Source organism: Pseudoalteromonas sp. SWN29 (assembly GCF_015864465.1).
Lineage (GTDB): Bacteria > Pseudomonadota > Gammaproteobacteria > Enterobacterales > Alteromonadaceae > Pseudoalteromonas.
The window spans coordinates 1-57,671 of sequence record NZ_JADYXE010000003.1 but is presented as its reverse complement, the minus strand read 5'-3'; the positions used below and the strand labels follow the sequence as shown (position 1 = coordinate 57,671).

Annotated in this window: 61 protein-coding genes and 1 pseudogene (1 of these 62 running past the window's edge); 11 read left to right on the top strand and 51 right to left on the bottom strand. The window is 39.3% G+C overall.

What is annotated here, in order from left to right; translation table 11 throughout:
* Positions 1-748, bottom strand: the 5' portion of a protein-coding gene (locus tag I6F53_RS01720; protein WP_231616506.1) for a GGDEF domain-containing protein. 299 nt of this gene lie to the left of the window's left edge; the window shows 748 of its 1,047 coding nt (coding positions 1-748); the start codon lies at positions 746-748; its stop codon lies beyond the left edge, outside the window.
* 116 nt (positions 749-864) lie between these two features.
* The gene (gene ilvY, locus I6F53_RS01715; protein ID WP_197238274.1) at positions 865-1,770 is read right to left on the bottom strand and encodes an HTH-type transcriptional activator IlvY; all 906 of its coding nucleotides are present in this window, start codon (positions 1,768-1,770) and stop codon (positions 865-867) included.
* A gap of 138 nt (positions 1,771-1,908) precedes the next feature.
* Between ilvY and ilvC the strand changes: the two genes are divergently transcribed.
* Together ilvC and I6F53_RS01705 are read left to right on the top strand one after the other, a co-directional pair.
* The gene (gene ilvC, locus I6F53_RS01710) at positions 1,909-3,381 is read left to right on the top strand and encodes a ketol-acid reductoisomerase (protein ID WP_197238273.1); all 1,473 of its coding nucleotides are present in this window, start codon (positions 1,909-1,911) and stop codon (positions 3,379-3,381) included.
* A 192-nt stretch (positions 3,382-3,573) separates the two neighbouring features.
* The gene (locus tag I6F53_RS01705; RefSeq protein WP_197238272.1) at positions 3,574-5,493 is read left to right on the top strand and encodes a methyl-accepting chemotaxis protein; all 1,920 of its coding nucleotides are present in this window, start codon (positions 3,574-3,576) and stop codon (positions 5,491-5,493) included.
* An 88-nt stretch (positions 5,494-5,581) separates the two neighbouring features.
* On the opposite strand, the gene I6F53_RS01700 is transcribed toward I6F53_RS01705, so the two are convergent.
* Complete coding sequence (locus I6F53_RS01700) at positions 5,582-5,911, bottom strand: GIY-YIG nuclease family protein (RefSeq protein WP_010553879.1); 330 nt, start codon at positions 5,909-5,911, stop codon at positions 5,582-5,584.
* Between the two features lie 107 nt (positions 5,912-6,018).
* On the opposite strand from I6F53_RS01700, the gene I6F53_RS01695 reads away from it, so the two are divergent.
* Positions 6,019-6,378, top strand: a complete 360-nt coding sequence (locus I6F53_RS01695) for an outer membrane protein assembly factor BamE (protein ID WP_010553880.1) — start codon at positions 6,019-6,021, stop codon at positions 6,376-6,378.
* A gap of 227 nt (positions 6,379-6,605) precedes the next feature.
* Here the strand turns inward: I6F53_RS01695 and I6F53_RS01690 are convergent, their stop codons facing one another.
* Positions 6,606-6,929, bottom strand: a complete 324-nt coding sequence (locus I6F53_RS01690; RefSeq protein WP_010553881.1) for an RnfH family protein — start codon at positions 6,927-6,929, stop codon at positions 6,606-6,608.
* Entirely contained in the window at positions 6,926-7,366 is a 441-nt protein-coding gene (locus I6F53_RS01685; protein ID WP_010553882.1) for a type II toxin-antitoxin system RatA family toxin, read from the bottom strand. The genes I6F53_RS01690 and I6F53_RS01685 overlap by 4 nt, the downstream gene beginning before the upstream one ends.
* A 147-nt stretch (positions 7,367-7,513) precedes the next feature.
* Between I6F53_RS01685 and smpB the strand changes: the two genes are divergently transcribed.
* Positions 7,514-7,993 (top strand): SsrA-binding protein SmpB, encoded by a 480-nt coding sequence (smpB, locus tag I6F53_RS01680; RefSeq protein ID WP_007584119.1) that lies wholly within the window; start codon positions 7,514-7,516, stop codon positions 7,991-7,993.
* 454 nt (positions 7,994-8,447) lie between these two features.
* Here the strand turns inward: smpB and I6F53_RS01675 are convergent, their stop codons facing one another.
* Together I6F53_RS01675 and fadR are read right to left on the bottom strand one after the other, a co-directional pair.
* Positions 8,448-9,053 carry a peroxiredoxin gene (locus tag I6F53_RS01675; protein ID WP_166421016.1) on the bottom strand — a complete coding sequence of 202 codons (606 nt, stop codon included), beginning with the start codon at positions 9,051-9,053 and terminating at the stop codon, positions 8,448-8,450.
* A gap of 236 nt (positions 9,054-9,289) precedes the next feature.
* Complete coding sequence (gene fadR, locus I6F53_RS01670; RefSeq protein WP_004335692.1) at positions 9,290-10,003, bottom strand: fatty acid metabolism transcriptional regulator FadR; 714 nt, start codon at positions 10,001-10,003, stop codon at positions 9,290-9,292.
* Positions 10,004-10,547: 544 nt separating this feature from the next.
* Between fadR and dsbB the strand changes: the two genes are divergently transcribed.
* On the top strand, positions 10,548-11,066 hold the full coding sequence (gene dsbB / locus I6F53_RS01665) for a disulfide bond formation protein DsbB (protein ID WP_165728713.1): 519 nt from the start codon (positions 10,548-10,550) through the stop codon (positions 11,064-11,066).
* A 1-nt stretch (position 11,067) separates the two neighbouring features.
* Positions 11,068-11,370 (top strand): DUF6170 family protein, encoded by a 303-nt coding sequence (locus tag I6F53_RS01660; RefSeq protein WP_165728712.1) that lies wholly within the window; start codon positions 11,068-11,070, stop codon positions 11,368-11,370.
* A gap of 24 nt (positions 11,371-11,394) precedes the next feature.
* On the opposite strand, the gene I6F53_RS01655 is transcribed toward I6F53_RS01660, so the two are convergent.
* Positions 11,395-11,691, bottom strand: coding sequence for a ComEA family DNA-binding protein (locus I6F53_RS01655; protein WP_165728711.1), 297 nt, complete (start codon positions 11,689-11,691; stop codon positions 11,395-11,397).
* A 313-nt stretch (positions 11,692-12,004) separates the two neighbouring features.
* On the opposite strand from I6F53_RS01655, the gene I6F53_RS01650 reads away from it, so the two are divergent.
* Positions 12,005-12,322: a YebG family protein gene (locus tag I6F53_RS01650; RefSeq protein WP_165742291.1), complete on the top strand. Its 318-nt coding sequence runs from the start codon at positions 12,005-12,007 to the stop codon at positions 12,320-12,322.
* Between the two features lie 273 nt (positions 12,323-12,595).
* Here I6F53_RS01650 and putP read toward each other — a convergent pair whose 3' ends face one another.
* Entirely contained in the window at positions 12,596-14,074 is a 1,479-nt protein-coding gene (putP, locus tag I6F53_RS01645; protein ID WP_197238271.1) for a sodium/proline symporter PutP, read from the bottom strand.
* A gap of 329 nt (positions 14,075-14,403) precedes the next feature.
* Here putP and I6F53_RS01640 point away from each other — a divergent pair, with 329 nt between their 5' ends.
* On the top strand, positions 14,404-15,630 hold the full coding sequence (locus tag I6F53_RS01640; protein ID WP_197238270.1) for an EAL and HDOD domain-containing protein: 1,227 nt from the start codon (positions 14,404-14,406) through the stop codon (positions 15,628-15,630).
* Positions 15,631-15,690: 60 nt separating this feature from the next.
* Here the strand turns inward: I6F53_RS01640 and I6F53_RS01635 are convergent, their stop codons facing one another.
* From I6F53_RS01635 to ccmA, 10 genes are read right to left on the bottom strand one after another with little or no spacing between them, the layout of a single operon-like run.
* Complete coding sequence (locus I6F53_RS01635) at positions 15,691-16,422, bottom strand: MlaA family lipoprotein (protein ID WP_002959276.1); 732 nt, start codon at positions 16,420-16,422, stop codon at positions 15,691-15,693.
* A gap of 9 nt (positions 16,423-16,431) precedes the next feature.
* Positions 16,432-17,688 (bottom strand): c-type cytochrome biogenesis protein CcmI, encoded by a 1,257-nt coding sequence (gene ccmI, locus I6F53_RS01630; protein WP_197238269.1) that lies wholly within the window; start codon positions 17,686-17,688, stop codon positions 16,432-16,434.
* Positions 17,689-18,150 (bottom strand): cytochrome c-type biogenesis protein, encoded by a 462-nt coding sequence (locus I6F53_RS01625; protein ID WP_166421012.1) that lies wholly within the window; start codon positions 18,148-18,150, stop codon positions 17,689-17,691.
* Positions 18,150-18,719: a redoxin family protein gene (locus tag I6F53_RS01620; RefSeq protein WP_166421011.1), complete on the bottom strand. Its 570-nt coding sequence runs from the start codon at positions 18,717-18,719 to the stop codon at positions 18,150-18,152. The genes I6F53_RS01625 and I6F53_RS01620 overlap by 1 nt, the downstream gene beginning before the upstream one ends.
* Positions 18,716-20,686 (bottom strand): heme lyase CcmF/NrfE family subunit, encoded by a 1,971-nt coding sequence (locus I6F53_RS01615; protein WP_197238268.1) that lies wholly within the window; start codon positions 20,684-20,686, stop codon positions 18,716-18,718. The genes I6F53_RS01620 and I6F53_RS01615 overlap by 4 nt, the downstream gene beginning before the upstream one ends.
* A 2-nt stretch (positions 20,687-20,688) precedes the next feature.
* Positions 20,689-21,168 (bottom strand): cytochrome c maturation protein CcmE, encoded by a 480-nt coding sequence (gene ccmE / locus I6F53_RS01610; RefSeq protein WP_166421009.1) that lies wholly within the window; start codon positions 21,166-21,168, stop codon positions 20,689-20,691.
* Positions 21,165-21,368 carry a heme exporter protein CcmD gene (gene ccmD, locus I6F53_RS01605; protein ID WP_197238267.1) on the bottom strand — a complete coding sequence of 68 codons (204 nt, stop codon included), beginning with the start codon at positions 21,366-21,368 and terminating at the stop codon, positions 21,165-21,167. Before ccmD ends, ccmE begins: the two co-directional genes overlap by 4 nt.
* A gap of 2 nt (positions 21,369-21,370) precedes the next feature.
* On the bottom strand, positions 21,371-22,108 hold the full coding sequence (locus I6F53_RS01600; RefSeq protein WP_024610533.1) for a heme ABC transporter permease: 738 nt from the start codon (positions 22,106-22,108) through the stop codon (positions 21,371-21,373).
* Positions 22,108-22,794, bottom strand: coding sequence for a heme exporter protein CcmB (ccmB, locus tag I6F53_RS01595; RefSeq protein WP_002959286.1), 687 nt, complete (start codon positions 22,792-22,794; stop codon positions 22,108-22,110). The genes I6F53_RS01600 and ccmB overlap by 1 nt, the downstream gene beginning before the upstream one ends.
* Entirely contained in the window at positions 22,794-23,414 is a 621-nt protein-coding gene (ccmA, locus tag I6F53_RS01590; RefSeq protein ID WP_197179263.1) for a cytochrome c biogenesis heme-transporting ATPase CcmA, read from the bottom strand. The genes ccmB and ccmA overlap by 1 nt, the downstream gene beginning before the upstream one ends.
* A gap of 112 nt (positions 23,415-23,526) precedes the next feature.
* Between ccmA and fliK the strand changes: the two genes are divergently transcribed.
* Positions 23,527-25,824, top strand: coding sequence for a flagellar hook-length control protein FliK (fliK, locus tag I6F53_RS01585; RefSeq protein WP_197238266.1), 2,298 nt, complete (start codon positions 23,527-23,529; stop codon positions 25,822-25,824).
* Between the two features lie 2 nt (positions 25,825-25,826).
* Positions 25,827-26,135 carry an EscU/YscU/HrcU family type III secretion system export apparatus switch protein gene (locus I6F53_RS01580; RefSeq protein WP_024589934.1) on the top strand — a complete coding sequence of 103 codons (309 nt, stop codon included), beginning with the start codon at positions 25,827-25,829 and terminating at the stop codon, positions 26,133-26,135.
* 31 nt (positions 26,136-26,166) lie between these two features.
* Here I6F53_RS01580 and I6F53_RS01575 read toward each other — a convergent pair whose 3' ends face one another.
* From I6F53_RS01575 to I6F53_RS01425, 31 genes are all read right to left on the bottom strand, one after another.
* Entirely contained in the window at positions 26,167-26,568 is a 402-nt protein-coding gene (locus tag I6F53_RS01575; RefSeq protein WP_197238265.1) for a DUF2802 domain-containing protein, read from the bottom strand.
* A 17-nt stretch (positions 26,569-26,585) separates the two neighbouring features.
* A complete protein-coding gene (locus I6F53_RS01570; protein WP_166421004.1) occupies positions 26,586-27,083 on the bottom strand; it encodes a chemotaxis protein CheW in 498 nt (165 codons plus the stop codon).
* A 24-nt stretch (positions 27,084-27,107) separates the two neighbouring features.
* Positions 27,108-27,902 (bottom strand): chemotaxis protein CheW, encoded by a 795-nt coding sequence (locus tag I6F53_RS01565; RefSeq protein WP_197238264.1) that lies wholly within the window; start codon positions 27,900-27,902, stop codon positions 27,108-27,110.
* A gap of 3 nt (positions 27,903-27,905) precedes the next feature.
* A complete protein-coding gene (locus I6F53_RS01560; protein WP_166421002.1) occupies positions 27,906-28,676 on the bottom strand; it encodes a ParA family protein in 771 nt (256 codons plus the stop codon).
* A 12-nt stretch (positions 28,677-28,688) separates the two neighbouring features.
* Complete coding sequence (locus I6F53_RS01555; protein ID WP_197238263.1) at positions 28,689-29,648, bottom strand: flagellar motor protein MotB; 960 nt, start codon at positions 29,646-29,648, stop codon at positions 28,689-28,691.
* A gap of 1 nt (position 29,649) precedes the next feature.
* Entirely contained in the window at positions 29,650-30,414 is a 765-nt protein-coding gene (locus I6F53_RS01550; protein WP_197238262.1) for a flagellar motor protein, read from the bottom strand.
* On the bottom strand, positions 30,407-31,573 hold the full coding sequence (locus tag I6F53_RS01545) for a protein-glutamate methylesterase/protein-glutamine glutaminase (protein WP_197238261.1): 1,167 nt from the start codon (positions 31,571-31,573) through the stop codon (positions 30,407-30,409). The genes I6F53_RS01550 and I6F53_RS01545 overlap by 8 nt, the downstream gene beginning before the upstream one ends.
* Before the next feature lie 58 nt (positions 31,574-31,631).
* The gene (locus tag I6F53_RS01540) at positions 31,632-33,836 is read right to left on the bottom strand and encodes a chemotaxis protein CheA (protein ID WP_197238260.1); all 2,205 of its coding nucleotides are present in this window, start codon (positions 33,834-33,836) and stop codon (positions 31,632-31,634) included.
* A gap of 15 nt (positions 33,837-33,851) precedes the next feature.
* Complete coding sequence (locus I6F53_RS01535) at positions 33,852-34,625, bottom strand: protein phosphatase CheZ (protein ID WP_166420997.1); 774 nt, start codon at positions 34,623-34,625, stop codon at positions 33,852-33,854.
* Between the two features lie 17 nt (positions 34,626-34,642).
* Entirely contained in the window at positions 34,643-35,026 is a 384-nt protein-coding gene (cheY, locus tag I6F53_RS01530; protein WP_008132609.1) for a chemotaxis response regulator CheY, read from the bottom strand.
* 40 nt (positions 35,027-35,066) lie between these two features.
* Positions 35,067-35,777: an RNA polymerase sigma factor FliA gene (locus tag I6F53_RS01525; RefSeq protein ID WP_033012732.1), complete on the bottom strand. Its 711-nt coding sequence runs from the start codon at positions 35,775-35,777 to the stop codon at positions 35,067-35,069.
* Between the two features lie 26 nt (positions 35,778-35,803).
* Positions 35,804-36,664: a MinD/ParA family ATP-binding protein gene (locus I6F53_RS01520; protein WP_002959312.1), complete on the bottom strand. Its 861-nt coding sequence runs from the start codon at positions 36,662-36,664 to the stop codon at positions 35,804-35,806.
* Entirely contained in the window at positions 36,657-38,138 is a 1,482-nt protein-coding gene (flhF, locus tag I6F53_RS01515; RefSeq protein ID WP_197238259.1) for a flagellar biosynthesis protein FlhF, read from the bottom strand. The genes I6F53_RS01520 and flhF overlap by 8 nt, the downstream gene beginning before the upstream one ends.
* 21 nt (positions 38,139-38,159) lie before the next feature.
* Positions 38,160-40,271, bottom strand: coding sequence for a flagellar biosynthesis protein FlhA (flhA, locus tag I6F53_RS01510; protein WP_197238258.1), 2,112 nt, complete (start codon positions 40,269-40,271; stop codon positions 38,160-38,162).
* Positions 40,272-40,344: 73 nt separating this feature from the next.
* On the bottom strand, positions 40,345-41,475 hold the full coding sequence (gene flhB, locus I6F53_RS01505) for a flagellar biosynthesis protein FlhB (RefSeq protein ID WP_197238257.1): 1,131 nt from the start codon (positions 41,473-41,475) through the stop codon (positions 40,345-40,347).
* A gap of 9 nt (positions 41,476-41,484) precedes the next feature.
* Positions 41,485-42,264, bottom strand: coding sequence for a flagellar biosynthetic protein FliR (gene fliR, locus I6F53_RS01500; RefSeq protein ID WP_197238256.1), 780 nt, complete (start codon positions 42,262-42,264; stop codon positions 41,485-41,487).
* Positions 42,265-42,266: 2 nt separating this feature from the next.
* Positions 42,267-42,536: a flagellar biosynthetic protein FliQ gene (locus tag I6F53_RS01495; protein WP_197238255.1), complete on the bottom strand. Its 270-nt coding sequence runs from the start codon at positions 42,534-42,536 to the stop codon at positions 42,267-42,269.
* 40 nt (positions 42,537-42,576) lie between these two features.
* The gene (gene fliP, locus I6F53_RS01490) at positions 42,577-43,317 is read right to left on the bottom strand and encodes a flagellar type III secretion system pore protein FliP (protein WP_197238254.1); all 741 of its coding nucleotides are present in this window, start codon (positions 43,315-43,317) and stop codon (positions 42,577-42,579) included.
* 4 nt (positions 43,318-43,321) lie between these two features.
* Positions 43,322-43,705, bottom strand: a complete 384-nt coding sequence (fliO, locus tag I6F53_RS01485; protein ID WP_010553903.1) for a flagellar biosynthetic protein FliO — start codon at positions 43,703-43,705, stop codon at positions 43,322-43,324.
* Positions 43,702-44,100, bottom strand: a complete 399-nt coding sequence (gene fliN / locus I6F53_RS01480) for a flagellar motor switch protein FliN (protein ID WP_166420991.1) — start codon at positions 44,098-44,100, stop codon at positions 43,702-43,704. Before fliN ends, fliO begins: the two co-directional genes overlap by 4 nt.
* Positions 44,101-44,120: 20 nt before the next feature.
* Positions 44,121-45,212: a flagellar motor switch protein FliM gene (fliM, locus tag I6F53_RS01475; RefSeq protein ID WP_197238253.1), complete on the bottom strand. Its 1,092-nt coding sequence runs from the start codon at positions 45,210-45,212 to the stop codon at positions 44,121-44,123.
* A 9-nt stretch (positions 45,213-45,221) separates the two neighbouring features.
* Positions 45,222-45,752 carry a flagellar basal body-associated protein FliL gene (gene fliL / locus I6F53_RS01470; protein ID WP_197238252.1) on the bottom strand — a complete coding sequence of 177 codons (531 nt, stop codon included), beginning with the start codon at positions 45,750-45,752 and terminating at the stop codon, positions 45,222-45,224.
* A 57-nt stretch (positions 45,753-45,809) separates the two neighbouring features.
* Complete coding sequence (locus I6F53_RS01465; RefSeq protein ID WP_197238251.1) at positions 45,810-47,768, bottom strand: flagellar hook-length control protein FliK; 1,959 nt, start codon at positions 47,766-47,768, stop codon at positions 45,810-45,812.
* Between the two features lie 89 nt (positions 47,769-47,857).
* A complete protein-coding gene (gene fliJ / locus I6F53_RS01460) occupies positions 47,858-48,304 on the bottom strand; it encodes a flagellar export protein FliJ (protein ID WP_002959337.1) in 447 nt (148 codons plus the stop codon).
* The gene (gene fliI, locus I6F53_RS01455; protein ID WP_197238250.1) at positions 48,304-49,638 is read right to left on the bottom strand and encodes a flagellar protein export ATPase FliI; all 1,335 of its coding nucleotides are present in this window, start codon (positions 49,636-49,638) and stop codon (positions 48,304-48,306) included. Before fliI ends, fliJ begins: the two co-directional genes overlap by 1 nt.
* 18 nt (positions 49,639-49,656) lie before the next feature.
* Positions 49,657-50,463 carry a flagellar assembly protein FliH gene (gene fliH / locus I6F53_RS01450; RefSeq protein ID WP_197238249.1) on the bottom strand — a complete coding sequence of 269 codons (807 nt, stop codon included), beginning with the start codon at positions 50,461-50,463 and terminating at the stop codon, positions 49,657-49,659.
* A 3-nt stretch (positions 50,464-50,466) separates the two neighbouring features.
* The gene (gene fliG, locus I6F53_RS01445; RefSeq protein ID WP_007581881.1) at positions 50,467-51,507 is read right to left on the bottom strand and encodes a flagellar motor switch protein FliG; all 1,041 of its coding nucleotides are present in this window, start codon (positions 51,505-51,507) and stop codon (positions 50,467-50,469) included.
* Positions 51,500-53,215: a flagellar basal-body MS-ring/collar protein FliF gene (fliF, locus tag I6F53_RS01440; protein WP_197238248.1), complete on the bottom strand. Its 1,716-nt coding sequence runs from the start codon at positions 53,213-53,215 to the stop codon at positions 51,500-51,502. The genes fliG and fliF overlap by 8 nt, the downstream gene beginning before the upstream one ends.
* Positions 53,216-53,235: 20 nt before the next feature.
* Positions 53,236-53,568, bottom strand: coding sequence for a flagellar hook-basal body complex protein FliE (gene fliE / locus I6F53_RS01435; RefSeq protein WP_008168784.1), 333 nt, complete (start codon positions 53,566-53,568; stop codon positions 53,236-53,238).
* Between the two features lie 156 nt (positions 53,569-53,724).
* Positions 53,725-55,191 (bottom strand): sigma-54-dependent transcriptional regulator, encoded by a 1,467-nt coding sequence (locus I6F53_RS01430; RefSeq protein ID WP_197238247.1) that lies wholly within the window; start codon positions 55,189-55,191, stop codon positions 53,725-53,727.
* On the bottom strand, positions 55,188-56,300 hold the full coding sequence (locus I6F53_RS01425; protein WP_197238246.1) for a sensor histidine kinase: 1,113 nt from the start codon (positions 56,298-56,300) through the stop codon (positions 55,188-55,190). The genes I6F53_RS01430 and I6F53_RS01425 overlap by 4 nt, the downstream gene beginning before the upstream one ends.
* A gap of 132 nt (positions 56,301-56,432) precedes the next feature.
* On the opposite strand from I6F53_RS01425, the gene I6F53_RS01420 reads away from it, so the two are divergent.
* The gene (locus tag I6F53_RS01420) at positions 56,433-57,029 is read left to right on the top strand and encodes a DNA-3-methyladenine glycosylase I (protein WP_197238245.1); all 597 of its coding nucleotides are present in this window, start codon (positions 56,433-56,435) and stop codon (positions 57,027-57,029) included.
* Between the two features lie 130 nt (positions 57,030-57,159).
* Here I6F53_RS01420 and I6F53_RS01415 read toward each other — a convergent pair.
* A pseudogene (locus I6F53_RS01415) lies at positions 57,160-57,531 on the bottom strand (transposase); the annotation flags it as partial.
* Between the last annotated feature and the right edge of the window lie 140 nt (positions 57,532-57,671).

The following is a 57,671-nucleotide window of genomic DNA, read 5'->3' as shown; positions in this document are numbered from 1 at the left end:
TTTCTCTCACTTTTTTAGCAACTAGCCTAAGCACTTCATCACCCTTTTGATAGCCAAAATCATCGTTAAAGCGCTTAAAATGATCAATATCAAACATAATGAGTACGGCAAGAGAGTCTTCTTGCGCTTGCTCTGAGTATTCGAGGCAAAAGTTTACAATATCAGAATCAAACTTACCTCGATTATAAAAACCCGTAAGCGTGTCGGTATCGACTGCTTCCTTTGAAATATTGAGTGCTTCTTTTAAATCTTTTATTTCATTGTAGGCAACGGCTAATTTAGTCTGAAACTCCCGAGCATAATCTTGCATTGCAATAGAATCATCAGTCAAACGTTCAACGCACCCCAGTATTTCATTGTAAGAGCTTACATCAACAAGCATATTTAATTCATTTTGTGAGTCGACTAAACTTGTTGTAAAGCTTTTGGAGTGATCAAGCGTTGTACTTATATCCTGCTGAACTTGTTCCATAGTTGTATGAAATTTTTCAGTTATTTCTTGAAAAAAAACGAGATCGTCTTGCGTTAAGTGTTTGTCAAAAATCTCTTTTGCTTTGTCTTGTGAGCATGTTTGTTGCTCAGCAATAACATGGTCTAATTCAGCATTTAGTAAAGGGTTGCTTCCTTGAATGTAACAGTACCAAATTGCATAGTTGATAGGGGTTACCGGCATTCGGTACTTTACCATCAAAGGAATCGCCTTTTTTAGGCATTGGGCAGAATGAGCAAGTGATACGGCGTGGTTCATAAATAAACTCTCAAGCGTCATTGTTTTTATTATTAGCGCTCAATGCTAAGTAATAGCAAACTTATACGCAACCTATATTCATACTATTTAACTAACTTATTTATTCTCTGCGCGTATTAAATTGCTTTTGCATCTAAAGTTTGCGAAATATTCCACAACGCACTGATTGCAGGGTCATTTAACTCTTTCCTTAATACCGCCAAGCCAATATCAAACCCATCAGGCGCTTGCATTTTTGGTGTTAGTATTTGTACTTTATCTTGCAGCGGGCTGTTATCTAGCACTATTTTAGGGACCATTGCGACACCTAATCCTAAGCTCACCATAGATACCATTGCTTCGTGCCCAGCAACTTGTGCGTAAATTTTCCCGTGAATATTATTTTTGCGCCACCAGTGTTCTAATCTTTGGCGAGAAAAGCCTTGTTCTGGCACTATAAATTCCAAATCAGACCAATTAATATCATCATCATTTTGTGTTAGCTTTTGTGTGATCGGACATTGAATTTTTGGTCCAATTAATAAAAGCGGAGAGTGCCCTATATCTACAAAAGCAATTTGCGCCGGTAACTTATTTGGCTTAGCTGCAATAGCCATTAATTCATGCCCATCTAACACACGGTTTATAGCAAGTGCAGGGTCGCCTGTATTTAATGTTATTTCTATATACTGATGCTGCGCACGAAGCTGTTCTAATATTTGATGTAAAAAACTATAAGATGCAGTAACCGAGCAATAGATACTTACTTTGCCGTAAATATGTTGTTGTGGGTCTTTCACATTCGTTTTAAAACGCTGCCAATTAGCAAGCGTTGCTGTGGCGTAATCAATAAACGACTCACCTTCTCGCGTTAATTTAACACTGCGGTTATCACGTATAAATAATGCGACACCTACTTCCTCCTCTAAATGCTTTATATTGCGGCTCAAAGTGGGTGCGCTTATATGACAAAGCTCGCTTGCGCGTCCAAAATGAAGTGTTTTAGCCAGTGCTAAAAAGTAGTTTAAATGTTTATGATCCATGCCAAACCCAGTATTTCATATTATGAAACACTTTAATTCAAATATATCATTTTACGCAAGCAACGATTTTACATATGGTGTTTGTAAGCGCAATAAACATTGCGCATCTAACAAACATGACTTGATAGGACACTAACAATGGCGAATTATTTCAATACCTTACCTTTACGCGAGCAATTAGCGCAATTAGCGCAATGTGAATTTATGGACGCAGGCGAATTTGCCGATGGCGTTGACGCACTTAAAGGTAAAAAACTAGTTATTGTAGGCTGTGGCGCACAAGGTTTAAACCAAGGCTTAAACTTACGTGACTCTGGTTTAGATGTTTCTTACACATTACGCGCATCAGCTATTTCTGAGCGTCGCCAATCATTTTTAAATGCGTCTGAAAATGGTTTTACAGTAGGCACATACGAAGAATTAATTCCTACAGCTGACGTAGTACTTAACTTAACGCCAGATAAGCAACATACAGCAGTAGTAAGTGCAATCATGCCACTTATGAAAAAAGACTCTACACTTGCCTACTCTCACGGTTTTAATATTGTTGAAGAAGGCATGCAAGTACGTGAAGATATTACCGTAATCATGGTTGCGCCTAAATGTCCTGGTTCTGAAGTACGTGAAGAATACAAACGTGGCTTTGGTGTACCAACATTAATTGCAGTACATCCAGAAAATGATCCTCAAGGTCTTGGTTTAGCGCAAGCAAAAGCCTATGCAGCGGGTACTGGCGGACATCGCGCAGGTGTACTTAAATCATCATTTATTGCTGAAGTTAAGTCTGATTTAATGGGCGAGCAAACCATTTTATGTGGCATGTTACAAACCGGCTCTATTTTATGTTTTGATAAAATGGTAGAAAAAGGCATTGATGCTGGTTATGCATCAAAACTAATTCAATACGGCTGGGAAGTAATTACCGAAGCACTTAAGTACGGTGGTGTTACTAACATGCTTGACCGCCTTTCAAACCCTGCAAAAGTAAAAGCGTTTGAACTAAGTGAAGAGCTAAAATTAATTATGCGCCCACTTTATAACAAGCATCAAGATAACATCATCGACGGCACTTTCTCACGCACTATGATGGAAGACTGGAATAACGATGACGTAAACTTACTTAAATGGCGCGCAGAAACAGCAGAAACTAACTTTGAAAAGACCCCTGCTGGCGATGTAGAAATCTCAGAACAAGAATTTTTTGATAACGGTATTTTAATGGTAGCTATGGTTAAAGCAGGTGTTGAACTTGCATTTGAAACCATGACAGCAGCAGGGATTATCGCTGAATCGGCTTACTACGAGTCACTGCACGAAACGCCATTAATCGCCAATACTATTGCACGTAAAAAGCTTTTTGAAATGAACCGTACTATTTCTGATACTGCTGAATATGGTTGTTACCTATATAACCATGCTTGTTTACCACTGCTTGCTGACTTTATGAAAAATGTTGATACCGACATTATCGGTAAAGGTCTTGGCGAGCACAGTAATCAAGTTGATAACCAAACACTAATTCAAATCAATGCAGCGTTGCGCGAACACCCAGTTGAAAAAGTAGGTGCTAAATTACGTGGCTACATGTCAGCAATGAAAAAGATTGTTTAACCCTAAACAATAAATGTTTCGCTTGTTAGAAACCAAGCCCATATGTTTTGCATGTGGGCTTTTTTATGCTCATTCATAAAACTTTAATCATCCAACGCTACCTTCTATCCATCCCTTTATAGGCAATATTTAGATCAAAATAAATAATGTGCTAATATAGTCCTCTACTCAGTTGTAAAATTAATTAATATCATGACGATACAAAACCTTTCAATTACTCAAAAAATCACAGCTTTAGGCAGTGTTATTGCTATATGCGTAGCCGCGCTTATTGGTTTGACCTCTTTATACAGCTCAGAGGATATTATTGAGCGACGTATGATTGAGTCAGAGCTCCCTAGTAAACTGCAAACAATCAGCAATCACATAGGCGGTGAAATCAACGAGTTACTCGGTGCTGCTCAGCAACTATCATCAAACGAATTTATTTTACAATGGGCTCAATCAAACGACCAAGACGATACATTACTATTAAAAGAATTAAATCGCGTTGCCCAGCAATACGATTTAGCCACAGCATCTTGGGCAAATAGAGACACTGCACAGTACTGGAACCAGAATGGGTTTTTGCGTGTGTTAAAAAACGATGCAGCCGATGGCTGGTTCTTTGCTTTTAAGCAATCAAAACAACCTTACTCTATCAGTATTTATCAAGAGTCAGCCAATGATGTGAAAATGTTTGTAAATCATCAGCAGGCCAATGGTACTGGTTTAGCAGGTCTTGCAAAAAGCATCACTGATATGCAAAAGCTATTACAGCAATTTAAAATTGAGCAAACAGGCTTTGTATTCATTGCAGATAAAAATGGTTTGATTCAGCTTCATAAAGATGCAAGTAAAGTAGCTAAAGCAAATATTGATGATTTGTATACTGCAAATATCCACAGCCAACTATTTAATAGTAATGGCTTTGCACTAGAAGAAATTAATTTAAATGGCGAACCGACACTTGTAGCTGCTATGCCTATTAAAAACACCGATTTATATGTTGTAGCTCAAGTACCAAAAAGTGAAGTTTTCGCAAGTGTAAATACCTTACAATGGCAAATATTTACTTTTACGGTAATTACAGCATTAGTTGCGAGTTTAATCAGTTATTTGCTTGCTCGCTCACTTTCATCTCCACTTTCTAAAATGGCAGAGTTATTTTCACGCCTAGGCTCCGGCGATGCAAATTTAGCGTACCGCTTACCAGAATCGAGCCAACCAGAGCTTAACAATCTAAGTAACGGCTTTAACCAGTTTATAAATAAAATAGAAACAGCGATTACTCAAGTTGCCAGCGAAAGTCACGATATTAGGAAAAGCTCTGATCATGTATTTGAACAAGCCAAACGAAATTCTCAAGCAATAGATCACCAAAAAGAACAAACAATCTCTGTCGCAGCAGCAATCAACGAAATGGGCGCTACAGTGCAAGAAATAGCGCAAAGTGCTGCAAATACAGCTAAGTTAACCGATAGCAGCCGCGAAAATACAATTCAGAGCCACAAGCAGGTATTACAAAGCCAAGCAACTATCTCAGCCCTTGCCAGCGATATTGATGGCATTACAGAGCAAGTAACTTTGCTTTCTAAAAAGACAGTTGATATTGCAAGTATTGTTGACTCAATTAGAGGTATATCGGATCAAACTAATCTACTTGCTTTAAATGCAGCTATTGAATCTGCTCGCGCAGGGGAACATGGACGAGGCTTTGCTGTTGTTGCTGATGAAGTACGTGCACTGGCAAACCGCACATCGCAGTCAACCACCGAAATCCAATCTATGATTGAAGAGCTTACAAGAATATCTGACGATGTAGTGAACGATATTGGTCAATCGAAAGATAAAGCACAGCAAAGCGTTGGTGCTATGCAAAACTCAGTAGAATTACTCGATACGATAACCGAAACAGCCAATGAGATAAATGATATGGCTACGCTCATAGCGACTGCAACTGAGCAGCAAAGTAATGTGGTTGCCGATGTAAGTCGTAATATTGAGCAGATTAGCGAAATTAGCGATAAAGCAATGAGCGAACAAATCAATACAGAGCAAGCTATTCGAGACTTAGCAAACAGCGCACAAACACTTGATGCACTTGTAGCTACCTTTGAAAAACACCGCTAAGTAGCTATAGTACTGCACGTCTGTTGTGAGCAATGACTATATTCAAAGATAGTTTTTGCTCACAACCAATATACTTAATTTGAACAAGCTAAGCGTTTTCACTATCGCCGCTATTAAACGCTAAAACGTACGCTTCCTTTTTGGCTCTAGTGAGCTTTTTTAATTGATATTCAAGCTTACTTGCTTCACTTTTATTGCCCACTTGTTGTTGATGGATAAGTAAAAGCGGCCCTTTGCCTCTAAGGTTTTTAGCCCCTTTCCCGGCTTGATGAGTTGCAAAACGTTTTTCAACATTAGTCGTGATCCCGGTGTACCAATGGCCTAATCGCGTTTCAACTATATATAAAAACCAAATGGACTCAGTTTTTAAAATATTCGTTTCGATGTGTTGTAAACTTTTTTCATTATTAGTGGTCAAATCATTACCTTAACGCCCTTAACACAAAACAATTGCTTAAAAGGGTTTTACCTTCAGTGACTAATCGGTATCATGCAGATTATAAAAAATAAGGATCACAACTAACAATGCAGTCGTTAAAAACTTTTTCTCTTTGGCTTATCGTTGCTTTAACACTTAGCTCAGCAGCTGGTTGCTCTAGCTGGGTATACCGAATTAACATCCCACAAGGCAACTTTTTAGAGCAATCTGATGTTGAAAAACTTCGTGTAAATATGACTCGAGAGCAAGTTATTTATGTATTAGGTAGACCTATTGCCGAGGACGCCTTTGATAATAATACTTGGCGTTATATTTACAGCTTTAATAAAGGCCGTAAAAACGAACAAAATAAAGAGTTAGTAATTAACTTTGAAAATGAAAAGTTAGTTTCAATCTCAGGTGATTATGACCAACCTGAAAACTTTAATACGCCTTTAGAGCAATAATACGCTACTTAATGCTAATAAAAAGGTGAGCAATGCTCACCTTTTTAGTATTTATAAGTAATACCAACCTGCATAAATCTTTGATCAATTTAACGAATTAAATTGCACTATAACGTCGTTAAAAATTTTTTATTTAGAACAACTAGATACAAAAATTTTTGCCTAGTTCTAGCGTAATTTTATTAACGTTAAATAGACCCCATATATAAACAGATTGGTATAAATAATTACCGCTCTATTGGGCGTCCACCTGTTATTTTATTTGCCCGACCTTCATCTTTTGCTTTTTCAGCACGCTTTCTGCGCGCATCTTTAGGGTCTGCAATTAATGGGCGGTATATTTCTATACGGTCACCATCTTTTAGCTCATAGTTAGCTTTTACAGTTCGATTCCAGACACCTAACGTTAGCGATGTAGCATCTATTTCAGGGCATTTTTCAATAATGCCAGACTGAATAACAGCTTGCTCTACTGTAGTCCCTTGTGGCACTTCAATTGATAAACACGTGGCCGTGGTCGGTAATGCAAATACTACCTCAACATTAATCATACCCGCGCTCCATAAACCTGCTTTGCACGCTGAGTAAATGCACTCACCATATTTTTGGCTACATCATTAAAAATCTTACCAAAAGCGAGCTCTACTAATTTACTCGAAAATTCAAACTCTAACTCTAACTGTACTTTACACGCTTTAGTATCAAGCGCTTGAAAGTGCCAGCGCCCTTTTAACATCTTAAATGGACCATCAACAAGGCGCAGTAACACGGTTTGTTCATCAACAAAGGTGTTTTCGGTGGTAAACCACTTTTTTATACCCGCCTTAGATATTTCTAAACTCGCGGTCATGTTATTATCGTGCTGTGAAACAATTTTTGAGTCTGAGCAATTTGGTAAAAACTGTGAATAAGCTTCTACATCATTAACTAGATCAAACATCTCTTTAGTGCTGTACATAACCAGCGCACTTTTTTCTATTTGTGGCATACTCACTCCCAACTGTGTGGGCGAATTTTAGCAAGCTTTGCGCGTTTCCCCAAATTTTCATACTGCTTAAATTAAAGCTTAACTTTTAAAAGCATTATTAAAAAAATCGATGTAAAACATCTCACATTACGTATATTATAGGGCACTATGGCTAAGAAAAATTCATCAAAATCGACAAGTAATACCATCGCGCTAAACAAAAAAGCGCGACATGAGTATTTTTTACACGATAAGTTTGAAGCGGGTGTTGAACTACAAGGCTGGGAAGTTAAAAGTATCCGAGCTGGTAAAGTAAATATCACAGAAACTTATATTCATCTTAAAAATGGCGAAGCATTTTTACTTGGCAGTCAAATTCAGCCACTTATTAGTGCATCGACCCATGTAATTTGCGATCCGCTACGTTATCGTAAATTGCTATTAAGCAGACGCGAACTTGACCGTTTATTCGGTGCTACAGAGCGCGATGGCTATTCTTTAATAGCCACAGCGATGTACTGGAAAAACTGCTGGGTAAAACTTGAGTTTCATTTGGCAAAAGGTAAGAAATTACACGACAAACGCGAAGACGGTAAAGATAAAGACTGGTCGCGTGAAAAAGAACGCTTAATGAAGCATAAAGCATAATTAAAAGCGCCTAATTTATTAGGCGTTTTTAATTTCAAGAAAAGGATAATTTAAATTATTTTTTAAATTATAACTGCAAATCAGCTACTCACCATCAGTGCACTTAGTTTATTAAAACAGTTAAATTTATTACATACAAATAAGGGCTATGAGGGCATACGCAAACCGGTTGTAAACAAAAACTACATTCCCCGTAAATAAAACAAAAACCAGTTAGCTAATGTAATACTAGCCTGCTGATATAGGGTCTATTTAACGGTAAGAAAACGGCGCTATAATTATGCTAATTTTTTCATCTAGTTGTTCTAAATTAATTTTTAACGACTTTATAGTATAATTCAACTTGTTGAGCTACTCAAAATTAATGCACATTGGTATGAGCGTCCCTTCTAAATAAAAGACACAAAAAAACCGCCAAAATTTGGCGGTTTTTTATTTAAAACTGAGGGCTAAATTATAGATCGCCTTCGTTTTCAGATAAGAACTTAGCAACGCCTTCAGGGCTTGCGTCCATACCTTTTTTACCTTCAGTCCAACCAGCAGGACATACTTCACCGTGCTCAGTGTGGAACGCTAGTGCGTCAACCATGCGAAGCATTTCGTCGATGTTACGACCTAATGGTAAGTCATTCACTACTTGGTGACGTACGTTACCTTCTTCGTCGATTAAGAATGAACCACGAAATGCAACACCCGCTTCTGGATGCTCAACGTCATACGCTTTACAAATTTCGTGTTTAACGTCTGCAACTAGTGCGTATTGAACTTTACCAATACCGCCGTCTGCAACAGCCGTGTTACGCCATGCGTTATGTGAGAATTGTGAATCGATAGAAACACCAATTACTTCTACGCCACGCTTTTGAAACTCTTCAAAACGCTTATCAAATGCAATAAGTTCAGAAGGACATACAAACGTGAAATCTAGCGGGTAAAAGAAGATAACTGCTTTTTTACCTTTAATTGTTTCATGAAGGTTATAGCTATCTACAATTTCACCATTACCAAGAACTGCTGCAGCGGTAAAGTCTGGTGCCTGGCGGCCTACTAATACACCCATTTTATTCTCCAAATATTTTGAGTTTTTTTTCAATTGCTTTCGCAATGCTGGTACTTATATGGGCGCTAAAAATTAAAAACCAATAGCGCATACATATAATTAATTGTCATTCTAAAGTTATTCATAACAAAAGAACAATCGCATTTAACGATGTGAGCAATCGAAAATATCGAATACAAGTAAATACTGCATTAAAGATACAAAAAAACCTGCAAATGCAGGCTTCTCGTTTAGATTTAATCCATTATATCTGAGGGCATATCGCCTCGGATTTTTTGCCAAATCTCACCTGTTTGATGACCGTATTTACGCATCATCGAAATAGCACCATCGTGCTCTTTATTTTCTGCCAATATTGTTAAATCTTTATAAAACTGACGTGCAAGTTCACGAGTTCCGGCATCAGAGAAGTAATGACAACCAATCTTTGAATAAAAGCCTCTAAAACCGTTGAGTATTAATACATAAATACGGTTATTACCCGCAACGGCTAATTCGTGATGCACTTTATAATCATAGTCAGCAAATGCTTGAGCGGTGTCTTCTAGCTCATGGCTTTGTGATAAAATTTCAATTACACGTTCAGGATTTAACTTAATTGCAGCACGTGTATAAATAGCACTAATATTAGTACGTGCAGATAAAAGCTGATCTGTCAGCTCTGGCATCTTGTCTTCATCTAAGCGCGCTAATGTTTCAAGAATATTTAAGCCAGACGTTTCCCAAAAGTTATTTACTTTTGTTGGTTTACCATGCTGAATTGTTAACCAGCCATCACGTGCTAAACGCTGTAGTACTTCTCTCAAGGTCGTTCTTGTAACACCAATTAACTCTGAAAGTTCTCGCTCGGCAGGTAGAATTGAACCTGGAGGGAAATCGCCGTTCCAAATAGATTCAACTATATATTCTTCAGCAAATCCTGCTGGGCTTTTCGCTTTAAAAATTCTCATCCAGTTCCCACTCGAATTAATCAACACTCATCGTTTTACACGAATAACTGACTGATTGTACCAGACGAAGCATAACTAACAAGTAAAGTCAGGTATATTAATAAGCAAATGGGTAGAAATTAAAGATTAATAAATAATAAAATTTAGGTTTCTCTAATATAGCTACAATGTATAAATTTACAGAGCAATATTCATTGTAGGTACATTGTAATTATTGGTATTTTTTATTTACACCATACCTAGCTGAATCAACTTAAAACACATAAGTACATTAAAAAGGAACACCTATGCAACATAGCGTTCTAACTGCAACTTTAAAGAATTATTTAGCCAATGCTCCAATATGGTATAAGTAAGCGATATAACTGAGCTTATGTATCGATGGGAAAATAATAGAGCATCATGTAGCCTCTACTGAGGCTGGATTGAGTGATCAATAATTTCATCTTATAAAAAGCGACTTCGGTAGCTTTTTTTTCCTTTTTGTTGCCGCATACATTATCCTAGGTCATAATCTAACATCTTATTTAAACGCGGAATTTTTATGAACTGGCTTGCGCAATTACCCACCCAACGTACCCCGTGGCTTTTATTTACAGCTATCGTTTTTTTACTTGAAGTGACCGCCCTTTTCTTTCAATACCAAATGGGATTGGCGCCTTGCATAATGTGCATATATCAACGTACCGCTGTACTGGGTTTATTAGGTGCAGGCATTGTAGGTTCGACTAAACCACAGAGCAAAGCAGTTCGTATATTAGCGTATGTAATTTGGGGTGTATCGAGTGTTTGGGGATACCTTATAGCTCGCGAGCATATTGATATGCAAACCACCACAGACCCTTTTGCATTTAGCTGTGAGTTTGAACCAAACTTCCCATCGTTTATGCCGTTACACGAATGGATACCTAGCTTTTTTCAGGCGACCGGGGATTGTGGAAATATAGATTGGCAGTTTATTGGTTTGAGCATGCCTGCTTGGATGGAAATTATATTTGCGCTATTCTCAATCACTTTGTTTGCTTTAGTGATTAGCCGCTTAATAACAAAAAAATCGATTTAATATGTTTACCTTTTTTTCAAGCCAATTAGATGATCTTAAACACTTAAAAGTGCGCAAGCGCCAGGACGTAATAGCACTTTCGTTAAGTATGTTATCGCCAACTGATAAAGTGTTACTACGTATTATTAAATTAATATTACTAAGTCCACTATTTTTAATATTCACGGTATTTAAAGGTTGGATATTAATCCCGTTTTTGATACTTGGTGGGCTTTGCTATCCGCTATTAACAACACCTATTGAAATTAACTTTGCTAAAAAGCACTTAAGCGATGCATTAAAACAATTTAATCAGGGCGCATAGCGCCCTGATTATTACTTAATAGCTTTAAAGTGAAATTTTCCCCTCTAATTTAGCTAATAGTTTTTTACCAATTCCTTTAACTTGCGATAAATCACTGACGCTTTTAAATTCACCGTTTTCTTCACGATAATCCACAATTGCCTGCGCTTTTTTCTTACCTATACCCGGTAGCTTAGCAAGCATATCTGCATCAGCATTATTTATACTAATTGTCTCAACTTGAGGCATTTGCTTGGTTACTTCCGATAGTTGTGCATATACGGTAGTTGCAGGTAGTAAGCATAATAAGCTTATGATGAGTAAATTTTTTAACGTTTTCATTAAACTTGCCCTTATTCTTCTTTTCTTAATTTTGAGTATTGCTCAGGAAATCAATAAATAAGGAACTGTAAAGTTCATCACTTAAAGTGTACCTAAGCGCATTATCACTATGATCCGAAATCCTGAAAATGCAGCTGGTACAACAAAGTGATTGCTTAACTAAAGTAAAGTTACCGTTTTTTGTCAAATTTAAGACACCTAAAAATTAATACTTCACGCTTGCAAATTTACTTACAAACCATTACTGTACATAAAAACAGTAATCTAATGGTTTTTACAAACCACAGTGCCAAGCAATTTTGCAGGAGAAATCATGGCTGTTGTTGTTAAATATGTTGTAGAACGAAACGGAGTCGAGCGTATGACGTTTACTACCAAAAAAGAAGCTGATGCTTATGACAAGATGCTCGATATAGCAGAATCACTTGAGCTAATGCTAGAAAAGGTAGACGTACCGCTTAGTGAGCAACAAATTGAATCACTTGCTTTAGAAATAGCGAAAAGCAAAGATGACTTTATGACTATATTAAAGGGCGGCAAAGATCCCGTTGTTGCCAAAGCGCCAACAAAAAGTAAAAAGTCAGATAATGTTGCATCAATTGAAGATAGCAACGATAAAAAAGCAAGTTAATTCGTAGATTGCCCTTTCCTCGGACGGGACAAACTAAATAAAAAAGGGAGCAACTAAGTTGCTCCCTTTTTTATTATACCAATTCACTTAATTAAGTGATCTATTTTGAGGGTAAAAAAACGTGTTGATAGCTAGGCAAAAAATTCGATATTTAGTTGTTCTAAATGATAATTTTTTAACGCCAGTAGCGACACATTAGCCCGCAAAATAATTAAGTATTATTGCGGATTGGTATTAATTACTACTCATTCAAAAATGAGTAGTAATTGCTATTTAAAGCTCTTTCTCTACTTCATCAAATAAAGCGGTAATGTTTTGCTCTGGCTCTTTTGTAGCTAAGCTAACAACAACAATTGCGATACTAGATAAAATAAAGCCAGGTACTATTTCGTACATAAAGCTACTTAAGCTTTCACCATTAATAGTAAACGGACCATAAACCCAAACAAGCACTGTAAACGCACCTACTAACATACCCGATAACGCACCGGCAAAATTCATACGTTTCCAGTAAAGGCTGAACAGTACCAATGGACCGAAAGCAGCACCAAAGCCTGCCCATGCATTACTTACTAGGTCTAAAATAGAGCTATCTCTGTCGTAAGCTAAGTAAATAGCAAACATAGCCACTACGGCAACGCTAATTCTACCAACAGTAACTAATTCAAAGTCGCTAGCATCTTTACGTAAAAATGTTTTATATAAATCTTCAGTCAATGAACTTGAGCTTACTAGCAATTGCGATGAGATAGTACTCATGATAGCAGCCAAAATTGCAGCTAGTAAAAAGCCAGCAATAAGTGGGTGGAACAATAACTCAGAAAGAATTAGGAAAATCGTTTCAGGATCTTCAACTACAATATTATTTTCATAAGTATAAGCAGCACCAAATATACCAGTACCAACAGCACCAAGGGCAGCAACAATCATCCATGTCATACCAATACGGCGAGCTTTAGGCATATCTTTAACACTACGTACCGACATAAAGCGAACAATGATATGTGGTTGACCAAAATAACCTAAGCCCCACGCCATTGCAGAAATAATACCTAATGCAGAGCCTGCACCAATCCAGTTAAGCATATCTGGGTTTACGCTATGCAGAGTTGACTCTAGAGGTTGTTCTAGTAAAGAGTATGCTACGGTAGGCACTAGAATCAGTGCGATGAACATAATACAACCTTGCACAAAGTCAGTTAAGCTAACCGCTAAAAAACCACCAAACAAAGTATATAAAACTACAACACCCGTTGTAATGTATAAACCTACTTCATAACTTAGACCAAATGAGCTTTCAAACAATTTTCCGCCGGCTACAACACCAGATGACGTGTAAAGAGTAAAGAAGACGATAATCACAACAGCTGATACAACTCGTAATAAGTTTGACTTATCATTGAAGCGATTTGAGAAGTAATCTGGGATTGTTATAGAGTCATTTGCTTTTTCAGTGTACACACGCAATCTTGGTGCAACTAACAGATAGTTTAACCAAGCACCAATCACCAAACCGATTGCTATCCATGTACTACTAAAACCAGTAACAAACATCGCACCAGGTAGGCCCATTAAAATCCAACCACTCATATCAGATGCACCTGCAGACAGTGCAGCAACACTTGGAGATAGATTTCGTCCACCTAGCATGTAACCTGATACATCGCCAGTAGATTGCTTATATGCATATAGTCCGATACCTAACATTACAATAAAATATAATGCTAGTGAAATAATCATTCCTGTTTCCAAATTAGCCTCCGCATAATTATTAATAATAGGCTTTATCCAAATAATGACTCTTAAAGTTTTATAGTTAAGACACTATTGGGGTAAAAACCATTCTCGCTGACTATATCATGCTTAATAATAAAATCTCCAACTTGTTACTTCTAGCTGATGTAAAAATATTCATGTTGAGCATTTTAAAAGCGAATTGATGAAATATAATAAATTAAATGCAGAAACGCCTTCATTTTTAATGATAATTTATTAATCTAGCAAATATACGTAATGCTATTTTGAGTCTTTTGCCATATATTATTACAATAACTAATTACATTAATCTTACGGAACTATTTATGTATTTTTACGCTGCACGCCAACCAATTTTAGACAGAGATAAAAAACTCATCGGATATGAGCTTTTATTTCGCGATGGCGTTGATAACGTATTTCCCGATATAGATGGTGACGAAGCAACTACACGACTTATTGAGGGTAGCCAGTTTAACTTTGGCTTAGAAGATTTAACCGACAATAAACCCGCTTACATAAACTTTACCCTAGAAACGCTATTAAAGGGTTACCCTACACTACTGGGTAAAGATACTATAGTTGTAGAAATACTTGAAACAGTGCAGCCTGGTAAACGCTTATTAGCCATTGTTAAAGATTTAAAAGATAAAGGTTACACTATCGCTCTTGATGACTATATTCATCAACCTGTATGGCGTCATTTTTACCCATTTATTGATATTATTAAAATAGACTTTTTAGCATCCGATATAGATACAATAAAAACAGTTCTTAAAGACTTAAAACCACACTCGCATATTAAGTTGCTTGCCGAAAAAGTAGAAACCTACGAAATTTACCAACAAGCTTTAGAGCTAGGTTTTGATTATTTCCAAGGATTTTTCTTCTCAAAACCTGAAATGGTGCAAAGTAAGGCTCTACCGCCTTCAGAAATGGCGTTAGCCGAATTACTTTACGAAACATCAAGCGTTGATATGGATCTTAAAAAGATCACCAATGTGTTCGAGCGTGATGTAAACCTATCTTATAAATTACTTAGGTATTCAAATTCAGCAGCGTTTGCTAGGCGTGCTGAAATAAGCACTATTAAGCAAGCACTTATAGTACTTGGTGCTAACGAAATTAAAAAGTTACTATCACTACTATTTGCAGCCCAAGTCTCAGCAGATAAACCTGTAGAGCTTATTAGGCTATCACTTACGCGCGCTCGATTTGGTGAATTACTCGCTATATCTCATGGTCAATTTAAAGACACCGGTATGGCGTTTTTAACAGGTATGATGTCACTAATGGATGCAATTTTAGATGAGAGCATGGAAAGCGTAATGAAAAAGCTGCCACTTTCTAATGATATAAAAGCAGCGCTATTAAACGACGAAGGCTTATTGGCAAAATATTTAAACTTAGTTAAGTATTATGAACAAGCAAACTGGTCAGCTGCAAACGAAATCACTAAAGAGTTAAATCTAGGTGAAAAAGTACCTGATGCCTATCATGAAGCGCTAGCTTGGGTTAATGAACAAATGCAATTAATAGTTAACGAAAAGTGAAACATAAATGGTAAACAAAAACGCCAGCATTAAGCTGGCGTTTTTGTGAGTGTAATTAGATTATAAACTTTCTAAAAAGTCTTCATCAAAATCAGCTGGCTCTTCTTTAATTGGAGGATTGCCATCGTACAGCTCATAAATTTGACGCTGAAAGTAAATATCTTTTACAAATAAGTACGGGTCAAGTGAATCGTTTAATAATCCTTCTTGCGGGATTAATGACGCACGCGCCTCCACTGCTTTTAAAACAAACACTAAAATAGTTTGTGGAGTCGTTAGTGCAACTTCAGGTAATACAAAATTGTCGACTACGTCACCTGTTAGATTACGTGCTGTTGTTGGACCCATGCCTGGAAGCATTAAATAAGCACCATCACCCACTCCCCATACACCTAACGTTTGTCCAAAGTCTTCATCGACTATTTCAAGACCAAGTGAGCTTGCAACATCAAAAATGCCAAACAGGCCAACTGTCGAGTTAACCAAAAAACGCGCGAGGCTCACACTTGCGTTACCCGGTTTACCTTGTAGACCCGCATTAATCATATCGACAGGTGCTGTAATATTACCCGTAAAATTCACAATACCGTTTCTTACTGGTACAGGCGTTACTTCAACATAACCTACAGCAACTGGACGCAATAAATAAGCATCCAGTACATCCATATTAAAGTCGTATAACGGACGATTAATACTTTGCAGCGGATCCCTGTCATCTACTTTGCTTTGTGGTACTTGAGCACACCCGGCTAGTATCAATAAACATAAAAAAGTAAAACTGTGTTTTAACATCTAACGTCCTTAAGGTATTAATGTATCAATTTGAAGTTGGTAGTCACTTACACTTTCACGCTTTAACGACTGTGAATGCCCTTCTAGCTCACCAGAACTTGGCATAACCGAATCATCTATAGAAATACGCGCCGAAATAATAATATTTTCTGCACTAGATAAGTTAAGCCCTGCAACCATCGCACTACTATCACTTAGCTCAATAGTAATTGGAAATGAATATTTAGCGAGTTTAACAGCAGCTAGCGGCATTGGCGAACCCGTTGCTGCTTTTGCAAATATAAACAAAATGCCGTCTTTTGGTTGTTTATCAATAAGCTCTTTTGCAATATCTACGGTAACAGCAATCGTGCTGTTGTTACTGATAGTAGCAGGTATAACAGAGCCTTTACTTTGCATTTTCTGTTCTATATCACTAATACGCTCAGAGATCATGCTATATCGAGAATCATTTTTTTCCATACTCGCTAATAAAACCTCAAAAGCGGCTTTGGCTTGCGGCCAATCCTTACGTTCATAAGCTATCAATGCGAGTAACGAAATAGCATCTAAATTTGTAGGCTCAACTTTTAGTACTTTTGAAAGCATACCTGCCGCACGGGTCATATTAGCTTCACTGCCTTCAAGTAATAAAACTTGGCTGTAACTAATAAGTACCTGCATATTATCAGGGTTCATACGCAGTGCTTTATCAAATGACTGCTGCGCCATATCAAACTCGTTTAGTGACATAGCAACTCGACCAAGTAGCATCCAAGCAACTTCATCATCGCCAGAGCGGCTAAGCTTTGTACGAAGCGCCAATGCAAAAGCCTGCAGCTCATTTTGGCTAAGTGGTTCGCCTGTTTGCATTACAGCGCGCTCGCCGTAATCAGCTAAATTATCCATTGCATCATGCCAAGCTGATATTTGTTGCTGGCTACCCGTTAGACCATAAAAAACACCGGTGAGTGCCAGAACAAACGCGCCACCCGTTAAAGCAAAAATACGATTATTACCTTTGCTGTTTAGTGATTTCTCTGGTGATAGCTCGTTCAATAAACGGCGTTTTAATTCAACGATTGATTCTGCATGATTTACGCTATCAATACGTTGATTATCTAAATCAGTTTGCAAATCAACTAAACGCTGCTCATATATGCTAATTAGCTCAGCATTGGCATTATGAGTAATTGTTTGTACACGCTCTTTTTTTAAAAAAGGTAACATCACAAACCCAAGAGCAATCAGTGTGAGTAAAACAAAACACGCCCACATTAAAATCATTTAACTTTGCTCCTGACGTTTATTTTGTTCAATTAGCTTAGCTAACAGCATTTCGTCGTCGCTGCTCCACGTTTGTTTTACTGATGCTTTTCGCTGACGAATAACAATAAAACCAAAGCCGACTATGACAATTAATACAGGTAATACCCACAGTACTAAAGTCGCTGGTGTAACCGGTGGATCGTAATGAACAAAATAGCCAAAGCGGTCGATCATGTAATCAATCACTTCGTCTTTGCTCTTACCTTCTTTAACTAACACGAGTACTTTATCGCGCAGGTCTTTGGCAACAACAGCATCTGAATCTGCAATGTTTTGATTTTGACATTTAGGGCAACGTAGCTCTTTAGTCAGCTCTTCAAACAATATTGCTTGTTTATTACTATCAAATTGATAGCGATCTTGCTCTGCAAACGCACCCATGCTTGCAAAAAGGCTAAGAGTAAGTAATAACCACTTCATTATTTAAGCTCCTGCATTATTGGCGCAAATTTAGCGCGCCATACTCGCGGGTTTATATCACCCGTGTGATGCAACAAAATAGTGCCGTTTTTATCGACTAAAAATGTTTCAGGGGCACCCGACACACCTAAGTCCAATGACAAAGTACGGTGTAAATCTAGAATGTTAAATTGGTATGGGTCGCCAGCACGTTGCAGCATATCGCTCACTTCTGTGCGAAGTGATTGCATATTAAAAGGGCCATCAAAGTCAGCATCGTAGCCTTGTACGTAATAAAGCCCAATAATTTTAACGCCTTGCTCACGTAACTTAGTTAAGTAGCCAAGCTCAACTAAACATGTTGGGCACCAAGTGCCCCATACATTTAGTAAGTAAACCTCACCTTTTAACGACTCGTTAGTCCACGGCTTATTGTCTTGCATTAAATCGGGTAGATTAAATGATGGCATTTCTTGGCCTAATCGTCCCGTTTGAATTTCACGAGGATTAGCAAACAGTCCTTGGTATAAAAATACACATACGAAAGCAAACACTAAAAGCGGCGCAATAGCTAAAATTTTACGGTTCATAAAACACTCTCCGATGCAGCCTTACGCGCTGTTTTAGCTGATGTACGATAGCGTTTATCAAATAAAATCATAAATCCAGCAAGCGAAATAAGCACACCACCAATCCACATCCAACGAACAAACGGTTTATGATAAATTCTAAGTGACCACGCACCTTGGCTTAACTGCTCACCTAATGCTAAGTATAAATCACGTGTAAAACCGGCGTCTATTGCCGCTTCAGTCATAAACTGCATACCAATGTCGTACTTACGTTTTTCGGCGTGTAAGCGTATTACGAGCTCATTATTTTTAAGCACAGATACAACACCCGCATGGCCGCTGTAGTTTGGTCCGCGAATCGTTTTAACACCATCAAAACGGTATTCATATTCGTTAAGTTGAACGGTATCGCCTTGCTTCATCGATACGTCACGCTCTACTGAATAAGCAGATGTAAGTGTTACACCTGCAATAACAAACGAAATACCAATATGTCCAAGTACCATTGCCCAGTAGCTTACACCTAAACGTTTTAAGCCTTCTTTTAAGGTACCGTGCACAGCCGCTTTAGTGTAAATATCAATCACTGTTGATATCGCAACCCAAACTGCCAGCGTGGTGGCTAGTAGCGTAAGTGGTTTTACTAAATCGTAACTTGAGAACAACCAAGCACAGGTAATCACTACACTGGCTAATACGCCCATTAATATTTTGTTTTGTAAAAAGGCCCATTTATTTTGCTTCCAGCGTAAAAATGGTCCTATTCCCATCAAAATAGCAAACGGGACTAAAATTATTGCAAACATCTTATTAAAAAACGGTTCACCAATAGAAATACTGCCCAAGCCCATTTCTTTATGAACCATAGGTAATAACGTACCCAGCAATACAATTAATGTAGCAACCACTAAAAATATATTATTGAGCCATAATGCCACTTCGCGTGATACAAGTTTGTATCGGCCTTCGCTGTGTACTTGCGATACACGCAGTGCATAGAGCGCTAAGCCACCACCTACAACTATGCCTAAAAAGGCGAGTATAAATAAACCACGATCAGGGTCTGTAGCAAAAGCATGCACCGATACAATAATACCTGAACGCACAATAAAGGTGCCTAACAAGCTTAATGAAAATGCTGCGATAGCAAGTAATACGGTCCATGATTTAAATACACCGCGTTTTTCGGTTACGCTTAACGAGTGCAGTAATGCGGTTGTAACAAGCCATGGCATTAATGATGCGTTTTCGACTGGATCCCAAAACCACCAGCCACCCCAGCCAAGTTCTGAGTATGCCCACCAGCTACCAATTGTAATACCTAGTGTTAAAAAGCCCCACGCAGTCATTGTCCACGGGCGAGACCATTTAGCCCATGTGTTATCAAGCTTGCCAGTTAATAGCGCAGCAATAGCAAAAGAAAAAGCAACCGATAGCCCTACATAACCCATGTAAAGTAATGGCGGGTGAATAATCATGCCCGGATCTTGAAGTAACGGATTTAAATCACGCCCTTCAACAGGGAAATAAGGAAGTAGGCGCTCAAACGGGCTTGAAAGTAGTAAGGTGTACATCATAAAACCTACACCTAAAAAACCAAGTACGCCCAATACGCGAGCACGTAGCACCCAAGGTAATGATTTAGAACGCGCAGCGACAACTGCAGTCCAACCAGCTTGCATTACTAGCCACAGTAAAATAGCGCCTTCATGGCCGCCCCATGTAGAGGTGATTTTATAATACCAAGGCAGTGTACTACTTGAATGATATGCCACATACGATACGGTAAAATCATCCGTTACACTGGCGAAAATAAGTGCTGCAAAAGAGATTAAAACAAAAGCGAATTGCCCAATTGCTAAAGAGGGAGCTGCACGCATTAATCGAAGATTACCGGTATGCGCGCCCCAAAGAGGAAAAATACACAGTAAAACGCTTAGCACCATGGCAAGCGTTAAAGAAAAATAACCAATTTCTGGGATCATAGCTAATTACCACTATCTAAGTTGTATTTTGGTTTTTCGTGCTTAATACCTTTAACTGCCTCAGCAACTTCTGCTGGCATGTATTCTTCGTCATGCTTAGCTAGAACTTCAAACGCTTCTATTACATTAGGTTCGATTAATACGCCCTGAGCTACAATGCCTTGCCCCTCACGAAATAAATCAGGCAATATACCTTGATAGCGCACGGTCACTAATGGACCAGTATCAATTAGCTTAAAGCTTACTTGCAAACTCTCTTCATTACGTTCAACCGTGCCAGGTACAACCATGCCACCAATACGTAGCTTTTGCCCAATGAATGGTTTTTCTTTATTAGGACCTTTGCCATCGATAAGCTCGCTTGGCGTATAAAAAAGATTTATGTTTTCTTGGAGTGCATAAAGCACTAAACCAATTGATCCACCAATACCAAACAGTACGGCAATAATTACCAATAGGCGCTTTTTACGTCTAGGATTCATGATACTTGTTCCTGTTTAGCTTTTTTAATTCGCGCTTCACGTATTATTTGTTGCTCTACTGAAGCCATAATACGTTTAGTATCTCTCAAAGAGTTCACTAAAATACCGAGTAAAATAAGTACGCATGTACCAAAAGAAAGCCATACATAAAACCCGTAGCCTCCCATTGCAATAAAATCAGAAAAAGAGTCAAACTGCATAATTACCCCTTATTTAACAACAAACGCACCCACGGTCGATGCTTTTCTCGTTGTAAAATTTCATTTTTAAGACGAATTAAAGTCACTGTTCCTACAAAAGCAGCAAAGGCTAAAATATTAACCATAAGAGGCCAAAACATACTTGGGTCAATTGCTTTGGTGTCTAGCTTTGTAATGCTTGCGCCTTGGTGTAGCGTATTCCACCACTCAACTGAGTAATGAATAATAGGTAAGTTAATTACACCCACAATCGCTAAAATAGAAGCCGCACGCCCTGCTGACTTTTTATCTTCAAACGCATGGTAAAGTGAAAGTACGCCAAGATATAAAAATAATAAAATAAGCTCAGATGTTAAACGTGCATCCCACACCCACCAAGCACCCCACATAGGTTTACCCCATGCAGCGCCAGTAATAAGTGCAATAGCTGTAATACATGCACCAACAGGCGCAATTGCAATAACGGCAAGTTCAGCATTTCGTAGTTGCCATACAAGTGCAACAATGGCGGCAATTGCCATTGAGGAGTAAGCACCCATAGATAAAATAGCAGAAGGAACATGAATAAAAATGATACGGTAGCTATCTTTTTGTTGGTAATCGGCAGGTGCAAAACCAAGCCCCCACACCCATCCAACAATCATACTAACTACGGTAACTACGGCAAAATAAGGCAGTAACGTATTGCATAACTGGTATGCACGCTCTGCTTTAGCATAGGGATGTAACCATTTCCACATTAACTTACACTCACTTTTAAAGCTGACGATATGGCAATTGGTGCGCTAATAATAGCAATAAGTAACATTGCACCAAGGATGGCAAGCTGCCCGCTATAATCCAGTGACATAGTACTGGTATCGATAGCTGACGTTGCAAAAATCAAAACAGGAATGTACAAAGGCAGTACGAGTAAACTCATCAAAATACCCCCTTTTTGTAATCCCACAGTAAGCCCAGCGCCAATTGCGCCAATAAAGCTCAATAGTGGTGTGCCTAATAATAATGTTAACACGGTTGCTGTTAACGCCGTACTTTCTAGGTTTAACAACAATGCAAATAGTGGCGTCATTAACACAAGCGGTAACCCTGTTACTACCCAATGAGCAGCCACTTTAGCAAGTACCGTTAACGATAACGGATAAGAAGATGCAATTAATTGTTCTAATGAGCCATCGTTAAAATCATCTCTAAACAGCTTATCTAAGCCCAGCATGGTAGAAAGTAATGCGGCAACCCAAATAATTCCCGGTGCCATTCTCGCTAGTAAACCAGGCTCAGGCCCGATTGCTAACGGAAATAATGAAATTACAATTAAGAAGAACAAAATAGGATTTACAATTTCGGCGCGCTGGCGAAACGCAAGCTTTACATCTTTGGTAAATACCGCACTAAATAACAACCAATAAGAGTGTTGACGAGTCATTAGTGGCGATACTCCAATGTAACTGTTTGTAAGTTACTAAAATGGGTCGTTAAATCTTGGTGGGTCGTTAATAAAATAGCGCCACCACTTTGTAAGTGTTCGGTAAATCGTTGCTGTAAAAAAGCAACACCGCTTTTATCAAGCGCAGTAAAAGGCTCATCAAGTACCCATAGCTTTGCATCACTTAACCAAAGCCTGACTAAAGCAACACGTCGTTGTTGCCCCGCAGATAACATTCTAACAGGCACATCTTCAAGTCCAACAAGGCCAAGTTGCGCTAAAATAGGGTATAAGTCTGGCTCGTTTATGTAGCCATTAATTTGTAACCAGTGGCGAACATTTTCAACAGCACTAAGCTGAGTATTTACACCGGTTTTATGACCTATAAATAGCAGTTCTCTGGCATACTCTTCATAGTACTTAGATATAGGCTGTTCTTGAAATAAAACAGCCCCTTCGTCAGGCACAGAGAAGCCTGCGATAATACGCAATAGCGATGTTTTACCAGCCCCATTAGGACCCGCTAATTGCATGATTTGACCGCTATTAAGGCTAAAATTAAGATCCGCAAACAAACAACGATCTTGCTTGATGCAGGTGACGGACTTAATGTGTAACAAGATGAGATTCTCTCTGCCAAAAATTAGGCGTTAGTCTACCATAATGATAGGGTAATACGAATATTGCTTTAAAATCGATTCACTTAAAATAGAGAAAACTTGATTTAAAATAATGAATACGCCAACGCAAATAACATTATCTAATTCATTGGTTATCAATCAATCGACCAATAGCCAAACCAATGAGTTACCACAGTTACCTAATGAGGTACTTGCGGCTAAAAACATTCAATTTTCGAAGGACTCGATTACGCTTGATGTATTTATAGATAAGCATTGGCAAACATTAAGACTTGGCACTACTAGCGCACCGCAAAATTTACAAAAAATAGCCAGTGCTAACATACAACTCAGTCCCGATGGCAAACAGCTCAACATCACGCCAAGCAGTACAACCCTTACTTTAAATCAACCAGTGCAATTACAGCGTTTATTAAATTATGTAAGCACAGGCACTGAGGTACAAAGCCAACCCATGGATGTACAAGTGGTTATATCGCCTACTCCTAAGTTAGTTATTGATAAACTCAACGCGAGTATTGCAATAAATAAAGAGGTAGCCCAGTTACTTATAACCGAGCAGCCTTTAAAAGTAGTTGTTAGCACAACAAATAAAGGCGCCCAGCTTACTGTTATTAACCGCTTTGCTGATACAGTTCACTCGCAACCACTTAGCCAAACTAAACTTACTAATTTACTCGCGGCCTTATTACCAAGTGCGCAACTACAAGCAACACCAAAACTGGCTATTTTAACTCATCCTCAAAAGTCAGGTTCGTTTACAACGCCTATTACTAATCAACAAGTTAGTGAACTACCCAGCACCCCTATTAAAGTAAACTTAGTAAATCAAGCTGATAAGTTATTTATTAAAACCGATACTAATTATATAAAAGTAACACTTAATAACTCATTTTCTAAACCGTTTAACGAGTTACTTTTAGCTCAAAAAAGCATGGACCCTGAAATACCTTTTTCTGCGTCCACTATTAAAGCAAGCCCACTGCTTACACCTGATAGCCCAATAAAGTCGTGGCTACAAAATAGCTTTAGTGATTTAAAAACGCGAATTAATGATGCAGTTAAGTATTTTGAAAGTAAGCCCTTTGCAACAGCAAATAAATCTGAATTAACAGCGTCATCAATACCCTCTGCTCTACAAAAAGTGCCTTTTGATATACTACTGAGTGAATCACCGAAAAATAGAGTTAATATTACCCAAGGTGCAAGTACCCAGCTAACAAGCAATACAAGCAATACAAGCAATATTTTGCCAGAGCACTTTTCAAAACTCCCACCGCTTATGCAATTAACTCAACTTATGAAAGGAGTTGTTGGTGTTTGGCAGTCACCACAAAATACAATAATAACATCAGCTAAAACGCCGATATCAAGTAATATTAATCAAAGTCAAGTAAACCCAACGATGAAAAACATGCTGACATTAGCAGAACCGTTATCTAATATGGCCTCTCGTAGTCAAATGCTACAACCAATAGAAGCAAAACTGCTAAGTACATTACTAAAGCTTCCTGACACCCCAATCCCTATGAATATAAGGACTGATAGCAAACCACTTTTAAGTAGTCAAATTACTGACATTACAAATAAAGCGACAAAAGAAACGCCCGATTTAACTCGCCTAATTAACCAAGCATTTAGCCGTATGGTCTCAAGTAATAACGTTAATCCGGCAACCATACAGCGTGAAGTATTAGCCACCTTACAACCATCTCAATTAACGGGCGATAGGCTACAAAGTAGCTTTACTAAAGGTCTTGAACAAGTTGCGGTGAGTATTTTAGCTGCCCCCATTATCAGCCAATCAGTAACACCTATCAGTTTTAATAACCAAACTGGCTTAGATGCACTTTTACAAGTACTCATACCTACTTTTAAAACGGGTAATTCGGGAGCAAAAATACTTGAGCAACTGCAGCAGGCTCAAGTTCAAGCATTGGCTAGCGAAATCATACAAGTTAAAAATACACTTACCCAAGTAAGTGTTTCAACACCAAGTCAGCAACCTGACACAAACCCGCTTGCACAATTTTTATTACCAATGAAATTACCGCCAGACGCCGCCCAAACAGAAATTACGCTGGGGCAATATAAAAAGCCAAGCGCAGATAAATTAGAAGATAAAAATGTATGGTTTGTCAGATTAAACTTTGATTATGCACAAATTGGGCAGTTACAAATTACCGCTGAGCTAATGGATAAAGCACTTGATTGCCAGCTATTAGCCTCGAGCCAAGAAGTAAGCGCTATTGCTCACCCTCACTTAGATAATTTAAGATCAAAACTAGCAAAACATGGCTTACAGGTTGGAGAGCTAAACTTAAAGCGAGGCGATGCTAATAATCAGGCATTTTATAAATCTCATGCAATTATTAATATTAAGGTTTAGTAATGAGTGATACACCTATTAATAAGTCAGCCATTGGGCTTTTATACGAAGCTGGCAACACCCCCACTGTAAGTGTAAAAGGGTTTGGTGAATTAGCTGATGAAATAATAGCAGCAGCTAAACTAAAAGGAATTATGATCCACGAAGATGCAGCGCTTGCTAAAACGTTATCGCATTTAAGCTTAGGAGAAGAAATCCCTAAAGAGCTTTATTATGTAATTGCAGAGCTTATTGCGTTTTCGTATGTATTAAGAGGTCAATTTCCACCAGGTTGGCAAGACTTTCAAGGTAAGTTAAATATTAAAGCGTGACATTATTTATACGCTTATAACTAAAAAGGCGCTAAGCGCCTTTTTGTTTATGTAATGAAAATAGTAATTCGGCTTCTGCTCTAGGTAATTCACATTCGCGTATTACTTCATCTAGGTCCGCACCTAATTCAACCATTTTTACAGCACGAGAGTAAATTTTAGCATCAGGATCATCATACTTTTGCACTGCTTGTTGTTGCATTAAATCTTGATTTTGTTGCTCAACCTCAAGCACTCGCTTACCAATACTTAAAAGCCCTGTTCTAAGCTCTGAAATTTCACTTCGCAAAATATGAGTTTGCTCTGAGCTATCTTTAAGCTGCTGCGATACAGCATTAATTTCATTCGTTTGTTTATTTTTTAATGCAATTATTAGCGCAAGCGATATAAGTCCTACCGCTAACGCTGATATAGCTATACTAAGTAACAGCATAATTTATTTGGTAAAGCTTATATATCGCTTAACTCATCCCATTCGTCATCACTGAGTAATTTATTTAAATCAACCAAAATCAGTAATTCGTTATCGCGGTTACAAACACCTTGAATAAACTTAGCACTTTCTTCAGTACCAACATTTGGTGCACTGTCGATTTCAGAGCTGCGTAAATAAACCACTTCAGATACGCTATCAGCTAAAATACCAATAACTTGCTCTTCTGCTTCAATAATTAAGATACGAGAGTTGTCAGTTGCATCCGCAGGTAGCAAACCAAAACGTGAACGTGTATCAATAACCGTTACAACGTTACCACGTAAGTTAATAATACCAATCACATAAGAAGGTGCACCTGGTACAGGGGCTATTTCTGTGTAACGCAGTATTTCTTGAACTTGCATTACATTTACGCCGTAAGTTTCTTCTTCTAGCTTAAACGTAACCCACTGTAAAATTTCATCATTATTATCTGCGTTTTTATTAGCTGACAGTAATTTATCTTGATTCATGCTATTACCCCGTAATGGTCATTATTACTGACGGCTATCTAAGCCTTTCTCTAATAATATATTTAAATTATCTACGTCTATTAAAGCACACATTTTTTCTTTTATAACACCAGCAAGCCATGGGCGCTTACTTTTATTTGTACGCCATTTTACATCTTCTTTACGCAATGTAATATTATTTATCAACTTTTCAGCCAATAAACCCCACTGGCTATCGCCTAAGGTAATTAAATATTGATAATTTAAAGACGCTTCTAATTTATCATCATACTTTTCTGGCATTACCCAACGCGCAGTATCAACAACATTAAGCTTCTCTTCTCTGTTGAGCATAACCCCTTTAAACCACTTTGGCTTACCAAACAAATGATTTACTTCACCTAATTGATGTATACCGCCGAGTGCTTTTAATGGTACTGCAAGGGTTAAACCTGCCACATCAAAGAATAACGCCTGAAACTCACCATCAAAATAGTCAGATTGGCTATTGGTTACAATCTCTGGCTCTGGTTTTTCTATTGTAGTAGTTACAGGATCTGTAACTTCATCATCTGCGGCTTTATTAACTTCTTCAGCCTCAAACGTTGGTTCAACTATTGGCTCAATTTCAGCATTGAGTAAGTCTTTATCAAATATTTTTTCTGCCGCTTTAATTTGTTCTTTAAGTTTTAAATGAATGCGCTCTTGCTGTGAATCGTCTGGAATTTTCTCAAGTAATTTTGCAACTGGCTCAAGGTCATCTACAGGCTCGTCTTCACATAACAAAGCCCCTAAGTATTGTTTCATTACTTTTTCATTAGCAAACAACTGCTTACTCATTCATTAACCTTGTTCAATTAAATATTCTAGTAGTGCTTTATATGCGTACACACCACGCGAGCGAGGACAATACTCTACAGGCACTTTTTGTGCAAAGCTTGCATCTCTAAATTTGGTATCCACCGGTATTACACCAGGCCAAACTTTATCACCGTATGTATTTTGCAGCGTTTTATATGCTTCTAACGATGCTTTAGTTCGTTTGTCGTACATAGTAGGAATTATAGTATATTGATAATCTTTCGCTTGAGAGGTTTGCATTAATTCCATGGTACGCATCATTCTATCAAGGCCTTTAAGTGCTAAAAATTCCGTTTGCACTGGCACTAAAATCCGCTCGCTTGCTGCAAGCGCATTCACCATCAACACTCCTAAAACCGGAGGGCAATCTAAAATGGCATAATCATAATGTTCGCTTATTTTTGCAAGCGCTTTTTTTAGTATTAACCCCATGCCTGTTTTATTACCCATACTTCTGTCAAGCGTGGCTATCGCCATTGTTGCGGGTAAAATATCTAGATTATCAAGTGTTGATGGGCATAAAGCTTGAAGTATTTCTTCACTTTGCATGCTTGTTCCACGTGCAAAAATATCGTACACACTGACTTCTAAATCTTCTGAGTCAATGCCAAAGTAATAAGTGAGTGATGCATGGGGGTCTGTATCTATAAGCAACACACGCTTACCTTGCAAGGCCAAAATACCAGCAAGGCTCACTGCGGTCGTTGTTTTACCAACTCCCCCCTTTTGATTAGCGACAGTCCAAATCTTCACATTACATCCTAATTACTGTTCATTGCGCGTTGTTATGCGAATACCACCATGGGGCAAACGAATTATTTTTATTGTATCGTCATCTGAAGGTAATTCAATTTCAGGCTCGGCTACTAAAGGTTCATCAGATTGCTCATCACTTTCAATATCTTTTTTTGGCGGTAGCCCATACTTAGAAAGTGCGATAACAACTTTACGATTCTCTGCTCGCCCTTGCTCTGTGTCGTTACTTGCAAAAGGTGAGTATTGGCCATAACCTTCTATCGCCATTCTGGCAGAATTAATACCTAATGCTTCAAGTTCTACCAAAATAGACGTGGCTCTAGCTACAGAGAGCTCCCAATTTGAGCGAAATATTTCATTACGAATACTTTCATCATCAGTATAGCCACGAACTCTTACATAGTTATCTACTGGAGCAATAATATCTTTAACAATTTTGACAACTTGCTTTGCCCTAGAATGTGCCACTGAGCTACCACTTGAAAATAGCATGCCTGAGCTTAGCTCTATAATCAGCCAATCTTGGTTAAGCTCTAAACTAGCTTCTCCATCGCGAATTTCATCAATAAGCGCTGACTGTAATTTAGTTAGTAAGCTGTCGAGAGGCTTTCCTAGATATTTTTGTTGTATGTTACTTGTATCACTTTGACCGTCGAGTAGCTCTGGGCCTTGTTCTTCTTTTAAAATACTTTCGCCGTAAAGAACTTCTTGTTCAGGTGTCACTCTATCAGTCAATATTCCATTACCATTGACGCCCTCACCTTGCTGGGAGTGCTGGCGGGCAGATTTATCAAAAACATGTTCGAGGGAGTCTGACAATATTTGAAATTGCTCTTCTTTATTAATTGCTATTGCATACAGCACTACAAAAAAGGCAAACATAATGGTCATGTAATCGGCATACGATACAAGCCAACGTTCTGTATGTTGGCTTTTAGGAGCAGAATGACGAAGTCGTCGGCGTAGCATGTTATTCGTCCACTAAATTAGGACGCTCTACACGGTAGGCTTCAAGCTTTAATTCTATATTTACTGGGCTTTCGCCAACGCTTATTGCGATAATACCTTCAGCAAACATTTCATGGTAAAGCATTTTTTGCTCTACACGCTGCTTTAACTTATTTGCCATAGGTAAAAACAATAAATTAGCTAAACCAACACCATAAATGGTCGCAATAAATGCCGTTGCAACGCCTGCACCAAGCATTTGCGGGTCAGTAATAAACGACATTGCCTGTATTAAACCAAGCACGGCGCCTAAAATCCCAATGGTGGGACTGTAGCCTCCCATTGCTTCATAAACACGCGCAGCTTCAAGTAAACGATCACGTTCTAGCAGCAAGTCAATTTCCAGTGTGTCACGAAGTTTTTGCTCTGAGCAGCCATCTACAAGCAAGCTTAAACCTTTTGCTGCATAGGCATCTGGGTGAGCCAGCGCTTCGTTTTCAAGCGCTAAGTAACCTTCTTGACGTGCCTTATGAGACCACCGCTTAACTTGCTCTATTGCGTCTTCAATATCGTATTGCGGCGCAACAAAAACCCACGAGCTCATATTTAGCATTTTTTTAAAGGTACTTGCTGATGTTTGCAACATAACTGCGCCAAGCGTGCCGCCTAATACAATAATAAGCGCAGGGCCATTAAATAAAGCAGAAACAACGCCTCCTTCTAAAGAATACCCTAAACTTATTGCACCTAGCGCTACAAATAGTCCAAATATTGAGAGTTTATCCACAGCCCACCTCTCTCTTTATGCGCGCCGCAACATCGCTCAGTGCTAAGCTTTCACTTGAAAGCCCTGCATTAGCAATGGCTTGAGGCATACCATAAACAACACAGCTTTTCTCATCCTGCGCCCAAATAGTAGCACCCGTTTGTTTTAACATTCTGGCACCGTCACGTCCATCAGCGCCCATTCCTGTTAAAACAATAGCCAGTACATCACCTTGATACGTTTTGGCTGCACTTGCAAAAGTAACGTCTACGCTCGGTTTATAGCTTATTCTCTCGCTATGATCTTCAAATACGCGCAGAGTTCTATTTGCGCCACGCCCTTCTACCATCATCTGCTGTCCACCTGGCGCTAAATAAGCAGTTCCAGGTTGTAAGCGGTCACCTTGCTGTGCTTCTTTAACTTTTATTTGGCACAGACCATTTAAGCGCGCTGCGAATGCAGGTGTAAATGCAGCTGGCATATGCTGAATAAGTAAAATAGGGTGAGGAAAATTAGCTGGCAATTGAGTCAGTATAGTTTGCAGTGCAACAGGCCCACCTGTAGACGTACCAATAGCAACAAGCTGGTATTGCTTTGTACTTGCTCGCATTGAGGCAACATTTAAACCTGACGATGTTGCAGGGGCTGCTCTTTGAAAGCTTCTATCAGGCTGTTTTATGGAAGGCGTTAATGTGCTTGTTCTTTGCGAAAGTGAACTTGTTGTTGGTTTAGTTGGAATTACTGACTTAGGCGGTGTTGGAACTCTAAATGTTCGCGGTAAACGTCTTCGCCCTATATCTTTCACTTTACTTTGTAAAAGCTTTATTGCGTCTTCGTTATTGCGTGCAATGTCTTCAAACTTTTTCGGTAAAAAATCCATTGCTCCTGCATCTAGCGCATCAAATGTTGCAGTTGCGCCATCACGCGTGAGTGATGAAAACATCAAAATAGGCGTTGGATTACTCGCCATAATCTCTTTAACTGCGCTAATACCGTCGAGCACAGGCATTTCGACATCCATAGTAATCATATCAGGACGTAGTTGAGCTGCTTTTTCAACAGCTTCTCTGCCATTCACAGCAAAACCTATAACGTGTATGTCGCTATCTTGCTCAAGAATTTCGCTTACCCTGCGGCGAAAAAAGCTTGAATCATCAACAACTAAAACTTTAACGGCCATTTAGCTCTCTTATTAAATTTATGCGTAGGTATATATTTAATATATACCTACTTTATTATCAGCCTGCGTAATGTTTTAACATGTTTGGAACGTCTAAAATCAGTGCAATGCCACCATCCGAAGTAATTGTAGCTCCTGCCATACCTGGCGTGCCTTGTAGTAATGCATCAAGTGGTTTAATGACAACTTCTTCTTGACCAATTAGCGAGTCAACAACAAAACCTATTTGCTGCGTACCAATTTGGACAATAACTACGTGGCCTTTTGCTTTTCGCTGAGAACGATCTGAGCCTTTTACTAACCAGTGCTCAAGATAAAATAACGGTATTGCCTTTTTACGCACAATAATTGTTAATTGCCCATCAACTACATTTGTCTTAGTTAAATCTAAGTTGAATATTTCACTCACACCGGCAAGTGGTAACGCAAATGTTTGTGAGCCAACAATCACCATTAAGGTCGGTAATATAGCCAAGGTAAGTGGTACTTTTATTTCTAAAATAGTACCTACGCCTAACTCAGATTGAATACTTACTGAACCGTTTAATTGGGTGATTTTAGTTTTCACCACGTCCATTCCTACACCACGACCTGAAATATCAGATATCTCTTCTTTTGTAGAAAAGCCGGGTGCAAAAATCAAGTTATACGCTTCGGTGTCAGAAAGTCGACTCGCTTGGTCATGATCGAGCACGCCTTTACTAATTGCTATTTTTTTCAGCTTTTCAGCATCCATACCAGCGCCATCATCTTTAATGGTTAGCAAAATATGATCGCCTTCTTGGGACGCTGATAAAGTAACATTACCTGTTCTAGACTTACCTGCTGCCTCACGAACAGCGGGCATTTCAATACCATGGTCAACTGAGTTTCGAACTAAATGCACAAGCGGATCGGCAAGTGCTTCCACCAAGTTTTTATCTAAATCGGTTTCTTCACCTACAAGCTTTAAGTCAATGTCTTTGTTTAAACTGCGCGCTAAATCGCGAACAACGCGAGGGAATCGACCAAATACTTTCTTGATTGGCTGCATTCGGGTTTGCATTACTGCACCTTGAATATCAGCAGTCACTACATCTAAGTTAGAGATAGCTTTACCCATCGCTTCACTGTCTGAATTAGTCGCTAAACTCACCAAGCGGTTTCGCACAAGCACTAACTCACCAACCATATTCATAATTTGGTCAAGTCGTTTTGTATCTACACGAACGGTAGTTTCTGCTGCTGGCGGCGCTGATTTTTTTGCCGCTGCGGGCGCTGCTTTCACAACAGGCTTTTCTACCGGTTTAGAAACAGGTGCTTTCGCAGGCTCTGGTTTTTTTACAGGCACACTAGCTTTAGTAACTGGTGCAGCAGGTGTATTAGGCTGTTTCACAGCAGGTGTATTAGGCTGTTTCACAGCAGGCGTGCTTTCTATTGATTTAGGTGCAGTGCCTTTACCATGAAGTTCATCAAGGAGTGCTTCAAACTCGTCATCACTAATTTCATCATCTGATGAATTAACCGTGTTTGAGACTGGTTTTGCTGGTTCTACAGGTGCTTTACTAGCAACATCACCAAAACTGCCGACACCATGTAACTCATCTAATAAGCTATCAAATTCATCATCAGTAATGTCACCATTAAAATCATTGCTGCTTGCTACTGGCTTCTCAATTGCAGGACCTTGTCCTTTACCGTGTAGTTCATCCAGTAAGTTTTCAAATTCGTCTTCAGTTATTTCATCAATTTCGGCATCGCTAACCGAAGGCGTTCCGCTAAATAGTTCATCAAACGCAAACGGATCTTCGTCATCAACTATTGGCGTATCAACTACTTCGTTTTGAGGTTGTTCAACTTCATTGTTCGAAGATACACCGTTAAGCTCATCTTCTGTTGGAGGTAGACCTAAAATATGAAGAGTATGAAGTAATTCAGGATCTGCAGGTTCTGGCTTATCCCTATTTTGGATAGTCGCGAACATTTCATTAATGGTGTCGAGCGCTTGTAAAATAACATCCATTAACTCTGAATTGACCGTCCGCACGCCTTGACGTAATAAATCAAATACGTTTTCAGCACCATGACAAGCATCAACAAGTTCTGTCATAGCTAAAAAGCCTGCACCACCTTTTACAGTGTGAAAGCCTCTAAATATAGCGTTTAGTAACTCTGTATCTTCTGGATTATTTTCCAGTTCAACCAACTGTTCAGATAAAAGCTCTAGGATTTCTCCTGCCTCTACGAGAAAGTCTTGTAAAATATCTTCATCGACTTCAAACATGCAGTTACTCTCCTCTTAGAAGCCCAAACTTGATAAAAGATCATCGACTTCATCTTGATCAGATACAACATCATTACGTGATTCTTTATCAATAATAGGGCCTTCAGGACCTGCTAAAGTTTGTGTGGCAACTGGTTCTTTTATTTTTTGTTGTTCTACTTTATTCACGGTGCTGTCACTGTCATCTTGCTCAGCAAACGCTGTTAAAAGATGAAGTAAGCTTTCTTCTACTTCCCTAACAAGTTCTATAACACGGCGAATAACTTGGCCTGTTAAGTCTTGATAGTCTTGAGCCATTAGTACATTTGTCATCAAGCTTTGAAGCTCATCTGTTTTATGATGAGAGTTATTCATAAACTTATCGATACTGTGACAAAGTTGTTTAAACTCACCAAGCTCAATTTCGCGGCTCATTAAACGATCCCATGTCGGTTTGATATGAGATATTTCATCTGCTAATTGCTGGGCTATAGGAAGACTAGCCTCCACTGCATCCATTGTTTTGTTAGCCGCATTTTCTGTCATTTCTATAACATAATTAAGCCGCTTTTTAGCATCTGGAATAGCATCAGTCGTTATGTTAGTTAAGCGAGTGTCAAGCTCAAAACTTTTAAGGGCTTCGTGCAATTGACGGGTCAACTTTCCAACTTCAGCAAATAATTCAGACTGCTCTTGCGAGGCAGTCTCTAAAATCAACTGATTTGCTTTATCTTGCTCATCATTTTCTAAAAAAACAACGAGCTGACGAGCTTGTTCTAACGTTATTTGAGGCGCAGCTAGTGCTGGCATAAGCCTCTCCCCCATCATTAGCCTAAGCGTTCAAATACTTTTTCTAACTTAGTTTTTAATGTTCCAGCCGTAAAAGGCTTAACAATATAACCATTAACGCCAGCTTGCGCTGCAGCTATTATTTGTTCTTTTTTAGCTTCTGCCGTTACCATTAATACAGGGATATGCTTTAACTTATCATCTGCACGAATTGCTCTTAAAAGGTCAATACCTTGCATTCCAGGCATATTCCAATCAGTAACTACAAAATCAAACACTTGATTTTGCAACATAGGCAAAGCTGTAGACCCGTCATCAGCTTCTTGAACGTTAGTGAAACCTAAATCACGTAACAGGTTTTTTATAATACGTCTCATCGTTGAAAAATCATCAACTACAAGAATTTTCATGTTTTTATCCAAAACATCCCCCAGTGAGGTATTAACCTTTGTTTACTTACTACTAATTTATCCAGTCATTGATTTTAGCTTTAAGCTTAATCATCGCCTGACCATGTATCTGACTTACACGCGACTCACTTACATCGAGTATATGTCCTATTTCTTTTAAATTCATTTCATCGTTATAGTACAAAGAAAGCACCATTGCATCACGCTCTGGTAATGACTTAATTGCACTTAGCAAAGACTCATTAAACCGATCATTTTTAACATTATTAAAAGGTTTATCTTGCGCTAAATCTTGGCCTACGGGAGTAATAACATCCTCATCAACACCAAGGTCTTCTATACCTAATATTTTACTCGCATTCACATCATTTAAAATATGATGGTACTCATTGAGTGAAATTTCAAGTTTTTCAGCAACTTCTGTATCTGTTGGTTCGCGATTAAGACTACTTTCGAGCCCAGTAATTGCTTCTGCAACTTGTCGGCTTTTGCGGTGTACTGAGCGAGGAGCCCAATCACCACGGCGCATTTCATCAAGCATGGCACCGCGAATACGAATACCTGCAAAGGTTTCAAAGCTTGCGCCCTTTGTTGCATCAAAGTTTTTTGAAGCTTCTATTAAACCTATCATTCCTGATTGAATTAAATCATCAAGTTGAACGCTAGGTGGTAATCGAGCAATTAGATGACATGCCACTTTTTTGACAAGTGATGCATGCTTCTCAACAATCACATTTAAGTTTTGTGTTGATTGATATCCCATAGCTCTATTCACCAATATTGTCATAATTAGCCGTTTACTAGTTTCTCAATGAAAAACTCTAAATGCCCAGATGGTTGGTTTGGTATTGGCCATTTAACTGCTTTTGTTGCCAGCGTTTTAAACGCAAGAGCGGCTGGCGAATTAGGAAAGAGCTCTACTATTACTTTTTGACGACGCGTTGCTTTGCGCATATTTTCGTCATAAGGAACCGTTGCTACTAGCTCCATCGACACATCTAAAAAGCGATCGGTAACCTTAGATAGCTTTGCAAATAATTCAGTGCCTTCACGCATACTGCGAACCATGTTGGCAACAATTTTAAATTTATAAACGCCATGCTCACGGCTTAATACTTTAATAAGTGCGTAAGCATCTGTGATTGATGTTGGTTCATCGCACACTACAACCATTACATCTTGTGCTGCGCGCGAAAAGCTCAGCACCATGTCCGAAATACCAGCGGCTGTATCTACAATTAAAATATCAAATTCGGTATTCAATTCGCTAAACGCACGAATTAGTCCAGCATGCTCCGATGGTGATAACTCAACCATACTTTGCGAACCCGATGTAGCGGGTACAATTTTAATACCAGCAGGACCTTCAACTAAAATTTCGTCAAGCTCACATTCACCAGACAAAACATGTGATAAATTACGCTCTACACGTAAACCAAGCATCACATCACAATTTGCTAAACCTAGGTCAGCATCCAGTACTAGTACTCTATTACCTTGCTGCCCTAGTGCAATAGCGGTATTTAGAGAAACATTTGTTTTCCCCACCCCACCTTTACCACCGGTTACAGCGATAACTTTAACGCCGTTGTTATTGTTTTGACTCATTTTGCGCAGGCCGCTTGCTTGATCTAATACTGTGTTAATCATACATCCCTACTGTACTTGACGCCACTGCTTGATGCCTTGAATGTTGTGCTTTTGTTCTTTTTAAATATAATTGCTCAGCCTTTTTTACTAGTTTTTCAGCATTTGCAACACGAATATCTTCTGGTACTCGTTGTCCGTTAGTAAGATACCCTATTGGAAGGCGATTTTGAATCGCAATACTAATAATCTCACCCAAACTTAATGATTCATCTAACTTGGTGAAAATACAACCACTTAACTGTACTTTTTTAAAGTGGCGTACAGTTTCTTGTAATACATTCATTTGCGCTGTGGCACTGAGTACCAGGTAGTTGCGAATGTCCACACGCTGGTTGCGCATTAACGTATTTAACTGCTCAGTTAAGCGTAAATCTCGTTGGCTCATACCTGCCGTATCAATTAACACTAGACGTTTATTTCGTAAATGATATAAAACTTCAGCTAACTCATTAGCATCTTTAACTTGTTTAACACCACAACCAATAATACGGCCGTAAGTTGCAAGCTGCTCATAAGCACCAATTCTGTATGTATCCGTGGTTATTAAGGCCACTTTATCAGCGCCATACTTTTGTGCACCTAACGCTGCAAGCTTAGCAACTGTGGTGGTTTTGCCCACACCGGTTGGACCCACTAACGCATATACACCACCTTGGCGAAGTATTTCGTTATTGGTTGTTTGCATTTGATCTTCAACCATTGTTAGCAATGCTTTCCAGCCTTGTTGACGAGATACATCGTCAGGTACAAAACATGCCATTTGCTGCGCGACTTCTTTATCAATACCCATGCCGACCAAACGGTCAACCATACAAGCACGAGTTGGGTCGCGACGTGCCATGTCTTGCTGCATTAAACCCGATACTTGATGTTCTAATAATTGACGAATTGCGTTCATTTCTTCACGCATTGTTGTCATTTCTTCGCTTTCATTATTTTTATTTTGTGGGCGAGCAGTTACCGGGCTATCTAAATCATCAAAGTCACGGTCTAAATCATCAAAACCTAAGCTATCGGCTTGAGTTTGTGGACGTGCCTGGGCTTCATCATCACGTGCAAACATATTTTTAGTACGCAGCTGCGCAGCAGGTTCTTGATAGTTATCAGTAGTATCAATACCCGATTGTGAAAACATAGATGCTAGTTCAGGAGAACGTGGACGCGGTGATTGACGCTCTAATAATGCTTGTAAGCTGTCAGCCACTTTTGCTTGAGGCTCAGGTTTGGCACGCTGAGGCTCTGGCTTTATAAAATTATGCATACTTTGCTGTGGAGCTTGAGCACGAGGCTCAGCAGTACGTTGTGGTTGCACTGCTACTTTAGGGGTTGCTTTGTCATAATCAACTGCCGCTACAATTTCTACACCGTTAGCTAGCTTTTTATTTGACATAATAACCGCATCAACACCTAACTCATCTTTAACTTCTTTAAGTGCTGTGCGCATATCTTTAGCAAAAAAACGTTTAATCTTCATGGTTTAACCCCTGTTAAAATCTTATTGTTGGCCTACCGAGCTTACAATCTTGATCTGTCTTTCATCTGGTACCTCTTGATAAGACATCACTCTCAATCCTGGAATGGTGTACTTAACAAAACGAGATAACACAGTGCGTAACATTCCTGACGTTAGCAATATAGAAGGTTCACCGGCCATTTCTTGATTTTGATGCGCTTGTGTCAATGACACTTGAAGTCGCTCTGCAAGTCCTGGCTCAATACCGGCACCTTCATCACCTGCATTTTGTAATGACTGATGCAACATCTGTTCCAACTCAGGCGCCAAGGTTATGACAGGGATTTCTGATGACATACCCACCGCATCTTGAACAATTAATCTACGCAGAGAAATACGCACTGCAGCCGTTAATACATCAGGGTCTTGGCTGCGCGGACCATATTCAACAAGGGTTTGAACAATTGTTCGCATGTCGCGAATAGCCACCCCTTCATTCAATAAATTTTGCAGTACTTTTACAATTGCAGTTAATGGTAATACATCGGGTACTAGTCCTTCCACTAAACGAGGATGGCTTTTAGCAAGCATATCAAGCAAGTTTTGAACTTCTTCATGTCCTAGTAATAACGCTGCACTGTTAGTTAATAACTGGCTAATATGGGTTGCAACTACCGTAGCAGAATCAACTACGGTATAACCGAGTGATTGCGCTTCATCTTTTTGATCGGGTTTTATCCATACTGCATCAAGGCCAAAAGCAGGGTCTTTAGTGTCAACGCCTTTAATTGGACCAAATACTTGCCCTGGGTTAATCGCTAGCTCGTCGCCATGTTTAAGCTCGCTCTCACCGGTTGAAACACCCATTAACGTTATTCTATAAGCATTAGGGTCAAGCTCTAAATTATCGCGAATATGCACAGGCGGCACCAAAAAACCAAGTTCTTGGGAAAGCTTTTTACGTACACCTTTAATACGATTAAGTAACTCACCACCTTGTGATTGGTCAACTAAAGGAATTAATCTGTAACCTACTTCTAAGCCAATTACATCAACCTGCTGAACGTCATCCCAACCAAGTTCTTTTTGTTCTTGTTTATTTGCAACACCCGTTGCTGCACTTCCACCATTGGCAGCCTCTTCAGCCTCTGCAGCAGCGGCTTTTAATTTACTTTGCTGTGTGTAGTAAGCTAAATAGCCTAGTAACGCACCTAAACTTAAAAAAGCAAAATGTGGCATGCCAGGCACAATACCCATGATGATCAAAATACCTGAAGCAATAAATAATGACTTTTCATTACCAAGTTGTTTCTTGAATTGATCCCCCATATTGAGCGATTCATTTTGACGGGTTACAACAATTGCAGTACCAATAGAAAGCAATAAAGAAGGGAGCTGAGCAACTAAGCCATCACCAATGGTAAGCAATGTATATACTTCCATGGCATCGCCAAAGCCCATATTGTGCTGAATCATCCCTACAAATAAACCACCAACAATATTGATGATTAATATAACAATACCTGCAATGGCATCGCCTTTTACAAATTTACTCGCACCATCCATTGAGCCGTAAAAGTCGGCCTCGCGTGTTACTTCCTCACGGCGGTCACGCGCTTGTTCAGCACTAATAAAGCCAGCGTTTAAATCGGCGTCAATGGCCATTTGTTTACCTGGCATTGCATCAAGGGTGAAACGTGCAGATACTTCCGATATACGCCCCGCACCTTTAGTAATTACCACAAAGTTAATAATGATCAGGATTAAAAATACGACCAAACCAACAGCGTAGTTACCACCAATAACCACGGAGCCAAACGCTTCAATTACTTTACCTGCAGAGTCGCCACCATTATGGCCTTCAAGTAATACAACACGAGTACTTGCAACGTTAAGCGCTAAGCGCATAATTGTAGCGATTAGTATTACAGAGGGGAATATACCAAACTCGACTGGCTTCATCGTGTAAACAGTCACGAGTAAAACCACTAATGCGAGGGCAATATTAAATGAGAAAAGAATATCGAGTAAAAATGGCGGTAACGGTAAAATCACCATCCCCAAGGCAGCAAGTACAAGCAAAGGAGTACCGACCCCTTTACCATACTCTTTTTTGTCTCTGTTAAGTTGTTGTAATACCGCTTTAAAACTCATAATTCTACAATTTCAAAAAATTGACACTACGTAGAATTAGCAATAACTATTCCAAGTTACTAGGCTTGCGGTTTTAATACTTATAATCGTCGGGGATCGGGAGCTTATTATTAAGTTTAGTTGGGCGTTTTCCGCGCCCTTTATTAAAGCGTTTAAGCTGAAATACATACGCTAAAACTTGAGCCACAGCGGTAAATAACTGATCCGGTATTTGCTCTCCTACTTCAGCTGTATGGTAAAGCGCTCGCGTCAACATAGGGGATTCTAAAATAGGTACTTCGTTACCTATTGCTACTTTACGAATTTGCATCGCCATTTCATCTATACCTTTCGCAATTACAATAGGCGCTCCTGCGCGCTCTGTATCGTATTTTAATGCCACTGAGTAATGAGTTGGATTGGTAACAATAACATCAGCATCAGGGACATCTTGCATCATGCGGTTTTGCGACATTTGCCGTTGTGTTTGCCTAATACGCGCTTTTATTTGAGGATCACCTTCAGAGTTTTTATACTCATCTTTAACCTCTTGCATCGTCATTTTAAGTTGCTTATGGTGAGTATAACTTTGATAAGGCGCATCTATTGCAGCAATAATAACCAACGTACAAGAGAGGGCCAGAAACATCCATGCTAATATTTCTAACGCATGAATAATGTTATTTGGTGCCGGCTCTATACTTAAATGTAAAATCTCATCAAAGAAAGTGTTAATTAGAAATACAGCAAAGCCAGCAACTACAGAAAACTTTAAAATAGCTTTAGTCAACTCTACCGCAGCTTGGGGGCCAAACATACGTTTAAAGCCTTTGAACGGTGACATTTTACTTGCTTTGGGTGCAGCTGCTTGCCAACTAAAATTAAACCCTCCCAATAATGTATTGCCGATGATGCCTGCGAATAAAATTATTAATACAAACATTGCCATGGGGAAAATCAATGCACCTGACACACTTTCCCAAACAGCAAACATTTTAGTGGTATCGAATGCTTCATTTCGGTTAAGGCTCAGCATTCGTCTCATAATATTGTAAAGGCCTTTACCAATTTCTGGCCCATACATCAAAAGCGATATAGCCGAAAAAATAAGTACAAACATAGTACCTAGCTCTTTTGAGCGTGCTACCTGTCCTTTCTTTTTTGATTCATCTACTTTTTTCCCCGTGGGTTCTTCTGTTTTTTCTTGTCCTGAATCTTCAGCCATTAGGCCCTCCTACGGTGAACAACCAACTAAAGTGCACATTAGCTCAACCATTTTTAGCCACTGAAACTCAAATTGAAGAGTAAAATTACCTAACGTTGCCCAAATAATCGTCAGTCCTGCAACAAGTGTGAACGGAAAGCCAATTGCAAAGATATTTAATTGCGGTGCAGCACGCGTCATAATACCGAAAGAAATATTAATCACGAGCATAGCAGTAAGCGGCGCCAAGGAGAGTACCAGTGCTGTAGTAAACATCCAGCCACCCCAGGTTACTATGTCCCAGTAATGATCTACAGACCACCAAGTACCATCAATCGGTAGCACTTGAAAACTATGTACCACCATTTGAATCATCATTAAATGACCATTAAAAGCAAAAAATAACAAGGTGGCCAAAATAAGGAAAAACTGGCCAACTGCGGGCACACTTGCGCCATTAGAGGGATCAATTACTGAAGCAAAACCTAAGCCTGTTTGCATAGCGAGTATTTGCCCTGCCAACACAAAGGTATTTAATAAAAGTATTGATGCAAAACCAATAGCAACACCAATCATCATTTGTTGGATAACCACTAAAATCATCTCAAACGAAAACAAATTAGTGAAGGTAGCAGGCGGCAGGACAGGCACTACAACAAGGGTTACAACAACCGACAACCCCATTTTTATACGCGTAGGCACATTTTTAGCACCCAAACCTGCCATAATCATAATCATTGAGCTAATGCGTACCAGCGGCAACAAAAAATCGCTCAACCATTGAATAACTACTGCAAATGGATACTCCACATTTAACCTGCTATTTCAGGAATAATTAGTACAATTCTAGTAAAAAAATCCATTAATTCTTGAGTTAACCAATGCCCCCCTGCTATTAATGCACTAATAGTAATTAGTAAACGAGGTAAAAAGCTTAATGTTTGCTCATTAATTGACGTTGCAGCCTGAAACACCGCAACCACTAAGCCAATAATTAAGCCTGGTACTACAATTGCAGACACCAACTTAATAACTAAAAATAGTGCGTCACTAAGAATATCAACAAAAATTTCCGGTTCCATGTTGTGCTCCTATTGTTGAATCATGTTAATGCTTTGCATACTAAGTCCCTAAACCAAAGCTTTTGGCTAAGGTACCCATTACCAAGCTCCAACCGTCTACAAGTACAAATAGCATTATTTTGAACGGCAAGGACACTATCATGGGGGAAAGCATCATCATACCCATCGCCATTAATACCGAAGCGACCACTAAATCTACGATTAAAAATGGGATAAAAAACATAAATCCGATTATAAATGCGGTTTGCAGTTCACTGGTTACAAATGCAGGGATCAATACGATTAATGGTGTGTCTTTTGGTGAGTCGAGCTGATCGTAACCTGCTATTTTAGCAAACGTTTCCAAATCTTTAAGACGAACTTGAGAAAGCATAAACGCTTTCATTGGTTCTTTAGCAAGCTCTAAAGCCTCTACTGATGTAACCTGCTCATTTAAGTAAGGCTCTATAGCTCGCTCGTTTACCTGCTGATAAATAGGCGACATTATAAAAATACTTAAAAAAAGTGACATACCTAATAACACTTGATTTGACGGTGTTTGCTGTAAACCAATTGCTTGGCGCAAAATGGCGAGCACAACAATTATTCGTGTAAAGGAGGTCATCATAATTATGGCAGCCGGTATAAAACTCAGCGCCGTCATAATTGCTAAAACTTGTAACGTTACTGAGTAATCTTGTGTGCCATCAGCGTTTGTTGTAATAGTAAGCGCATCAATTCCTTCTGCACTTACACTTGGTACAAACACCATGGCAAAAATAATAAGCAGCCACTTTGTCATAGGTTTAATTCTTTTTATTTTGGTTTGATTGCGGGTTTAAAAGTTTACCAAATCGTTTAGCGAGTTCAGGCAGTTCTTTTTCACTTAATGGGGTTTCTAACTTGTGTAAGTAGTTAATACTGTGAGGAGTTACACCAAGTAAGTGCTGAGCATTATCTATTTCAACAACCATTAAACGCTCGCGAGAACCTAAAGGTAGGCTTCTGACTACTTTAAATTCATCGCTGTTAGCTAAATTTGGATTAAGCTTTTTAACAAAAAATGCCAACACAATAATAAGTACTAGCACCATTACAAGCGACAGTACCATAGAGAGTATATCTCCAGTGGGTGTTGCCACATCTGCTTTTGAAAAAACGGAACTCGTTAAAGCAATTAATAAGCTCATCGTAATTTTTTGATCCGCTCTACTTGGCTTATCACGTCAGTTAAGCGAATACCAAACTTATCGTTTACTACAACTACTTCGCCATGCGCAATCAATGTGCCGTTAACTAATACATCAAGTGGCTCACCTGCAACACGATCAAGCTCAACTACTGAGCCTTGGTTTAGTTGCAGTAAGTTACGAATATTAATTTTAGAGCGCCCTACTTCCATTGAAATAGTAACGGGGATATCTAAAATAGTGTCGAGTTTTCGTTTTTCATCGCCACTCATTTCGTGTTTTGAATCGCTTAACTCATCAAGCTCTGCAACATGTGCTTCGCCACTTTCATCCGGACCTTCGGCTTCTGCTAATGCTGCTGCCCATTCGTCCATTGTATCTTGATCATCGCTCATACTTTTAACCTTTTAATCAATTACCAGTCTAAGTCTACACCGTCAGAGAGGTGCAAATCATCTTCTAGTTCTGCTAATTCTGCATCTGAGTCAATTTTCTTGCCGCCTTTGGTAAATACATGCAGCTCAGATTTAACTGAATCAGGTCGTTTAATTTTTTCACTAATTTGTAGCGCAACATTATCGCGAGAGCGACCCATTTTAGCTCTAAATGTAGGTAGTTCTTCAACAAATACGGTTATATGCTCAGGCATTTCAACCGGGATGATATCACCGGTTTTGAGTTCCATAATTTGTTTTAAGGTTAAATCAACTTCAAGTAACTGAGTTGATATTTCAACCTCTACATCCATTATTTCATCACGAAGTGCTTTGCTCCAACGTAAATCCGTATCTTCAGTATCAGATTGAACACCCGCATCTAACAGTTCTCGAATCGGCTCAAGCATTGAGTAAGGTAAAGCGATATGAAAATCGCCACCGCCACCATCAAGCTCAATATGAAAAGAGCTAATAACCACAACCTCGGTTGGGCTTACAATGTTAGCCATTGCTGGGTTTACTTCAGAATCGAGATATTCAAACGATACATCCATAACCGGTGCCCATGCTTCTTTGTAATCTTCAAAGATTATTTTAAGGAGCATTTGTACAATTCGACGTTCTGTAGGAGTAAATTCTCGGCCTTCTATTTTTGCATGGTAACGCCCGTCACCACCAAAAAAGTTATCTACCAAAATAAACACAAGTCGTGCTTCCATGGTAATCAGGCCAGTGCCTTTTAAAGGTCTAAAACGCACCATATTTAAACTGGTAGGAACAAATAGAGTATGAATATACTCGCCAAATTTAATCATTTGTACGCCGTTAATAGACACCTCTGCGGTGCGGCGCATCATGTTAAATAGGCTAATTCGCATATGGCGAGCAAAGCGTTCATTAACAATTTCCAGCGTCGGCATACGACCACGTACGATCCGATCTTGCGAAGAGAAATCGTACTGAAGCGTACTTCCTCCGCCATCTTCACCTTCGTGTATATCTTCCTCTTCAACGTCATCAACACCATGCAATAGCGCATCAATTTCCTCTTGGGATAATAAATCGCTCACGCTAGCCCCTTATTGCATTACAAAGCCGGTAAACAATACCCGCTCAATTACTTTACTGCCTTCAACATCCATTAAGGCTTTTTGTACCTTTTCAAGTGCAGAAAAACGAAGTGTTTCTTTACCACTACTTGTACTTAATTCATCAGCTGTTGTAGTAGAAAACACGCTTAGTAGCGTCCCTTCTATAAGCGGAATATGTTTCTTGGCTGTTTCTTCATTTACTTCACCACGTACTAATAATTGTACTTTAATTTGTACAATTCTGTCGCGGCTTGAGCCAGGTACGTTAAACACAAATGGGCGTGGCATAGCAACATATAAAGCACTGCCCATTTCTGCTGAATCACCCGCTGCAGCAGAAGGAGCATCAGTAGACATTACAGTCTCTTCATCTAAGGTTTCAACTGGCGTATCCGAACCCGACATAAAAAAGTAACCCGCAGCCCCACCTATAATAAGTAGTACCGCTACTATAATTATTATTAGTTTCTTTTTACTTTTACCGGTTTCTTCAATTTCTAAACTTGCTTCTTCAGCCATCATGATTCCTTTAATTGCAAAGGTACTTGCTTGTTTTAACTATTATAATAGCAGCACTTAGGCATAGTAATCTATTGATGATGAAGTTTGTTGTCGAGAACTTTGTGCAGTATTATTTGCTTGCTCGTTATTTTCATCATTAACCGACTTATTATTAGCCAAATTACCTTGAGTTCCACCCTCACTTTGATCAGAGGTTTCACTACCTGATTGCCCATAAGAAATAGTGCTTTCACCAAGCTCTAGCCCCTGTTGCGCTAACATTTCACGCAAACGCGGCATTGATTGCTCAAGTGCCTCTTTAGCTTGTTGGTTTTGTACTACAAAGTTTATGTGTGCTTGTTCTGCATCGCTACGAATACGAATTTGCATACTGCCCATTTCAGGTGGATCAAGGCGAATTTCTGCTTCTTTATTATTAATGCTCAGCATTGAGCTAACGCGATCTTGCAGTAATTTAGCTGCATCACTTTTAACAATATTAATTGCCTGCATAACACCTGGGTCAATACTTACCTGCTTTACTTGTGATGTACTTTGTAATTGTTGAGTTTGTATTATTTGGGTATCAAGTAAGCTCTGATCATAACCCAATGAGTCGTATTGGCTTAATGTACTTGATTGCTGAGTATTTAGAGCGGCTGTAATTTGCGTAAATAGTTGCGCTACGCGTGCAGATGTTTGTTCTGCAGTTATTTTTTTAAGGCCATCTTTTTGTAATTCTTCAAGTGATTTTAATAAATCATCACGCTTAGTTGAGGTTGTTACGGCTTTATTTAAATCAGCCTCTTCGTTTGTCGATGTCTTTAAGCTTAACTTTTGTGGATTATATACTGTATTAGGAGTCTCTGACGCTACAAACGTTTTTGAGTCTGTCTTAGCGGTATCGGCAAGTCCTATTTCAATTGAAGCTTTTAATTCATTAACTGTTTGCTTAAGCACTGCCAATTGCTCGCCCTTAGGCTGCTCTGTTTTAATATAAGCGTTTAATTGCGTTAATAAGCTTTGTTTTTCAGTGGTATTAAGTGAATTGATTTCTGCGCTAAAAGAGTGTTTTGTTACCGTGCTCTGCGTTTTTTCATTATCAGTAATAAATTGCGCAAGCATTTGCTTAAGATTTGAAGTGCTACTAGTTGCGTTACTTGTTGAATCAGTATTTTCTAATACTTTAACTTGCGCATTAAGTTGCGAGCGCTGCTCAGGCGTTAAACTAGTAATAACGTTATTAGCTTTAATTAAGCTCGTATCCTTAGTCATTAAAGTATCTATTGCAGCACTTTTTTCACTTTCAGATGTCTGTGAACTTGCTTGTATCATTTCTGGTTCAGCTAATAGAGAGGTCGCTGAAGATGGAGTTACTGGCGTAGGCACTGGTGTTGGCAACACTATATTTTTTGAGTTTTTATCAACGGGTTTGTCTTGAGCTAATTGATTTTTTATATCCATTGTAATTAATTCAGCATCATCAACTATAGGGCCAATACTGTCATCAGGCTTTTTATTTATAGGATTTAATGGCTGTTCAATAGCTTCGGCAACACCACTTTTATGATACTTGCCTTCATTTAATGGTAACGAGTTCAAAGATAGTGAGTTTAAGCTATCAATTTTTGAGCCCTTTAAGTCCGCTGTTTTAGAGTCAGCATTATCTAACTCTGTACTTTCAGTTGCTTCAAAAGGTTTATTAACCGAAGTGCTCATTGCTTGTGCTGAATTAATTTGATCAAGCATCTCAACAGATACAAAAGTAACGTCGTCTGCTGTGTCCTCATCTCGCTTTGCACTCAGATTTTCATTTTCTTCTTTTTGTTTATGCTTAGGAATGGCAATCGAATTTTCGGCATTAGGATTTTTATTGCCTTTTTGCAAAGGCTCCATAGAGTTATGCGCTTCGTTTAGTTGGCTTAAAAACTCCTCGCCTAAATTTTCTTCGCTATTAGCTAAGCTATTGTCTTTAAAAGCTAACAAAGAGTCTTTTTCAGAAGAAGCTAAAAACGAAATGTTATTCATCGCCATAAATCACCTAATACCATTACGGCAATATGCCACCGCATACTGCCAAAAGTTAAATTCCACTAAGTAACAAAGCAATTAACGTGCCTGAATTACAAAGCTTTACGACGTTGAAAAAACTGATTAGCAGAAAATTCATCTAACATTTTTTGCTCATTTTTTGCCATTAACGCATTTGCTTTGAGTTTTTGATTTTCGATTAATTTAGCGACTGCTTTAGCTTTAATTTGCTGCTTAAGCCACAGCGTTTTACGTTGAGTAACTACTTGTTTAGCGGTATTTACAGTACTTGCTTGTTGACGAATTGCTTCTTCAATTTTAGCTATAAAGGCATGGTACTGCCCAAACCCGGCGCTGGACAAACCCGACTTACCTTTTAGGTGTAACTGCTGAGAGTATTCAAGTCTAAAATTGTTTAAACCTTGTAGTTTTTGTTGATTTGCTTGCAAGTTTTGATTGGCTTGTAAGTAACTCATGCGCAAATTTTCTTCTTTATCATTTTCAATTTTGAGCAATAAATCGAGTTTGTTTTTAGCCATTATGCTTGTCCTAGTAACTGAGCAAGACCTTGCAGACCATCATCGTAACTAATGACATCTCGCATACCTTGTTGTAAAAATGCATTTACTCTTGGCATCATATTTATAGCTTGGTCGAGCATTTGATCGGTCCCTTTTTGATAGGCACCTAAAGTAATCATATCTTTGTTTTGTTGATACATTGAATAAACTTGCTTAAGCACTCGGGCTTGTTGCATATGCGGCTCAGAAACAACTTGAGGCATAACACGCGAAATCGACTTTTCTATATCTATAGCGGGATAGTGCCCGCTGTCAGCTAAATCACGCGATAGTACAATGTGGCCATCTAATATCGCTCGCGCGGCATCAGCAATAGGGTCTTGCATATCATCGCCTTCACTCAACACCGTAAAAAAGGCGGTAATAGAACCTTGCCCTTCACCACCATTACCAGCACGCTCCACCAGCGCAGGTAATTTAGCAAACACCGAAGGCGGGTAACCTTTTGTAGCGGGCGGCTCGCCTACAGCAAGTGCAATTTCACGTTGCGCCATTGCGTAACGCGTTACCGAATCGAGTAACAATAATACGTTTAAACCCTGATCTCTAAAATACTCTGCAATAGTTACGGCGCTCTCACAGCCTTTTAAACGCATAAGCGGTGATGAATCAGCTGGCGCTGCAACAACAACTGAGCGTTTACGGCCTTCTACACCGAGTATTTCTTCAATAAATTCTTTTACTTCGCGGCCACGCTCACCTACTAGGCCAACAACAATTACATCAGCTTCGCTACCTCGGGTCATCATACCGAGTAGTACTGATTTACCCACACCAGAGCCCGCAAACAAGCCCATGCGCTGGCCTTGCCCTACTGTAATTATCGAGTTAATAGCACGCACACCTACGTCCATAGGCTTAGTGATTGGTCTTCTTGAAAGCGGGTTTATAGTGTTTTGCGCAAACTTTAAATGATGCTCAGCATTAATTTTACCCAAACCATCTAGCGGTCGACCTAAGCCATCTACCACGCGTCCTAATAAACTCATCCCTACAGGCAAACCTAAATTATTAACTTGAGGAATAACACGCGCACCAGGAAGTACACCAGAAATGTGGTCGTTAGGCATTAAGTACAAAGTTTGATCGTTAAAACCGACTATTTCGGCATCTACAAAGCCGTTCATGGTTTCTATTTTACATTGGCTACCAACGGGCGCACGTAAACCTCTAGCCTCAAGCGTAAGGCCAACAACACGCGTTAAAATACCGGCCACAGCAGGCGCTGGGGTTTTAATATGTTGTTGATACTGAGATAAGCGTTCGCTTAAAGGTGCACGTTGAGTTGACATAACACGCCAATAAAATAGTTAGATACCACTATTATGCAAAAAACTATCCAACGTTTCTTTGACACGTGTTTTAAGAGTCATATCGAGTGACGATTGCGCTGTTTTAACTTCACAGCCACCGCGCTCAAGTGTCGGTTCTGCCATTAATTGCCAGTTATTATCAATAATGGTTTGTTCGCCGTAGCTCTCTTTTATGAGTTCTAAATCTTCGGGATTTAAATATATTCGTACTTTTTCTTGTTCCGCATTAAGTGAATCAATACTTTGCTTTAACGTATGTAAAATTACATCAGGCGATGTTTTTACTTCTTGATAAATAACAGCTTCCGCCAACATGCTAGCAAGTTGTACTAATTGCTTCTCGGCTTGTTCGTCCACTTTATCTAGCGGTGCAGTTAACCCTTCTAAAATAGCTTTTAAACTCGTTAACTGCTCTTCAATTAATGGTTTTACATCATCAAGACCTTGTGTTTTACCTTGCTCTAATCCTTCTTTGTAGCCAGCTTCTTTACCTTCACCAACGCCTTTTTCAAAGCCGTCTATGTAGCCTTGCTCATGACCTTGCTTAAGGCCTTCTTCGTATGCGTCTTGTCTAATGCGTTCAAGCTCAACCATGGTAAGTGCAGGAAGTTCTGGTTCTTGCGGCTCATCAACCGGCATTTCTTCGGCTAATTCTTTTTTGTACAACTCACTAAGCGGTGTGCCGTAAGCTGTAGAGCGATTACCAAAACTGCTCTCATCTGGTGCTACATCTGGAATAGCCCAGTTTTTTAATAATTCATCTGCTTCATCAGCTCGAAGTGTACGTCCTTTGAGTTTGCTCATGGTTTACAGGAACTCCTCGCCACCGCCGCCGCCGAGCTGAATTTCACCTGAGTCAGATAAACGACGCGCTGTTGATAAAATCTCTTTTTGCGCCGCTTCTACTTCGCTTATACGTACCGGTGCCATGGCTTCTAAATCATCAGCAAGCATTTCGGCTGCACGCTTAGACATATTGCCCAGTATTTTATCTTTAAGAGCATCGTCGGTGCCCTTAATTGCTTTCATTAATACGTCTTGTTGAACTTCTCGTAGGATTGCTTGAATACCACGGTCTTCAACATCCATTAAGTTTTCAAACACAAACATTAAGTCTTGAATTTGCTGCGACATCTCTTCGTCGTGCTCACGTATAGAGTCCATTAACTGCCCTTCTACGTTGGTATCTAGGTAGTTCATAATATCTGCAGCAGCTTTTAAGCCACCCATTTTAGCAGCTTGCGCACCAGCTTGACCGGCAAATTGTTTTTCCATGATCTCGTTTAGCTCTTGTAGTGCAGCTGGCTGAACTTCTTCAAGGTTTGCAATACGCATAGTTAAATCTAAGCGCACTTTTTCAGGAAATTGAGCAATAATCTCAGCTGATTGCTCTGGCTCTAAGTACGATAATACAATGGTTTGAATTTGCGGATGCTCATTACGAATAATATTCGCTACTTGCTTAGAGTCCATCCATTTTAATGAATCCAAACCTTTAGCGCCTGAACCCATCACAATTTGGTCAATAAGGCTGGCGGCTTTGTCTTCACCAAGAGCGGCTGTAAGTGCTTTTTTAATAAAGTCTTCTGACTGAAAACCAATAGTACTAAAGCTCTGTATTTGTTCTATAAACAAGTTGTGTACGGCGCTTATTTTAGCTTGTGATAAATCCTGTAACCCAGCCATCGCCATACCCACTTTTTGCACCTGTTTTGGCTCTAAGTGTTTAAGGATTTGCGCGGCATCTTCTTCTGATAAACTCAAAAGTAATATAGCGGCTTTATCTACTCCATCTAGCTTATCAACATCAAAAGCTGGTGGGAGTTGTTTTTGTTCTTGATCAGTCATCTTCTGTTAACCACGCTTTGACTACTTGTGATGATAGTTCTGGTTCGTTAGCTACAAGGGCACGAATTGCTTTAAGTAAATCTTCGTCGCCATGTAAATCTGGTAATTGCAGTGTACCATCACTTGAGAAACCAACCGAAGCAGAATCAAAGTCTTTATTTAGCATATCAAGTGTATTGTCGCCAATATCTACGCCTGAGCTTAATGCATCGTCATCGTATTCTTCTAGTGTATCGTCTGGGTAAATTAAGCGTTTAAGCATTGGTTTAACTACTGCCATTATCAGTACTATAATAACTAAGGCTCCCAATACAAGGCGGGCTATTTTCATAAACCAGTCTTGTTCCCACAGTGGCACTTCTATTGCTAAATTTGTTTCTTCACGTACAAACGGCACTGTTACGACTTCAAGTGCATCACCACGTTGCATATCAAAACCCACACCACCTTGTAGTAAGCGACGAATATTTGACAATGCCTCTACCGAACGTGGAGTCATGGTTGTTTCGCCGTTTTCTCCCACTTTAGGGACGTAGTCAACAGCAACTGATACGCTTATTCTACGTATTACACCGCTTTGCTGGCGCTTATGAGAAATGGTTGTATCGAGTTCATAATTACGTGTGGCTTCTTTGTGGCTGCGTGTTGGTGATGTAGCTGTGCCTGCACCACCTTGCCCTGCAACCTCAGGAATGTTCGAGTTTAACGGTGGCTGATTTGTAAGCGCACCTGGAATACCAACAGCTAGGCCGCCAATGTTATTTTCTTCAAATGTGGTTTCGCTTCTAACCGCTGGTAGGTCTGGGTTATAACGCTTTTGAGTTTCTTCAATTGAGCTAAAGTCCATACTCAAATCAACTTGAGCTGTATAGTTTGCAAGCCCAACAACCGGTATTAAAATACTGTCTATTTTTTCAAGGTACTCTTGTTCGCGCTTACGTTCTAAATCGTATTCTTTACGAGAGCGTGCTGCTAATGAGCTTTGCGAACCTGAATTTAGTAATCGACCATTTTGATCGGTAACAGTAACTCGCATAGGCTCTAAACCCTGTACTGCCGAGGCAATCATATCAACAACAGAGTCTACTTCTTCACGGTCGAGTGAGCGACCACGCTTAAGCGTTAATACAACAGTTGCTGATGGTTTTTTCTCTCTACGCGCAAATACGTTTTCTTTAGGAATAGCTAACAATACTTTGGCGCGAGTAATGTTGTTAAGCTCTTCAATGGTGCGAGCTAATTGTTGTTCACGGCCATGTTTTAGGCGTTCACGCTCTAAGCGTTGGCTTACACCAAAGCCCATATCTTGCATAATTATATCAGAACCCGACGCAGGACCTTGCTCTAACCCTTCTCGAGTCATTAACAGTTTAATATTTTGGTATTCACTTTCATCAACCGATACCACATTGCCATCGAGTTGATATTCAATTTGTTGCGCATCTAAAAAGTCGAGCGTTTGAATCAGCTCTTCAGTTTGCATTTTCCCCAATGGGCGCATATCTGGCTGACGAGCCCAAATAATAATAAAAATCGCGATAGCTAAACAAATAGCTAATGCTATAACCAGTGTTACTTGGCGCAATACATCAACGCCATTTAAAGCACTTAAATAGCCTGATTTTTGTTCTTGTTGATCATCACCACCACTTTGGTCGATACCGCCACCAGCAAGTGCTAGGTCTGTAGATTGGTTAGATTGCGCCACAATAATTCTCCACTACCTAATTAAACAGGCATGTTCATGATTTCTTTATAAGCTTCAACAAGTTTATTACGAACCTGTACTGTAGCCTCAAAAGCAACTGATGATTTTTGAGAAGCAATCATCGCTTCAGCAAGCGATACACTTCGATCCCCCATTTCAACCGCTTTTACTTTTTGACCCGCATCTTGTTGCAAACCGTGCACTGTATTTAGCGCATCACTTAACATGTCGCCAAACTGGGAAGTAGAAGTAGGCTGAACTTGAGTCGGCAATTTATTAATTTGATTATTACGGCCGGCTTCTAAAGCCATTGATTGCATTTCTTGAAATACAGCACTGTTTTGAATTTTCATAATTTATCTCTGACACGCAGTGAACTCTTACAAGTAATAAAGCACAAAGCATGCCAAATAATTAATTATTTAAATACAGTAAGTTAACTTTTTATTTTGGGAGTCAGAGTTTTGACAACCCTAAGTTCGCAGCGCAAACTTAGGGTTTATAGGAGGCTATGCAGGGAGTGAAATACCTAAATCGCGCATTTGCGCTAGTTTATAACGTAAAGTTCGCGGGCTTATGCCCAACGTTTCGGCAACGTCTTTACGTTTACCTTGGCAACGTGCAAGGGTTTCTAAAATAATGCGATGTTCTTTGTCTTTAAGCTCATCTTTATAGCTACCTGTATCTGCCGCTAGTAAGCCTTGTTTAGGTTCAACCTCAACAGGTGATTTTTCATCGTAATATGCAGAGCTTAACGTGCTTTTCTCAATACCTTTATCTGCGTGAGCTAATTCTGTTGGTGATACGGTTTGAGCAGGTGCCAATGAAGGCTCCATAACAAAGTTACTAGATACTAAGTTTTCGATAAAAATTGCATGCTCATTTATCGTGTTACCAGTTCGCAGTATAAGTGCACGCTGTATAACGTTATCAAGCTCGCGTACATTACCAGGCCACGCGTGAGCCAATAACTTTTGCTCAGCAGCTTTATCTAAATATGCCATGGGCTCTTTGCTTTTACTTATATGGCGCTCAATTAAATGCTTAGCCAACACAATAATATCGCCAGGGCGTTGGCACAATGGTCGCCACATTAGTGGAAACACATTAAGTCTGTAATATAAATCTTCTCTAAACTGATTTTTAGCAACCGCTTCTTTTAAATCACGATTACTGGTTGCCAAAATACGTACATCGAGCTGAATTGTTTTACGACCCCCTAAACGCTCTACTTCACGCTCTTGCAGTACGCGTAAAAGTTTAGCTTGTAGCCCTAAGTCCATCTCTGTAATTTCATCGAGTAAAATAGTGCCGCCTTGTGCTTGCTCAAACTTACCCGGACATGCTTGAATCGCGCCCGTAAAAGCCCCTTTTTCGTAACCAAATAAAGTGGCTTCGAGCATATTTTCAGGAATAGCCGCACAGTTAATCGCCACAAATGGTTCATTACAACGGCTCGACTTATCATGAATATAACGAGCGAGTACTTCCTTACCTGAACCACTTGGGCCAAGTACCATTACACTTGCATCAGAGCGTGCTACTTTACTTGCAAGCTCCAATAATTGAATACTGGTTGGGTCGGCAACAATAGGGCCGTCGGTTTCTTTTGCTTTTTCAGGCAAATAACGGCTCACCATATTTAACAGCACTTCAGGTGCAAATGGCTTAGCCATGTAGTCAATTGCACCTAGGCGCATAGCCTCAACCGCATCGTCAATTGTGGCATACGCCGTCATCATCAAAACCGGTAAATCAGGGTGGTTTAATTTAATACTGCGTAGTAAATCAAGGCCACTCATTGCGCCCATTTGCACGTCGCTTACAACAAGCGAAAATTGATCTTTTTTAAGCAGCAACATTGCTTGCTCAGCACTGCTCGCTGCAACACATTCAATACCCGACATTTCAAGGGTATCTATTAAGGCTTCACGAAGCCCAGCGTCATCTTCGACAACTAAAATAGTGTTACTCATAATGACCCCTCTAATTTAGATGTTGCCTTAATAGGCAGTAACAAGCTAAAGCAGGCACCACCCTGCATATTATTAGTCACATCAACACGGCCTTGGTGCGCACTAGCCACCGAACTCACTACAGCAAGCCCTAAACCTGTACCCTGACTTTTTGTAGTAAAAAATGGTTCAAAAATTTTATCGCTTTGGCTTAAATCGACACCGGGGCCATTGTCGCTCACACTAATACGAACCATATCTAAATCTTTTAAATCTCTTTGTGCGCTAATTTTTACTTTTGCACCGCCGCCAATAACTTGAATACTATTGTGCACAAGATTTTGAATAGCACTGGCCAGTGCCGTTTTATTACCGACTATTTGTATATCCGGCTCTGGTAAACTTACATCCAACTCACTTTCATTAAGTGCGACCATCGCATCGGCGCCTGCTTTAACTTCTGTTAAAAGCTGCTGCATTGAAACTTGCTCAACCACTTGCTGATCGCCACTTTTAGCAAATAAAAGCATGTCGTTTACTTGAGTTTCTAAATCTTTTAAGCGCGACATTAACTTTGTTTGAAAGTTATCACGAGATGTTTCGGGTAAGCGCTTTGACCCTAAATTAGCAGCATAAAGCATAGCGGCTGAGAGCGGCGTACGTACTTGATGCGCTAACGATGCAACCATTTTACCCAGCGCGCTTAAACGCTGCATATGTGCAACACGTTTTTGTAAGCGGCGGGTTTCGGTTAAATCCGTCATTAAAATAAGTTGCCCAGGCTCTGGTGCTAAAGCGGTAATATCAAGCTTTATTAGGCGCCCGTCTTTTAAAGACACTTCGTGGCCATCATCTTGATGCGGCCTAAAAGAGCGCTGAATAACATTAAACCAGCGTTCGCCTTCAAGTGGCTCACCAAGCATATCAATCGCTATTTGATTCGCTTTCGCAATCAAGCCTTTGCCATCAAGTACAACCACGCCTGCTGGCATGGTATCAACCAAATGCGAAAGCCAACTTGCTTGCTTGCGCAGATCGCTTAATTCACCAATGTACTCCTCTTGAAGTAAACATGGGTTATACTGATTTGCAGAAAAAAACTGTGGTTTTAGCACGCTAGCAAGGGCCATAATCAAATCTCGAATTGATGTAGATACATGTCTAAATGCACGATTTATACCAAAATTTATTTACATACTTATCATTAAGTTACATAAATAATTTGAGCGACATAAAAATGACGCACACAAAAAGGAATAATAATGAGTGAGCAAATAAAGTGCCGTTGCCCGTGGCTCGACACCACTAAACCCGACTACGTTATTTACCATGATGAAGAATGGGGCGTGCCTCTTTATGATGATACAAAGCTGTTTGAATTTATCACGCTTGAATCCGCACAAGCCGGCTTAAGCTGGTACACAATTTTAAAAAAACGCAGCGGTTATAAAAAAGCATTTGCTAATTTTGATGTAAAAAAAGTAGCGCAATTCACACAAGATGACGTTGAGAGACTAATGCTTAATGAGGGTATTGTGCGCAATCGCTTAAAAATTGCGGCAACTCTTAACAACGCTAAATGCTTTATAGAAATACAAAAAGAATTTGGTAGCTTTAGTAACTACCAATGGCAGTTTGTCGATAATAAGCCGATTATAAGTAATTTGAATAATGTTGAGGACTATCCTGCAATTACAGAGGCATCAACCGCATTTGCGAAAGATTTAAAAAAACGGGGTTTTAAGTTTTTAGGACCAACCACCGTTTATGCCCATATGCAGGCCTGCGGCATGGTTAACGATCACAGTAATGATTGTTTTAGAAAAGAAGAAATTATTAAGGCTTTTAGTCGTGAGTAAGCAGGTAAATAGGTAGTAAGTAATTAAAAGCTTCGCTTTTCACGTGAGCAAGCTCTACGTCTACCGCCAAAGTTTAAGTTTGCGTTTATCTTGTAGATACCATCTCTCATTTTAAGCTTCAAGGTCGTATTTAACTTTCTTGGAGCTTAAACGCTTCTTGGTTTTTTATTACACCAAAACATATATGAATGAGCTTTCGCATATTTGCACACACAGCTTGCATCGGTGTTTTACCATTATTTATTAACGTTAACTTGTGTCGTTTTATTGTTTTATTCCATTGCCCAGCGACAATGGCCGCCATATAAAGTTTACATCGAATTCTGGCTGGCCCAAGTTTACTGATTGATGTTCGCCCTTTTAATTTACCCGATTCATTGTGCCGTGGGATTAATCCACAATAAGCCGCCGCTTCTTTGGCTTTATTAAATTTCTTAGCCGCAAATAAATACGTCAGCTCTCTCGATAATACGGGCCCAATGCCAGGGATAGACTCTAGGGCGTGTTGATCTTTGCGGTATAAAAAACAAACAGCATGAGAATAAGGTATAATTGAATTCGCTAAAAAACGTTACACCGAACCCTCATGCCAAGATTAATGTTAACAGACGCGACATGGAATGTCTTATCAAAAGTAATGCA

Coding starts and splice junctions, on each gene's coding strand:
- ilvY (WP_197238274.1), bottom strand. CDS start 1,770: ATGGATCATAAACATTTAAACTACTTTTTAGCACTGGCTAAAACACTT.
- ilvC (WP_197238273.1), top strand. CDS start 1,909: ATGGCGAATTATTTCAATACCTTACCTTTACGCGAGCAATTAGCGCAA.
- I6F53_RS01705 (WP_197238272.1), top strand. CDS start 3,574: ATGACGATACAAAACCTTTCAATTACTCAAAAAATCACAGCTTTAGGC.
- I6F53_RS01695 (WP_010553880.1), top strand. CDS start 6,019: ATGCAGTCGTTAAAAACTTTTTCTCTTTGGCTTATCGTTGCTTTAACA.
- I6F53_RS01690 (WP_010553881.1), bottom strand. CDS start 6,929: ATGATTAATGTTGAGGTAGTATTTGCATTACCGACCACGGCCACGTGT.
- I6F53_RS01685 (WP_010553882.1), bottom strand. CDS start 7,366: ATGCCACAAATAGAAAAAAGTGCGCTGGTTATGTACAGCACTAAAGAG.
- smpB (WP_007584119.1), top strand. CDS start 7,514: ATGGCTAAGAAAAATTCATCAAAATCGACAAGTAATACCATCGCGCTA.
- I6F53_RS01675 (WP_166421016.1), bottom strand. CDS start 9,053: ATGGGTGTATTAGTAGGCCGCCAGGCACCAGACTTTACCGCTGCAGCA.
- fadR (WP_004335692.1), bottom strand. CDS start 10,003: ATGAGAATTTTTAAAGCGAAAAGCCCAGCAGGATTTGCTGAAGAATAT.
- dsbB (WP_165728713.1), top strand. CDS start 10,548: ATGAACTGGCTTGCGCAATTACCCACCCAACGTACCCCGTGGCTTTTA.
- I6F53_RS01660 (WP_165728712.1), top strand. CDS start 11,068: ATGTTTACCTTTTTTTCAAGCCAATTAGATGATCTTAAACACTTAAAA.
- I6F53_RS01655 (WP_165728711.1), bottom strand. CDS start 11,691: ATGAAAACGTTAAAAAATTTACTCATCATAAGCTTATTATGCTTACTA.
- I6F53_RS01650 (WP_165742291.1), top strand. CDS start 12,005: ATGGCTGTTGTTGTTAAATATGTTGTAGAACGAAACGGAGTCGAGCGT.
- I6F53_RS01640 (WP_197238270.1), top strand. CDS start 14,404: ATGTATTTTTACGCTGCACGCCAACCAATTTTAGACAGAGATAAAAAA.
- I6F53_RS01635 (WP_002959276.1), bottom strand. CDS start 16,422: ATGTTAAAACACAGTTTTACTTTTTTATGTTTATTGATACTAGCCGGG.
- ccmI (WP_197238269.1), bottom strand. CDS start 17,688: ATGATTTTAATGTGGGCGTGTTTTGTTTTACTCACACTGATTGCTCTT.
- I6F53_RS01625 (WP_166421012.1), bottom strand. CDS start 18,150: ATGAAGTGGTTATTACTTACTCTTAGCCTTTTTGCAAGCATGGGTGCG.
- I6F53_RS01620 (WP_166421011.1), bottom strand. CDS start 18,719: ATGAACCGTAAAATTTTAGCTATTGCGCCGCTTTTAGTGTTTGCTTTC.
- I6F53_RS01615 (WP_197238268.1), bottom strand. CDS start 20,686: ATGATCCCAGAAATTGGTTATTTTTCTTTAACGCTTGCCATGGTGCTA.
- ccmE (WP_166421009.1), bottom strand. CDS start 21,168: ATGAATCCTAGACGTAAAAAGCGCCTATTGGTAATTATTGCCGTACTG.
- ccmD (WP_197238267.1), bottom strand. CDS start 21,368: ATGCAGTTTGACTCTTTTTCTGATTTTATTGCAATGGGAGGCTACGGG.
- I6F53_RS01600 (WP_024610533.1), bottom strand. CDS start 22,108: ATGTGGAAATGGTTACATCCCTATGCTAAAGCAGAGCGTGCATACCAG.
- ccmB (WP_002959286.1), bottom strand. CDS start 22,794: ATGACTCGTCAACACTCTTATTGGTTGTTATTTAGTGCGGTATTTACC.
- fliK (WP_197238266.1), top strand. CDS start 23,527: ATGAATACGCCAACGCAAATAACATTATCTAATTCATTGGTTATCAAT.
- I6F53_RS01580 (WP_024589934.1), top strand. CDS start 25,827: ATGAGTGATACACCTATTAATAAGTCAGCCATTGGGCTTTTATACGAA.
- I6F53_RS01575 (WP_197238265.1), bottom strand. CDS start 26,568: ATGCTGTTACTTAGTATAGCTATATCAGCGTTAGCGGTAGGACTTATA.
- I6F53_RS01570 (WP_166421004.1), bottom strand. CDS start 27,083: ATGAATCAAGATAAATTACTGTCAGCTAATAAAAACGCAGATAATAAT.
- I6F53_RS01565 (WP_197238264.1), bottom strand. CDS start 27,902: ATGAGTAAGCAGTTGTTTGCTAATGAAAAAGTAATGAAACAATACTTA.
- I6F53_RS01555 (WP_197238263.1), bottom strand. CDS start 29,648: ATGCTACGCCGACGACTTCGTCATTCTGCTCCTAAAAGCCAACATACA.
- I6F53_RS01545 (WP_197238261.1), bottom strand. CDS start 31,573: ATGGCCGTTAAAGTTTTAGTTGTTGATGATTCAAGCTTTTTTCGCCGC.
- I6F53_RS01540 (WP_197238260.1), bottom strand. CDS start 33,836: ATGTTTGAAGTCGATGAAGATATTTTACAAGACTTTCTCGTAGAGGCA.
- I6F53_RS01535 (WP_166420997.1), bottom strand. CDS start 34,625: ATGCCAGCACTAGCTGCGCCTCAAATAACGTTAGAACAAGCTCGTCAG.
- I6F53_RS01525 (WP_033012732.1), bottom strand. CDS start 35,777: ATGGGATATCAATCAACACAAAACTTAAATGTGATTGTTGAGAAGCAT.
- I6F53_RS01520 (WP_002959312.1), bottom strand. CDS start 36,664: ATGATTAACACAGTATTAGATCAAGCAAGCGGCCTGCGCAAAATGAGT.
- flhF (WP_197238259.1), bottom strand. CDS start 38,138: ATGAAGATTAAACGTTTTTTTGCTAAAGATATGCGCACAGCACTTAAA.
- flhA (WP_197238258.1), bottom strand. CDS start 40,271: ATGAGTTTTAAAGCGGTATTACAACAACTTAACAGAGACAAAAAAGAG.
- flhB (WP_197238257.1), bottom strand. CDS start 41,475: ATGGCTGAAGATTCAGGACAAGAAAAAACAGAAGAACCCACGGGGAAA.
- I6F53_RS01495 (WP_197238255.1), bottom strand. CDS start 42,536: ATGGAACCGGAAATTTTTGTTGATATTCTTAGTGACGCACTATTTTTA.
- fliP (WP_197238254.1), bottom strand. CDS start 43,317: ATGACAAAGTGGCTGCTTATTATTTTTGCCATGGTGTTTGTACCAAGT.
- fliO (WP_010553903.1), bottom strand. CDS start 43,705: ATGAGCTTATTAATTGCTTTAACGAGTTCCGTTTTTTCAAAAGCAGAT.
- fliN (WP_166420991.1), bottom strand. CDS start 44,100: ATGAGCGATGATCAAGATACAATGGACGAATGGGCAGCAGCATTAGCA.
- fliL (WP_197238252.1), bottom strand. CDS start 45,752: ATGGCTGAAGAAGCAAGTTTAGAAATTGAAGAAACCGGTAAAAGTAAA.
- I6F53_RS01465 (WP_197238251.1), bottom strand. CDS start 47,768: ATGGCGATGAATAACATTTCGTTTTTAGCTTCTTCTGAAAAAGACTCT.
- fliJ (WP_002959337.1), bottom strand. CDS start 48,304: ATGGCTAAAAACAAACTCGATTTATTGCTCAAAATTGAAAATGATAAA.
- fliI (WP_197238250.1), bottom strand. CDS start 49,638: ATGTCAACTCAACGTGCACCTTTAAGCGAACGCTTATCTCAGTATCAA.
- fliH (WP_197238249.1), bottom strand. CDS start 50,463: ATGAGCAAACTCAAAGGACGTACACTTCGAGCTGATGAAGCAGATGAA.
- fliG (WP_007581881.1), bottom strand. CDS start 51,507: ATGACTGATCAAGAACAAAAACAACTCCCACCAGCTTTTGATGTTGAT.
- fliE (WP_008168784.1), bottom strand. CDS start 53,568: ATGAAAATTCAAAACAGTGCTGTATTTCAAGAAATGCAATCAATGGCT.
- I6F53_RS01430 (WP_197238247.1), bottom strand. CDS start 55,191: ATGAGTAACACTATTTTAGTTGTCGAAGATGACGCTGGGCTTCGTGAA.
- I6F53_RS01425 (WP_197238246.1), bottom strand. CDS start 56,300: ATGGCCCTTGCTAGCGTGCTAAAACCACAGTTTTTTTCTGCAAATCAG.
- I6F53_RS01420 (WP_197238245.1), top strand. CDS start 56,433: ATGAGTGAGCAAATAAAGTGCCGTTGCCCGTGGCTCGACACCACTAAA.